Consider the following 56,147-nt stretch of genomic DNA (forward strand, 5'->3'; position numbering starts at 1 on the left):
AGCGCGTCTTTGGGGATTTTAGAACGGCTCTCTTGTTTGCCAAAGACGCTCCCAAAGATCGAATCCTCCCCAAAGAAACTAGAAAAAATATCGCTCAAATCACTAAAGCCCGCCCCCCCGCGCCCTTGCAACCCCTCCTTGCCGTAGCGATCGTAGATTTGGCGTTTTTGATCGTCCCCTAGCACGCCATAAGCCTCATTGATCTCCTTGAATTTCTCTTCGGCTTCCTGATCGCCCATGTTGCGATCGGGATGGTATTTTAGGGCGAGTTTCTTATAAGCTTTTTTGAGTGTTTCTTTATCCGCTTTTTTATCCACGCCCAAGACTTCGTAGTAATCCACGACAACCTTTCACTCTTTTTTAAAGCCTCCATTCTAGCGCAAAACCCCTAAGCCTCTTGTTAAAAGTCTAGGGTTTTGGCTTTAGGCATTGGGCACAATCTGGGGGAAGCCATAGGCAATAATGGTGATAGCCACCCCCATCAAGATCACAAAGATCACAGAATATTTCACCGTGAATTTGAATAGATCGGATTCTTTGCCCGCTAACCCTACTGCCGCGCATGCAATCGCGATACTTTGAGGGCTGATCATCTTGCCTAAAGTGCCTCCCACAGTGTTAGCCGTGAGGGTGAGCACCTCAGGGATTTTAAGATTATTAGCCGTGAGCTGTTGGAGTGAGCCAAAGAGCAGATTAGAGCTTGTATCACTCCCGGTAAGAAACACGCCCACCCAGCCGATGATGGGTGAGAAGAAAGTGAAGGCTTTACCCGTGTGGGTGAGCGCGAGTGCCATTGTCGCTGAGATTCCGCTGTAATTGGACACAAAGGCAAAGCTTAAAACTAATCCGATGGTTAAAATCGGGTAGCGCATTTCTTTGAGGGTTTCTACAAACACGCTAGCTGCCTCTCTAGGTTTGACACGGAGCACAAAAACGCTCAAAATTGCAGCGACAAAAATAGAGGTCCCCACGGTGTTAATCAAGGGCAATTTAAAGATCACCGGGCTAGTCGCGCTCTTGCCCTCCAACACAAAGGGCGCGCTTTTTAAAATCTTTTGGCTAATGCTTTCAAATTCAAAGTAAAAATTAGAAAAAGCCAATGCCCCGCCCTTAGCAAAGAGGGCTTTAAACCAAGGCTGAGTCCAAATGACAATGGTGATAATGAGGATAATAAAGGGTGCCCATGCTACAAAAACCTTACAGATGTGGTGTTGTTGGTGTGCGTGTGTAATCTCCTTGCCATCGCTTCTAAAAATGTGCTTGGGTTGCCAAAAACGCAAAAATACCGCGGTCGCTACGAGCGAAACAATCGCTGAGAGAATCCCGGGGAGTTCTGGACCTAGATAGTTAGAGCTTAGATACTGCGCAAGGGCAAAACTAAAGGCAGCCACAAACACGGCTGGAAAAGTTTCTTTAATCCCACGCACCCCATCCATTAAAAACACAATGAAAAAGGGCACAAGCAAACTCACAAAAAATAAGATTTTACCTGCCATCGCGCTAATGCCTAGCGCGCTCACACCCACAGCCCCAGCCATGGCGGTGATGGGAATACCCACTGCCCCAAAAGCCACCGGGGCGGTGTTGGCAATCAAGCACAACCCAGCCGCATAGAGGGGATTAAGACCTAAGCCCACCAAAATAGCCGCGGTGATGGCTACTGGTCCACCAAAGCCAATCGCCCCTTCTAAAAATGAGCCAAAGCAAAATCCAATGAGGATCACTAAAATGCGGTGATCAGGGGTGATGGATTGCACGCTTTCTTTGAGAATCTCAAAATAGCCGGATTTAACAGAGAGCTTATAGAGGAAAATGGCAGCGATGATGATCCACGCAATGGGCCAAAGCCCGTATAAAAAGCCATAGACAAAGCTAGCCCCCACCATCACAAAGGGCATCTTATACACAAAAAGGGCAATGAGTGCAGAGAGCACCACACTTAAAAACGCAGCGGTGTGCCCCTTGAGCTTAAAGACAATCAAAGAGGCAAAAAACAAGACAATGGGTAAGAGCGCCACCAACGCGCTCAACCAAATATTGCCCCCCAAGGGGGCGTAAATCTGGTGCCACTCCATCTAGCAACTCCTAGAACATTTTAATGGAGTATAACATGTTGGATTACAGCAAGGGGTTTTTAGCTGGGAGGCAGATAAAGGGGTGTTACTATTTAGCTGGATTCAAAAAAGCGTATGCCCGCAAAACCCTTGATCCCTTTGTGGGCTAATAAAGGGAGCTGGGCACTGTGGGTAATCCCCCCAAGCGCAAAAACGCGTTGCTTTTGTGTAGGGCTTAGGCGATCCAAATACTCCAAGCCCAAAGCGGGGGGTTTGTTAGGAGTGGGGAAAATGGGGCTAAGAGTTACCAAGTGTGCGCCTTGTTCTAGGGCTTCTTGCACTTCCAAGACGCTGTGCGCGCTGTAAAAACTGTGCAGATGGGCGGGGATGTGCTTTAGAGCCAATAACGCGTTCGCCTTGGCATGCACGCCTATAAAACCAAAACCCAAGGCTGTTTCTATGCTGGCGCACAAGTGGGCTAAATTCACATAGCTACTCACCCCAAACTCTTGGCATGTAGACACAAAGCAACTTAGTAGGGTGTGCTTAGTTTGATCCACCCTAAAGCACGCGTGCGTGGGGCGGTGTGTGCGCAAGACTTTGAAAAGGGCACTTCTAAAATCGCGCGGAGTCAACGCGCCAAAATAAGGGGGGGTGATGAAGTAGGATTGTAGATTCAAATGCGCTCACGCGTGCTGTCTTTGAGCAATGCCCCCATAGATTTAGCCAACAGGGCAAAAAAGCTAAATAACCCAAAGACAAAGAGCGCAAAAAAGATAGACACCACCAACTCCGCTTCCTTAAAGACAAACAGGCACAAACCCCCGCACACCAACGCGATCCCCACGAATAGCCCGGCAAAAAAATCCAATAGGGCGATTAGAGTTGCTTTTTTCATTTAGTGATCTTCATCCACGATAAGGGCTCCGGCCAAATAGACATAGGTTAAGATCATAAACACAAAGGCTTGCAAAATCCCCATGAAAAACAACACCATGAAGGGGGCAATGGGGATCACCCATGGGACCAATAAAAGCATGATAAGCAAAAACATGTCATCGCCCTTGATATTGCCAAAGAGACGGAAAGAGAGCGAGATGATCCTAGAGAGATGCGAAACAATCTCTACGGGCAACATGATAGGGATGAGCCACTTGACTGGACCTAGAAAGTGGCTAAAGTATTTGATAAGCCCTTGGGTGCGAATCCCCTCAAAGTGGTAGTAAAAAAAGACAATGAGGGCGAGCACCAGCGTAAAACTCCAATTAGCCGTAGGGGCTTCAAATCCGGGAATGATGCCTATCATGTTGCAATAAAAGACAAAAAGGGCGATCGTGCCAGCTAGGGGGAAATACTTGCGGGCTAAATCTTCCCCGATCACATCTTTAGCCACATGCAAAATCCCCTCAATGGTGGCTTCATAGATATTTTGCAACCCAAAGGGCACCATCTGCAACCTGCTAGTGGCGATTTTGCCAATTATGAGAGTGGCTAACGCGCACACAATGGTGTAAAACCCGATGATGAAATTGTGATCCGTGCTGAGTAACCCGGCAAAAGTGAATAATCTATGTTCCATGTCCTCTCTCTTTTAGCTTGATTTAGTGCGCCCTTTTTTGACTACAGCGTGGCATGCGCGCATGATAATCCCCTTAAAAGCCCTTTGTTCCAGCACACTTAAGCCCTCAATGGTGGCTCCCCCGGGGGTGCAAATGGCGTTGATAATCTCTTGGGGGGTGTTCTCCCTTAGTAGTCTAGCAAAGCCATTGAAACTCTGCGCGACCAATTCGAAGGCTTGATCGTAACCCAAACCCTCACGCACCCCCGCGCCTACTAGACCCTGCGCCACCATACTCAAAAAGGCTAACGCGCTCCCATTGGTAGCTAAGGACGCGTCAATGAGCGCTTCGCTAGACACTTCCACCACCCCCCCCAAGCACTCCAAAAGCGCGCGGGCGCGATCTCTAGCGGGGGTAGCGCAGGGGGCATATAGGCTTGTAGAAGAGAGGGCATAACTTGCAGCGATGTTGGGCATACAACGCGCGTAGGCTTGGCTTTTTATGTGCCCAGCTAGCTTACCCACACTCACCCCGGCTAACACACTGAGCACCAAAGAAGCCATGCCACTGTATTTAAAACTCTCCAAACCATAGGGTTTCGTGGCTAAAAGCACGATGGCATCTTCAATGTCTAAAGTGGGAGTGGGGGGTAAGATCGCCACTTCAAGAGGCAAATCTTGCACAAAGGGGCGGATTTTCTTGGGATCGCGCCCGGTAATTTGGATACAAAAGGACTCTAGCTTGGACGCGTGGGTGGCAAAACCTCGCAACATGGCTTGCGCCATACGCCCATAACCCACCACAAGCAGGCGTGTTTTCATGGGCATTCCTCAGGTTTAACCTGTTCTTTTGGGGCGTGGTAAAAACTAGCGATCTTTTCAGAAATGTGGTAATGGGGGTATTTGGCGCTATCTAACACCACTTGGGCCATAAGTTGGTGATCAAAGTTAAAGACTAAGGGGGCTAGGAAATTGATTGTGGATTCTTGCAGGGGAGTTTGAATCACCATAATATTGGCGATGAGAATATTGCGCGCGCTGTCTAAATTCAGTAAAACTTGCAAACCCATGGGAATATCAAATTCATAAGCGCGCAGGGCAAAGGGATTGACTAAAGTGAAAGTTGGGGCGATGTCATCGGCGTTGCGCAGGCGCATGAAAATCTCATCAATCTTCTCTAGCTCCATTCTAGAAACTTGCTCAAACCCCAAAATGGGGGATTTGACACTAAATAACATTCCCGCCCTTAGCACATGGTGTAAAGCCCCGATTTTACTACAATCCACTCTAAAAATCAATTCTAACGGGGGATTTTTGATATAATAGGGCTTTAGGACAAAGGAATGACATGCGCGTGTTGTGGCTTTCGTTGGCGTGTGCGGTGTTGTGGTTGGGCTGTGCCAAAAAGGGCAAGGATGCCATCTACAACCGCCCCGCGATCTTTTGGTATCAGGGGATTTTGCGCGAAATTTTGTTTATGAATTTGGAAACCGCGGACAATTACTACTCCTCTTTGCAAAGCGAACACATCAATTCGCCCCTAGTGCCCGTGGCGATGATCGCGCTGGGGCAAGCCCATTTGAAGAAAAAAGAATTTATTTTGGCAGAATACTACTTTGATGAATACATCAAACGCTTTGGCAATGAGAGCAATATTGACTACCTCAAATACCTCAAACTCCAAGCGCGCTATTATTCTTTCAAAAACCACAGCAAGGATCAAGAATTTATGTCTAACACCATTGGCATGCTCAATGACTTCGTGGACAAATACCCCAATAGCCGTTTTATCAATCAGGTGGAGTATATGCAGGTCAAATTCATTTTAGGACAAAACGAGCTCAACCGCGCGATCGCCAATGTCTATAAAAAACGCCACCAAAAAGAAGGGGTGAAGCGTTATTTGGAGCGCGTGGACGAAGTCCTAGAAAAAGAAACGCATCCTAAGAAGTCTTATATGCCTTGGTATGTGGCGATATTCAATTGGTAAGGGTTGATATGACAGAGAAATTTCCAAGTGTAGTGCCAGTGATTGTAGAAGAAGAGGCATTCATGTATCCATTCATGATCGCCCCTCTTTTCATCAATAGCGAAGCCAATATCAAGGCAGCCAACAAGGCTACTCAAGATAAAAACGATCTCATTTTCGTGGGTTGCGCTAAGAACACCCCCGGTGATAAGGCTTTAGAAGAGAAATTTTACGATGTGGGAGTCATTGGGAGTATTGTGCGTAAGGTGATCCTGCCTGATAACCGCATGAAGATTCTCTTTCAGGGGATTTGCAAGGGGCGCATTTTGAGTTTGCAATCCCATGACCCCCTAGAGGCGATGGTAGATGTGATCACCTATAAAGACTACGATCACGACAAAACCAACGCGATTTTAGAAATCCTCAAGGAGAAGGTGGGCAATTTGGCTAATGTCAGCCAATTCTTCCCTCCCGATCTCTTGCGTGCCATTGAGGACAATAGCGATCCCAATCGCATTGTGGATTTAATCGCCTCCGCCCTGCGCCTTAAAAAAGATCAATCTTATAAACTCTTTGCTAACGACAACACCGAAGAGAGACTCTTAGACCTCATTGATTTGGTGATGGAGGAGATCAAAACCCAAAAACTACAAAAAGAGATCAAGAGTAAAGTGCATAGCAAAATGGAGCAGGTGAATAAGGAATACTTCCTCAAAGAGCAACTCAAGCAAATCCAGAAAGAATTGGGCGTGGACAAACAGCGTGATGAAGAGATCCAAGAATACACCCAAAAACTCAGCGCGATCGAACCCTTCATCACTAAAGAAGTCCACAAAGAGATCAAAAAACAGATCGAACGCTTGAGTCGTATCCACCAAGATAGCTCCGATGTGGGGATTTTGCAAAATTACATTGAGTGGGTGTTAGACATCCCTTTTGGGCAATACAGCCAAAAAAAACTCTCTATCAAAGATGTAGAAAAACAGCTAAATGCCGATCACTACAGCCTAGAAAAACCCAAAGAACGCATTGTAGAATACTTCGCCACGATGGAGCTCTTGCGCTTACGCCAGACGGAGAGTAAGGAGACTAAGGGCACGATTTTGTGCTTCTATGGTCCTCCGGGGGTGGGTAAGACCAGTCTAGCTAATTCCATCGCCAAAGCTATCAAACGCCCCTTGATTCGCATCGCCTTGGGTGGGCTAGAAGATGTCAATGAATTACGGGGGCACCGGCGCACTTATTTAGGTTCTATGCCCGGGCGCATTGTGCAGGGCTTGATTGAAGCTAAGAAGATGGATTGCGTGATGGTGTTAGATGAGATCGACAAGGTGGATAAAAGCATGCGTGGCGATCCAGCCAGCGCGCTTTTAGAGATTTTAGACCCTGAGCAAAACACCAGTTTTAGGGATTACTACACCAATTTTAACATCGACCTCTCCCAAGTGATTTTCATTGCCACCGCCAATGACACCACCACGATCCCCCCCCCTTTAAGGGATCGCATGGAATTTATCGCCGTTTCTAGTTACACTCCCCAAGAAAAAGAGCAGATCGCGCGCAATTACTTGATCCCCCAAGAGCTCAAAAAGCACGCGCTCAAACCCACAGAAGTGTTATTCACCCCAGAGGCGATCAAACTCATCATTGAAAAATACACCCGTGAGGCGGGGGTGCGTAGCTTGAGGCGTGCGCTAGCAAGTATCATCGCAAGTGCGCCAAGAAAATTTTACACAGCAGTGAGGAAAAAGCCTTAAAAGAAGCACCCAAATCTAGAAGACAGCGCAAAATCCATATCACAACAGACAATGTCCCCGAATTTTTAGACAAGATCGTCTTTGAGATCGACCCTATCGATCAAGAGGACGCTATAGGGATTGTCAATGGTTTGGCATGGACAAGTGTGGGCGGAGATGTGCTTAAAATTGAAGCGATCAAACTCAAAGGCAAGGGAAATTTAAAACTCACGGGGAGCTTGGGCGAGGTGATGAAGGAATCGGCTTACATCGCGCACTCGGTGGTGAAATCGCGCCTTGATGAAGAAGTGTTGGTCCCCAAAAAGAAAAAGCCCAAAGAGGGCAAGATTTACCAGCTCTATGACATCCACTTGCATGTGCCCGAAGGGGCAACTCCCAAAGATGGTCCCAGTGCTGGGATCACGATGGCTACTAGCATCGCTTCTATTTTATGCGATAGGAGAGTGCGTTGCGATGTGGCGATGACGGGCGAACTGACTTTGAGCGGGCGGGTTTTGCCCATTGGAGGGCTGAAAGAAAAATTGATCGCCAGCTACAAGGCGGGGATCAAAACCGCCTTGATCCCTGAGAAAAACTACCACAGAGATCTAAAAGACATCCCCGCAGAGGTGCAAGAGAATATGGAGATCAAAGCCGTGCGCCATATTGAAGATGTGCTAGAAATAGCTTTGGTGCCCTAATGCGTGTAGGTATTGTGGGCTTGGGGTTAATGGGGGGGTCTATGGGTTTAGCCTTGCAGGAGGTGCGCGCGCAACTGGGCATCAAAAGTCTGGTGGGTTTTGATCGCAATGTCTTGCACGCCCAAATGGCTTTGAGTTTGGGGTTGGTTGAGGAATGTGTGGAGTTTAGCCAGATACAAACATGCGACTTGCTCATCTTGGCGACTCCTGTGGAGGGGATTATCCACATCTTAACCCACTTGCCAAGCACGCCCACCAGCACCATCATTGAGTTAGGTGGGGCTAAAGAACAAATTGTGCGCGCAATCCCTAGCACTTTGCGCCCCCAAGTGGTGGCTAGCCACCCGATGTGTGGGACAGAGTTTCATGGACCCAAAGCCGCTTTGAAAGGTCTGTATAAACACAAGATCGTGATCTTGGTGGATTGTGAACAAAGTGGGGTAACCCACTTGCAACGCGCCAAAGAAGTTTTTAGCGCATTAGGCATGCAGATGGTGAAAATGAGCGCGCAAGATCACGATCGGCATGTCGCCTTTGTGAGCCACTTACCCCATGCTATTAGTTATGCCCTAGCTAATGTGGTGTTAGCCCAAGAAAGCCCACAAAATATCCTCTCTTTGGCTGCTGGAGGGTTTAGGGATATGAGTAGACTCTCTAAGAGTGCTCCGCAGATGTGGGAAGACATTTTTAGACAAAACCAAACCCATTTGCTAGAAGCCTTGGAACTCTTCATTGCAGAAATGCAACGCACCAAAGACATGCTAAAAGCCCAAGAGTGGAAGGATTTGTGCGCGTGGATGCAACGGGCTAATTGTCTGCAAGAATTTATGTAGGGGGTGTTTGTGGAAGCCCAATTGATGAAGCTTGCCATTGAAACCTATAAAATTACCTTGATGATCTCCTTGCCTGTGCTCTTGGTGGGCTTGGTGGTGGGGCTCTTGGTGAGTATATTCCAAGCCACCACCCAGATTAACGAAATGACTCTATCCTTTGTGCCCAAAATCCTCGCCGTGATCGCCGTGATTATCCTAACCATGCCTTGGATGCTCAACATGCTTTTAGACTACGCTAGCATGCTATTTAAGCTCATTCCTAAGATTGCTTCTTAAGAGGTAAAAAGTAGACACAAGTCCGAAAATCCTCCGCAGGTGGAGGAGATTTGGAGCAAGAAACCGCGTAGCCACCTATTCTTCAGATTCGAGCTCCTCAATTTTGGACTTAACAAGCTGTAAATCGGACTCGATAAGAGAAATAGTGGCCTTCAACCCGACAATTTCAACTTTAGCAACCCTAAGCTCTTTTTTAGTAGTCCTAAGCTCTTCGTCCTTACTTTGGATCTCTTTAAGATATGCCTGTTCTGCAAGGTGCTTAGACACTGTGGCTTGGGAGACTCCCACATCCTCATGCCGGGCGATTTTGGCCTGAGTCAAACCTTGTTGTCTGAGTTCATAAATACGCTGAGTCTTTTCATATGGTATTTTTTTCATTTCAATCCTTTATTAAGAATATTGAAGGGGGGTTCTAGCGCGTTGGCGCACAACTGTCTCATAGATGTCCTTTATGTAGGAATTCATAGCCAATAAGCTATGCTCACTGACTGTAGCACAGCTTATCTTAAACTTGCTATAATGAGAGGTCTTAAGAGCTTAAAATTCTAGAAAGGGCGTTGTGATCTTGGATTTTTCTAAATACTCCAGCGTGAAGATCGGAGGCAGGGTTGAGGTGGCTTTATTGCGCCAGCGTGGGGATTATGCGGTACAGATGGTGGGTTTGGCTAATAATCTCTTAGTTTCCCCTCACGCACAAAATTTAGCGATTTTGGATCGCTGTTTTGACTACATAGAAGATAGGGGGAGTTTTGTAGAAGTGGGGGCAAAAACCAGCGCGCAAGCACTCTTTAAGTATTTTAGGGATCATAACTTAGGGGGGCTAGAGTTTTTGGGTGCTCTGCCCGGGAGCGTGGGTGGATTGCTTAAGATGAATGCAGGCATGAAGGCTTACCAGATGAGCGGTGTTGTTTTGCAGGCTAATATCAATGGGGCATGGTTAGACTCCCAAGCTTTGGGGCTATCTTATCGCTTTAGCGCGTTTGAGGGGGTGGTTTTTGGGGTGCGCTTGCAAAAAAAACATGGATTTAGAGAGAGTGTTTTTCAAGAATGCAAACGCATGCGCGCCTGCCACCCTAAAAAACCCAGCTTTGGGAGTTGCTTTAAAAACCCCCCCGGGGATTTTGCCGGCAGATTGTTAGAGGCTGTGGGGCTTAGGGGGTTTAACTTGGGGCGGGTGGGTTTTTCTAGCGCGCATGCTAATTTCTTAATCAATCTAGGGGGGGCGCATTTTGAGGAAGCCCTAGAGTTGATCGCGCTTGCCAAGGAGAGGGTTTTTAAAGCGTTTGGGATTTTATTGCAAGAAGAGGTGTGTATCCTCACTTAGGTAGCTTTGGTAGCTTTAGTAAAAATCTGCTAGAATGGCGGCAAAGGATTGTGATGCAAATCAAGGTGCAGGCTTTTGGGAACACCCAGACGAATTGTTATATCGCGTCCCTAGAACAGGGGGATTTTATCGTGGATCCGGGTATGGGGGCGTGCGCTTGGGTGCTTGAGAACGCTAAAAAACCCTTGGCAATTCTCATCACGCATGGGCATTACGATCACATTTGGGACGCGCACGCGCTCAAAACAGTTTGGCCCCATGTGCCCTTGTTCGCTCCCAAGGATGATGTTTTCATGCTCACTACCGATTGCTTTTCTCTAGGGCTCACTCCCTGTTTAGCAGAGCAGATTTGCCCCGTGGCATGCCAGAGGGCGCGCACCACCTTTGAGGTCGCCAATATCCCCATCACCTATTGGCATTTCCCCGGACACACCCCGGGGTGTTGCATGGTGGAGATGGAGGGCGTGTTTTTCAGCGGAGATTTTATTTTCCACCGCAGTATCGGTCGTTACGATTTTCCCTACTCCAATTGCGCAGACATGAAAGACTCCCTGATTCGCTTTGAAAATCTTGAAAGCCCTTGTGATAAACCCCTCTATCCCGGACACGGACAACCCACGACACTTAAAGAAGAACAACCCCATATGAAGGCGTGGATTGCCCATCTCTAATTTTTTATGGAAGGATACGCATGTTAGATGACGCGCAAAGAGAGCGCTACGAGCGTCATTTGATGCTTGAAGATGTGGGAGAGGCCGGGCAAGAAAAACTCTTGAGTGCGAGCGTTTTAGTCATTGGCGCGGGAGGGCTAGGATCGCCCAATCTGATGTATTTGGCTGGCGCAGGTGTGGGGCGTATTGGGGTGTTGGATTTTGACATCATTGAACTTAGCAATTTGCAACGCCAGATCATCCACACCACCGATGAAATCAACGCCTCTAAAGTCAAGTCTGCCCAGCGCAAGATGTTAGCCCTCAATCCAGAAGTGCGCGTAGACACCTATTTCACTAAGTTAGATGCCAGCAACGCCCTAGAGATCATCAAAGATTATAGCTTTATCATTGATGCGACCGATAATTTTGCCAGTAAATTCCTCATTAATGACGCGTGCGTGTTGGAGAACAAGCCCTACAGCCATGCCGGTGTGCTAAAACACCGTGGACAGACCATGACGATCTTGCCTAAAAAAAGCGCGTGTTTTGCGTGTGTGTTTGACACCCCCCCAGACCCTGCCCTCAATTCTGTCTTTAAAGCCGGGCTTTTTGGGGTGTTGCCCGGCTTGTTGGGCTGTATCCAAGCGGCTGAGGCGATCAAATATTTCTTGGGTTTCCCCTTACTCACAGACACCTTGCTAGGGGTGGATACAAAGGGAATGGTTTTTAGACGCGTGGGCGTGAAGAAAAACCCGCAGTGCCGTGTGTGTGGCGATCAAGGGATCACGCGCTTAAGCGACTACCCCCAGTAAAGCAATAAGAAAGGGCATTTATGGATTTAACCTCTGTGCTTGGTGTGATCTTTGCTATTGTCGCGATCAGCGTGGGCGATATTTTAGAGGGGGGTAACCCGGTGCATGTAGTGCATTTGAGTTCTCTCATCATCATCATCCCCACGACTCTGTGCGCGGCGATGGTGGGGACCCATGCCCACCATGTCAAAGCGGCTTATAAAGAGATCAAGATTGTGTTTCTCAACCCCAAGATCAACTTGCAAGAAACCATCAAAAGCATTGTAGAATTATCCACAATGGCGCGTAAAGATGGGGTGTTGTCCCTAGAATCTAAAGTCGCCCAAATTGAAGACGATTTTGCGCGCAATGGGTTTTCCATGATTGTGGATGGTAAGGACATTAAATCCGTGCAAGAGAGTCTAGAAGTGGCGATTGAGGAGTTAGAGGAGTATTACCATGGGGCAGCCCACTATTGGATCACAGCTGGGGAGAGCGCGCCCACCTTTGGGCTTGTGGGAGCGGTTTTGGGCTTGATGTTAGCCTTGCAGAAGTTAGACAACCCCCAAGAGATGGCCCTGGGGATCGCAGGGGCTTTTACAGCCACAGTAACAGGGATCATGTGCTCTTATGCGCTCTTTGGTCCTTTTGGCAACAAGCTTAAAAACAAGTCTAAGGATATTCTCAAGGAAAAGATCGTGATTTTAGAAGGCGTGATTGGGATTGCCAATGGGGACAACCCTAGGGATTTGGAGATGAAGTTACTCAACTACATCGCCCCGGGTGAGCCCAAAAAATCCATGTTTGAATAATGGCAAAGAAAAAAGGCAAAAAGGTAGAATGCCCGGCTGGGGAACGCTGGGCAGTGCCTTACGCGGACTTTCTCTCCCTCTTACTCGCCCTTTTTATCGCCCTCTATGCGATCTCGGTAGTCAATAAGGCTAAAGTCAAGGCGCTCAAAAAAGAATTTATTAAAATCTTTGACTACGCTCCCGTCCCCGATGCGGTGCAGCCTGTCATCCCCATCCCCCCCGCTCCCGGGGATTTGCAAAACGATGTAACCCAAGAGCGCAGTGCTAGCGAACAACTTGTGCGCTCACAAGCCACGATCACAAAAGTAGGAGAGGGGAGTGTGCTAGAGCAAACCGATCAGGGGGCGATTCTCAAACTCCCCTCCAGCTTGATTTTTACCAATCCCTATAGCGACACTATCAACGCTAGTATGCGCGAATACATTGTGCGAATCGCTAGCATCATCCGCGCCCTGCCCGCCCAAGTGCAAATTAATGTGCGTGGCTATACCGATAACACCCCTATCCCCCCTAGAGTGCGCTTTAAAGATCATTATGAATTAGCCGCTAGCCGCGCTTCTAAGGTAATGCGCGCTTTGATTGAAGATGGGATCAACCCCCAAAAACTCTCTTTTACCTCCTATGGCAAAAACAATCCCATCGCCCCCAATGATAGCGTGGAGAATCGCATGCGCAATAACCGCGTGGAAATCTTTTTCTCCACCGCCCCCCAAAATATTGAAAAACTCCACTCCATTTTGGATAGAGGTCTTGAGGGAGAATAGTCGTGTTTAGATTCTTATTAGTGGGCTTGCTGGTGTTGGGCGCGCAAGCCCTGCCTACGGGCGAAGAACTCTTGCAAAAAAAACCCCCTCCCCTCCCCCTAAGCGCTACTCTCTACACCCAAGAGCTCCCCTATTTGACTTGGACGCGTGCTTATGGAGCTAAACGCTTTAAGCGGGTGCTAGAGATTGAAGCCCTAGTAGAGAGGGTGCGTATCAACCACATTAGTCTGAATGCAGACCGGTGCGCGCTCTTGCCCATTTTACCTAGCTACACCCTCTTATTGCATGAGAAAATGCGCTACGAAGTCTTTTGTGATGACCCCTTGCGTGTGGAGATCAAAAGCGATTTTGGGACACAGGTATTGCACCCTATAGAAAAGTGGCTGCCCTAAGGCTTGGCTTGGCGTCTGCCATGGCAATTAGTGCTCATCCCCAAGGTGTCAAAATGCTCCAAATAGGCGATCAAAAACTTGCGCGACAAGTTTACATGGGTTTTTAAAAGCGCGATGTCTAAATACCCATGTTGCTTTAAGAGGGTTTGCATCAACAAAACAGCGCGCTCTAAAACTTGCTTATCCACAAAGACATTATGGCACAAACGCACGACCTTTTGGGCGTAGCAGAGGGCTTTGAGCGCGTCATCACCAGCTTGACGATCCACATCTAGGGCATCGTAGAGATTGTAGGGAGCTTGGGGAGCAAAGCCCCCATTTTGGATACAACTGTAAAGTTGGGCTTTCAAATTATCTTGGAGTTGCTCTAATTTAACCCCTTGGCGCATCCACAACCCACGGGCGTGGCTTAAGAAGTGCTGTTGTTCTAAGGCAAGGAAGGCTAAAGTGGCTAGGTGCGCGCTGACATGGCTGTGCTTGGCACAAACCCCCTTGACACTCAATAAGGCGTGCGGATTGCGCGCGTAAGTGGCTTTGAGGGATCGCACTAGGCTAGATAGCGCGCTAGTGGGGTAAATCACCATCTCTTGGGTATCCACAATGGTGTTGGGGACTTGTTTGGCGATTTCTAGGGCTAGGGCATGGCTAAGAGCAAAGCGTTGCACGCTACAAAAGAGCCCAAAGCCCTTTTGGTGCGCTTGGCTTAAAAGCGCGAAGGCTTGGGAGAAGTCTTGGGCTTCTAGGGCACAGAGTAAAGCGTGCTTGAGGTGTTTTTTGAGTGGATCGGCAATGGGGTTTAAGATCAAAGCCCCACCCCACACACGCCCCTGACAACTCAAGATCGCGCGCTCCCCATAGCATGCAAAGAGCTTTTGATCCACAATAAGGGTAACAAAGGGGGGGGTTAATAAGAGAACTTTGGCTTGGGCGCGCAGAGTGCCTAATTGCACACCCACAATTTGGTTGTGCTTGAGCGGAGGGGCATCTGGGGGGGTTAACAGTTTGGCATCCAAAATGTGGAAGGCGCGCAACACCCCCTTATGGCTCAAGAGCATGCCCGTTTTGAGCTCTTGGGCTTTGATCCCGCCCAAGTGCAAGGCTACGCGCTCGTGTATGCCCGCCTGCGCCACTTCTTGGCCATGCTGGTGCAGGGTTTTCACCCGCACTCCCTTTTGCAAAGGCAACACGATGAGATGATCGCCCACTTTCACCGGCGCGCCCAATAAAGTCCCACTCACCACCACCCCCCTACCCTGCACTACAAACACGCGATCGATATAGAGTCTAAATAGGTCTTTCAGAGCGTTTTGGGGGGTTTTTTTGCTAAAGGGGTGCTGGAGTAAAAAGCGTTTCAGGGCTTCTATACTAGAGGGGTCGTAAATACTACACTTGAAAAGCGCAACACAGCGTACTTGGTGGCGTTGCAGGGTGTGCCAAATCTCTTGTTCTAAGCTCTGGGTGTGTGCGCATTTATCCACTTTAGTGAGCACCACCAAGCAAGGGATTTGCAAAAGAGAACAGATGAGGACATGCTCTAAAGTCTGTGCCTTGATCCCCTCGTTAGCATCTATGACAAGCAAAGCCATGTCTAAAGCAAAACTCCCAGAGATCATCGTGTTAAGCAAACTGTGGTGTCCGGGCACATCCACAAAACCTAGAGTGCGCTGGGGGCTTTGCACGCTACAAAAGCTCAAATCAATCGTCATGCCCTTTTGTTTCTCCTGCGCGCTGGTGTCCCCATCAAACCCACTCAACGCCTTGATAAGCGCGCTTTTGCCATGGTCAACATGCCCACAAGTGCCCAGTAAAATATACTCTGGCTTGGTTGGGGGGGGCAATGGGCTAGATGTCATAGCGCTTCCTTTTATTGTCCTAAAGGATTTATACCATAACCCTTGAGCGCAAAGACTAAGAGGACACTTATAGAAACGCGTTACACATAGATTAGATAGTATAGTGGTATACATGGATTCAATAGTCCTATAAAGTGTATTAAGATTTATTTTATTATTATTATTGTAAAATATTGATTCTATTTTAAATGAATTATGAACTTGAGGTGTGCTATGAGAGGTTTAGAGGCATTAAAGGTTTTGCCATATGGCGTGGTGCTGTGGGGAGCGATGCTAGCAGGAGGGCAGGCGGCTAGCTTTGCCTACGATCTCAAATTCGTCAGTTTTACCTACAATTTGGCCGGCAAAGAGAATCCCTACTGGAATAGCCTAGTGAACATGAAGAATCGAATCATGCCCGAAATTGGGATTCAGTTTGATAAAAACCAATCTTTAATGTTTGGGGGCTGGTTTATCCAAAACCTGCACACGCACTACAGCTATTTTCCCTACTCTTGGGGGGTTACGATGTATTATAATGGGGCGTGGAAGGATTTTAGAGCCTATGTGGGCATCATCCCTAGAACTTACTCCATTTCTTCTTACCCGCTTGCTGCCTTTAAGAAACTCTTTTGGTTTAAAGACCCTACTGCTAGAGGGGCGATGTTGCAATACAAACCCGCCTACAATCCTAATCGCGCTTGGAATGGCTGGGCGGAGTTCATCATAGACTGGTATGGGGGGCGCAACTGGAACAATGGTCCGGCTAAGAAGAATTACAATATGAATCAAATGCTCTACTTTGGTTCTACCGAATGGTCTTTTTTAAAGGGGTATTTGGGCTTTGGGGGCAGGATTGTAGCCTTCCACAACACCAGCCCCTATAGCATGGGCGATAAATACCCCTTTGGGGGCAATTCCTACATGAATGCGCACGATGATACCCCCTTGTGGCCCAATGGTTACCCCTATTTTAGCGGGGAACCTCAGGGGGGTGTGCCGGGCAAATATGCTAACCCCACAGTGCTCGATCGCATCTACTACTATGGTTATATCAAAACCGATCTCAAACGCCTCATGCCCTACATGGATAAAATCTCTTTTGCCTTTGGCACGATGTCCGAACAAGAGCATTATTGTGTGCGCTCTGGGGTGAAGTGTGGACCTAGCCAGTGGTATAATAGCTTTGGGGGGCAATTTGACTTTGTAGTCCAATACAAGGGCTTTGGTTTCTATGAGAAGTATTATTTTTCAGACAAGCCCCAAATGAAATTTTATGCTACCTATGGGCGCGCGCTCTACACCGGGTTGCCTTGGTACCACGCCCCTAATTTCCAACGCCTCGCGCTCTACTATGTCTATAAGAACAAATTTATGAGCTTGCGCGCGGACGCGTTCTTTAACTTCATGGGTGGGGGCGATGGGCATAGCTTGAATGGCACGGGGGGCAAATGGTACACCACTTTCCAGCAATTTGTAACCCTCTCGATTGACACCAGAGAGTTAGTGGATTTTGTGCGTAGCCACCGCCACTAGGCGCGCGCTAAGAAAGTTTGCAGGCGTTCTAGAGCTTGATCGCCTAACACAAATAAGGCTTGTTTGAGATCGATCCCTCCCTTCTTGCCCAAGAGCGCTACACGCAAGGCGGGCATGAATGCCCCGGGTTTGAGCGCGTGCGACTCTAAAAAGGCGTGCAAGAGGGTTTGGGTATTTTCTAAATTATCTAAAGATGTCTCTTTTAAAGCGCGCATAAAGTCTTCTAGCAGGGCTTTGGCTTGTGGATTTTTAATAGAATCATAGCTAGCAGGGGGGCTTAACACCTCATGCATGCCCACACTTAGACTTTTGAGAGTCGTGCAACGCTCTTTGAGCGCGCTCAATAGCATATCCTTTTGGGGCGCGTTAAGATGATCAAAGGCGGGGGGTAGATCAAAATCTCTTAAAAGTATCTCTAATTGGGCGTTAGAGGTGGCTTTGAGATAGTGGGTATTGAGCCAGTCTAATTTGTGGGGGCTAAAACAGCTAGGCGCGCTATTTAAATCTTTGGCATCAAAGAGCTTTAGCAATTCTGCTAGAGTGAAAATCTCTTGATCGCCATAACTCCAACCCAAGCGCGCTAAGAAATTCAGCAAAGCCTCTTTAAGATAGCCCAAAGCCTTGTAATCCATCACCCCCATCGCCCCATCGCGCTTACTCAATTTGCGCCCCTGCTCGTTTAAAATCATGGGGACATGGTAAAAATTGGGCAATTTAAACCCTAAGGCTTGGTAGATAAGGATTTGTTTAGGCGTGTTGCTCAAGTGATCGTCTCCGCGAATAATATCGCTGATTCCCATCAATGCGTCATCAATGCTCACTACAAAATTATAAGTGGGCGTGCCATCTGCGCGCGCGATGATAAAGTCGTCTAATTCTCTAGCCTGCACCACCACCACGCCTTTTACCCCATCTGTAAAGGCGATTTCTCCTTGCAAAGGGGCTTTCAGGCGCACCACAGGGCTAACCCCTCGTGGGGGCGTGCCTGTAAAATCCCTATAACGGCGATCATAGCGGGGAGTTTGTCCCTGTGCTCTTTGACTCTCCCTTAACGCCTCTAACTCCTCCTTGCTCATGTAACAGTAATACGCCTTGCTTGCCTCTAAGAGTTGTTGGATATAGTTTTGATACAACTTTAAGCGTTGGGATTGATAAAGAATCTCCCCATCAAAATCTAGCCCCACCCATTCAAAGGCTTGTAAAATCGCCTCTGTAGCTTCTTGACTATTGCGCGCTAAATCCGTGTCCTCAATGCGCAGATAAAATTTTCCTCCCGATCCTCTAGCGTAGAGATAATTAAACAGAGCCGTCCTCAAACCCCCAATGTGCAAATGCCCGGTGGGAGAGGGGGCAAAACGCGTTACAACCATGCATATCCTTTAAGCCTAAAAGTCCTAAAATGCACATTTTAATATAAGCTGACTTAAAAGGGTGTGTATGCTTTGTGTCTTAGATATTGAGACCGTGCCAGATATTGAACGCATTAGCCATGAATTGGACCCTGAGTGGACACTCAGTCCTTTAGAGCTTTGCGCTAAAGCCTTTGAAATGCAAAAAGCCAAGAGTGGCACTGAGTTCTTACCCCTGCATTGGCACAAGGTGATCTCTATTGCCAGTGTGCTAGCTGATGCGCAGAGTCATTTTATTAAGGTGGGTAATTTCGGCAGACAAGCCGGGCATGAGGATGAAAAATATCTTGTAAGCGACTTTTTGGAATTTTTCAACCATAGAGAACCCATGTTAGTGAGTTTTAATGGGCGTAATTTTGACTTGCCCGTGTTGATGCTCAAAGCCCTCGCCTACAATTTAGACGCGCGCGCTTTTTACGCGCAAAAAGACAAGTGGAATCATTACCGTTCCCGTTACAGCGAGTCTTTCCATGTGGATCTCCTAGATAGCCTCTCACAATTTAGCACGCAAACACGGCTGAGTTTAGATGGGGTGTGCGCTATGGCGGGTTTACCGGGTAAATTTGGCTTGAGTGGGAGCAGAGTGCATGAAATCTACTACAATCAGGAGGGCGATCGCTTGGAGCGCATCGATAACTACTGTCAGGGCGATGTGCTCAACACCTATTGGCTCTATCTTAAATACATACTCACGAAGGGAGAACTGCCCAAAGAACATTATTTGAATATTTTAGTGGGCTTTAAAGCAAAGCTCCCCCAAGATAAACCCTATAGCGCGCTTTTCACCCAAGCCCTAGATCGTGAAATCCAAACTGAGATGTCCCATTGAGTTGGAGCGCTAGCAAAGATCAAAGTCTACTATACAGCGGTTGTGTTACGCGCGCTCACGCTATGCGCTCAGGTGTGACTCCTAATATACTCTAAAATCTCTTTGTAGAGGGCGGGGGCTTCCAGGTGGGTGATGTCTTTGAATTGGGTTTTGTTGAAAGTGTTTTGGCGTTTGGCTAATTGCTGGGTATGGATGGTGATAGCTTGCTGGAGTTGCTTGGCGTTGTATTGCCCGTTTAAATAAGCCAAGCACTCTTTAGGACCTATGGCTTTAAAGGGTTGGTGGGTGTTGCCGTATTTATGGGCTAAACCCTGCACTTCGGCGATGAGTCCTTGATCTAGCATGCGCTTGGTGCGCGTGGCAATCCTAGTGTGCAAAATATCCTTGGGCAAGCACAACGCGTAAAGTTTAATGGGGAGTTTAAAGGGGATTTTAGGGTGGGCTTTAAAATAAAGACTAGGGGGGGTGTTGGTGGCTAGAAAAATTTCTAAGGCTCTTTGGACGCGGTAGGTGTCCTTAGGGTGGATTTGTTGCGCATAAAGGGGGTCAAGGCTCTGAAGGGTTTCATAAGGCTTGGGGAAGTTAGCCACTTGGGCGCGCACACTTGGGCTAATAGGAGGCTGGGGGCTTAAACCCTCCAAGATCGCCTTGAGATAAAAGCCACTCCCTCCCACCAAGAGTAACACCGGTGCTCGACTCTGGGCTAGGGCTCTTTGCAGTTCTTGTAAAAAGAGGGGGGCATGGCAGGCTTGCCAAATCTCTAGCACATTGATGGCGTAGTGCTTGACTCGGGCTAAGTCTTGGGGGCTGGGCTTGGCTGAAGCGATGTTGAAATCCTTGTAGACGCTTAGTGAATCTAAACAGAGAACCTCCGCGCCTAGTTCACAGGCAAGCTCTAAAGCCAGCGCGCTTTTTCCACTCGCGCTCGCGCCCAAAATGGCGATGAGAAGAGGCATTAGGGGTTTTTATAAGTGCGTAAAAAGCCTTCCAAATCGAAACGCACGCGGATTTCTTGGGTGAATAAATGCACCATCATGTCCCCCAAGTCTATGACGATCCACTCTTCATTATGCGCATCAATAGCATAAAATTGTTCACCCAAAGGCTTGAGAGTGGTTTTAAGATGATCCAAAAGAGCTAGAGCGTGCTTGCCCGCTAGCGCTGTGGCGATGACGACCTTTTGGGTAACATAGTCTTGGCTACTCAAATCAAAAACCACGATGTCTAGGGCTTTTTTATCTTCTAGCAATTCTACGATACGGGCGATTCTAGGATCGGGCATGGGCTTCCTTAAAACTCTCTACCACCCCCATTTGCAGAGTGGGGGGAAGGTGGGGGGGGATTTGGTGTTGGGCTAATAGTGATCTAATTTGGCTAGAGGAAATACGGTGGGTGATCTGGGGCAAGGGCATGTAGATACAAGGGTGGGGGGGGGTTGGGCTATAACCCTGTCTTTGCACTACCACAAATTCCACCAGCGCGCGCATAAGGGCGTAGCCCTCCCATTGGGGCAAATGCACCATATTGTCTGCGCCCACAATGAAGTAAAACTTGCTAGGTTTTAGACTATGGTAGAAATGCAACACGCTCTCTACACTAGGCACGGGGCGCTTGGCAAGGATTTCAAAATCGCTCACCTGCACTCTAGCTAGCCCCTTTAAAAGACTTTGCATCCACGCATAGCGCTGGGACGCGCTAAAACAGGGCGCGCCCTTGAAAGGGTTTTGGTAAGCCACTAGGACAATGAGGGCATCGATGGGTAGGCTCTCTAGGGCTTGGTAGATCACGGCTAAATGGGCGATGTGGGGGGGATCAAAACTTCCCCCATATAGGGCGACTCTAGGTGTTTTGTCCAAAACTAGAAGCCTTGGTGAGTTTGGAGAATTTCACGCCCTTGAGCCCCCCGATCTCTAGGTGTAAGTGCATGATCTCAGAGGGTTTGCCCTTCAAAATGATGGTTTCTAGGCAGTTGTTGGGGTTGAGGTGCACATGGGTGGTGCACATGATACTAATGTGGCTTTCATGTTGGATGTCGATGATCTTTTGGTTGAGTTCGCGTTGGTGGTGATCGTAGATAATCACCAGCACCGCCACGGTCAGCCCATCTTTGGTATGTTCTAAATTCTCTTCATTGGACCAATTGTCCTCCACTAATTTCTCGCGGATCATATCGCGCACCAACTCCGATCGAGAAGAATAGCCATTTTTGATGATGCGGTTGTCTAATTCGTCTAGCAAATTCTGTTGCAATGACACAGAAAACCTGATGATCGAATCGTCCTTATGCTCCATGATTACCCCTATGATGGAAAAATTTCGCGATTCTAACCAAATTTGGCTTATTACACAATTTGGGCTAGTGTTCTGTGGCGGTGGAAAGCTAGAGCGTAGCGGTGCGCCTCATCGCGCAAGCGTTGCACGCATTGTAAACAGGGATCGTTGGCTTTTAAGCGCAAGGTGCGATCCACAGTGTAAAGCACATCGGGCACATCGCCCATGGATCGCCGTGTTCTCCCCGCGCTTTTGGCTTTAGCGATCCCTAGCACGCTAATGGACACCTGTGCGCGCGCTAAAATCTCTTGGGCTAGGCGCACTTGGGCTCTGCCCCCATCTAGTAGCCACAGATCCGCAGGGCGATTAAGCCGTTTGGCGCGCCTTTGTAAGAGTTCTTGCATCTGGGCGTATTCGTCCTTAGCGCTAAGAATATAGCGTCGATACGCGCTTTTAAGCCACTTACCCCCCTCAAAGACCACCATCGCACCCACGCAATGGCTTTGGGCGTGGTGGCTCACATCAAAGATTTCAACGCGCTCTAAAGGCGCATCCAAACCTAAGAGAGTTTGCAAGGCGCGCATGGGGGTGGAGTCTTGCAAGCGCTCCAAGAGTTCTTGGATTTTGGCTAGGCGATCGCGATAGAGTGCTGCCTCTTCAAAGCGTTCCTGTTGGGCTAAAACGCGCATACGCTCTTTGAGCAATGCGCCCAATAAGGGCAAATTTTCTAAAAGATTTAGGGCTTCTTGCACCAGACGCGCGTAATCTTGAGGGCTGATTTTGTGTTCGCAGGGGGCTTTGCAGCGTTGGAGTTGGTAAAAAACACAGGCGCGTTTGGCGCGCGCACAAGAGAGGCTTTGGGCTAGAGGGATTCTCTCTAGTACACTTTCTAAAATCTCTTTAGCCCCACAGCTAAAGGGTCCAAAACAGCGTAGGTGTTCTTTGGGCTGGCGTTGCAGGTGCAAGATCGGGTAGGGCAAAGCCATGTCCAAACAGATATAGGGGTAAGTTTTTGCGTCCTTGAGTAAGATATTGTAGCGGGGTTGGTGTTGCTTGATCAAGCGATCCTCTAAAAGCAAGGCTTCGTGTTCGCTAGAAGTTATTTGCCATTCAATGGAAGCGATCTTGGTAACCATATCGCGCACGCGCGCGCTGTTCTTGGGGTTGGGGGTGGCGCGCCCTGCCTGCATGCGAAAATAACTCAGAACGCGCTTTTTGAGATTCTTTGCCTTGCCGATGTAGAGGATTTGGCTTGCGCGATCCAAATAGAGGTAAACCCCGCAACTCTCAGGCAAATTTTCAAGAATTTGCATGGGCTTGGATACACGCACGGATACGCTCAAAGATAGCTTTGAGCTGGGGGTCTTGAGCATGGTTGTCAAAAGTCCCTTTGGCGCACTCTAGATAGTAGAGTTTGGGGGGCTTAGGCTTAAATCTAGCTCTAGCTGTTGGGGAAACATAGGCTCTAATGGTGAGCTGGGGCGGGATTTCTAAGCCCAAATGTTTCACCTCTCTTAGCAGAGTTTGGCTAAATTCTTGCGCATGTTTGCAAAAATAGGTGTGCGCGCTAGGGTGGCTAAAAACAAGCAAGAGTTTAGAGTTTTTGATTATAATGCTGGACAGAGATTCTCGAATGCTGAGAGGTAAAAAGCGCTTTAATTGGTGGAGCTTGAGGCGCATTTCCAAGGGTTTTAATGAGGGATTGTTTTGCAAAACAGATTTAAGCACATCGCAAGAGTGTTTCATATTGGCATTTTAGCATGTTTGTGTGCGGGTTGTGGTTACAAAGCCGCACCCTTTTACAAAGCCAAACCCTCTCCCTACCCCAAAGCCCAAATGCCTAACTCTAACCACATGATCCAAGAAAACACCCCTTAAAAGGATTTGTATGTTTGCGCCCTATCCCTTTGAACGCTTGAGCGCGCTATTACAGGGCATTAACCCCCCCTTTGCTAGCATCGATCTTAGCATTGGCGAACCCCAATTTCCCACCCCCCTTGCTACCCAAAACGCCCTCAAGGAGCACACTTCCACCTTGCGTTTTTACCCTAGAAGTGGGGGAGAGGCTTTTTTAAAACAAGCCCAAATAGACTTTGTCTCCAAGCGTTTTGGGGTGCGCTTAACTCCCGCGCAGATTCTACCCACCCTAGGTTCTAAAGAAGCCCTCTTTAGTTTTCCTATTTTCTACCTACATGGCAAAGCCCAGCCTAGCATCGCCCTACCCGATCCCCTCTATCAAGTCTATTTAGGTAGCGCGCAGGTGGCTAAAGCCCAGATTCTCTTCATGCCCCTAAATCCTGCTAACCACTTCACACCCCAATTAGACCCCAAATCTCGCCCCCATCTAGTGATCTTAAACTCCCCTAATAATCCCACAGGGCGCGCCTTGAGTTTAGAGGAATTGACAAATTGGGTGAAAAGAGCGCTGGATCACAATTTCATGCTTGTCAATGATGAGTGTTACAGCAATATTTACAGCGCCACCCCCCCCCCCTCTATCTTGCAAGCTTGTTTACAAGCGGGCAACCAGAATTTTAAAAATGTGCTTGCCATCAATTCTTTGTCTAAAACCTTGAGCGCGCCCGGGCTTAGGAGCGGTTACATCGCTGGGGATTCTCAAGTCTTGCAGGCTTACCAAGTTTTTAGGAGTTATAGCGGGTGTGCGATCCCCCTGCCCTTACAACATGCCAGCGCGGTAGGGTGGCTAGATTTCAAAGCCCAAGAGGCGATTCGCCAGCTCTACGCCACGAATTTAGCACTAGCTCAAGAGATTCTAGATGTGCATGTCGCGCCCACGAGCTTTTATGTGTGGTGGGAGGTGCACAAAGGACAGGAGTTTGCGCGTTATCTCTACACCCACACCGGGATTAAAGTCTTACCCGGGGATTTTTTAAGCCCTTTGAATAGCCCCCACACCCAGCATTTTGTGCGCGTGGCTTTAGTCTATGAGGCTATGCAGGACATCCTAAAAACGCTCAAAGCCACCCACCAAACTTATCTAAAGAGTGTGGCATGCTAGATCGTCCCATCCACACCTATAAGATTCACTTCATTGGCATTGGGGGGATTGGCATTTCAGGACTAGCCAAATACCTTAAAGCCCAAGGCGCGCAGGTGAGCGGTTCAGATATTGTGGAAAGCTCCATTACGCGTTATCTACAAGAGCTAGGCATTCCTATCACCATCCCCCATGATCCCAGCGCGCTTAGCGATCAAGAAGTGGTGATCCACTCTGCGATCATCAAGGTGGACAATGTAGAAATTGTCGCGGCGATGGAGAAAAATTGCGTGATTCTCTCACGCAAGCGGGCGTTAGAATACATTCTAGAGGATAAGCGGGTGTTTAGCGTGTGTGGGGCGCATGGCAAGAGTAGCACCAGCGCGATGCTCAGCGCGTTATTGCCCCACTTTGGGGCGATCATCGGGGCGACCAGCAAGGATTTTGGCTCGAATGTGCGCGAAAGCAATAGCCCTAGCCTTGTCTTTGAAGCCGATGAATCCGATCAAAGTTTCTTGCATTCCAATCCCTATTGTTCCATTGTTACCAACGCTGAGGTGGAGCATTTAGAGGGCTATGACTACAATTTAGATGCCTTTTATCAAGCCTATAGAGATTTTTTAACAATGGGGCAAAAACGCGTTATCAACACCCAAGATCCCTTCTTACAGGGTTTAGAGATAGAGGCACAGCGTTTAGACCCGCAAAAAGACATCAGCCAAGTATCTTACTTTTTAAGGGGGGAAGAACCCTACACGCGTTTTAAATTGAGAGATTACGGCTTTTTTGAAGTTTGGGGGCTGGGTGCGCACACGGCTAGCAATGCCGCGCTAGCGATCTTGGCTGCTTTGGACGAATTGCCCCTAGAAACCTTGCGGGCTAATTTAGCCCAATTCAAGGGCATTAAAAAACGCTTTGATATTTTGCAAAAAGACGCGTTGGTTGTGATTGACGATTATGCCCACCACCCCACAGAGATTTGCGCCACCTTGCAAGCCCTGCAAACCTACGCCCAGTTAAAGGGCATGTCTTCTAGCACCATCATTTGGCAACCCCATAAGTATTCCAGATTATTGGACAATTTGCAAGCTTTCCAGCGTTGTTTTGAGCACCCCATTATCCAAGAACTCTATATTTTGCCCGTTTATAAAGCGGGTGAACCCCATCAAGACATTGACATGCACACGCTTTTTGAGCATCTACAACCCACCTTTATCGATCGCGTGTGGCGCACGCCACAAGGTTTAGAGCTCTTCGTGCAAGAGGTCAAGATTCGCACCTTGCAACGCGGGTTGGTGGTAGGCTTTGGCGCGGGGGACATCACCACCCAGCTAAGAGGGGAGGTTTAATGGGCGCGTGGATCGTCTTAATTTTAGTGCTGATCTTGCTGTGGATTCTCTTAAAGGACTTTGGCTTATGGCGCTTGCAACAAAAGCTTGTCAGCGCGGGGGTGTTATTGCTCTTGGGAGGGTTAGTGGGTTTTTACACCTACAAACAAGATCGCGCCAACCAAGCCCAAGTGGATTTACAGCGCGCGTTTTTGCGCGGAGAAACCCTAGTATGCCAAAACCATATCAGCGTGGATAATAAAAACTTCAATTTAGTGACCGGCACCTTGAGCTTTTTGGGCAAACCTAATGGTCCCATGAAAGACACTTTAATAGACTTACAATCCTGCCAGAAACAAACCCCTTGAGTGCCCTAATTGCCCAATTAGATTTAACACGCTTTATTGCGCATTTTAGCACCTTCCTAGCCCGCCCTAAAGACTTTGCTCTCAGCCGCACACCCCCTAATATTTGGGAGCATTTGCAAGAATTAGAACACCTAGATTGCACTCCCCCCCCAGCACTCACCTGCCTTAAAGACGCGCTCAAGGCTTTCAAAAAAGGAGGGTTGTGGCGTTTAGATACCCTATTTGCCTTTGTGCAGATCACGCGCTATTTTGCCTACCTCAAAGCCCTAGCTAACCCCAAGCAACACCCGCACTTACACGCCTACCTAGAGAATATCCACTTCCCCCAAACCCTGCTAGAATTAAGCACACACATGCAAGATACCCCTGCGCTTAAAAGCGGGTTTTACCCCGATTTAGATACACTCTTAGAGAGTCTAGCGCGCTTACAAGCCCAACAAAGAAAACTTTTTAACCAGATTTTGAGCAAGTCAAATCTACAGCCCTATCTTGTAGATCGGCAGGTGCATTTTGTCAATGGCATAGAAAGCTTATTGGTTAAGCCCGGTTTTAGTGTGGCACTCAAGGGGCAGGTGATTTTGCGATCCCACATGGGGTATTTTTACATTGAACCCCTAGAAGCGCGCGATTTGAGTCGTAAAATCCAAGAGGTGCAAAACCAGATCGAGGAAAATCTAGCGCGCATTTGTGCGCATTGGAGCGGACTGTTGCGCCCCCATTTTTTATTCTTGCGCTTTATCAACCACGAGTTTGACTATTTGGATCACTTGATCGCACGGGTGCAATTTGCCAAAAGTGCTAATTTGAGTTTTATCAAGCCCAATGACAGGGGGGATTTTGCCTTAAGCCACTTTGCACACCCCAATCTCAACAACCCCAAGCCCATTTCTTTGCGCTTTGATCGATCTCTCTTGCTGGTTACCGGGGTCAATACGGGGGGTAAAACGATGTTGCTCAAATCCATTTTAAGCGCGGTGTTTCTAGCCAAACATTTTTTGCCCCTTAAAATCCATGCTTCTACCTCAGCCATCCCCTACATTGAAAATATCCAAGCCATTATCAACGATCCCCAAAATAGCCAAAATGACATCTCTACCTTTGCTGGGCGCATGCTAGACTTCCAGCGCGCCCTAAGCACGCCTAACCTCTTGCTAGGCGTGGATGAGATCGAGCTAGGCACGGATGCCTCAGAGGCGAGTTGTCTTTACAAGGTGCTATTAGAAAAATTAATGGCACAGGGGGCTAAGATCGTGGTTACCACCCACCACAAGCATTTAGCCTTGCTCTTAGCCAAAAACCACGCCGTGCAGTTGCTAGCTGCCCACTTTGACCCCCAAGCCCAACTCCCCACCTACACCTTTAGCCCCGGTCTCATTGGTAAGAGCTACGCCTTTGAAAGCGCGTTGCGCTATGGTTTATCCCCAGAACTCATTAATCAAGCCCGCGCGCTGTATGGAGCAGAGCAGGAGAATTTAAACGCCTTGATTGAGCGCACCAGCGCGCTAGAACAAGAACTAAGAGTCCAACGCATCCAGCTTGAAGAGGCTAAAAAAACCCATGACAGACAAATCCAAGAGCAACTAGAACAAATTAAAGCCCAAACTCAAGCCCAGCAAGCCAAACAAAACGCGCTAGAGAAAAGCTACCAGCAAGCCCTAAGAGGCTTGCAGGACGCGCTTAAAGAATTTGAGCGCACCCAAAATAAAAGCCATGCCCACCAGCAAATCCAAGCGATCAAAACAGCTTTGATCGCGCCTTGTAAATCCCCCTCCCCCTCCACCCCCCCAGCGCTCACTCAGGGGGCATGCGTGCGCTATAAAAACCAGCTAGGCACGATCATTAGCCTCAATAAAGACACTTGTTTAGTGGCTCTAGACAATGGCTTAAAAATCAAAATTAATGCCCAAGAACTCACCTTAGCCACCCCCCCCAAAAGCCCCCCCCAAGTCAAGCTAGAGCGCAAGCCCACAGCGCAAGCCTCCATGCGCTTAGATGTGCGCGCCCTAGAGGTGTTAGAAGCCTTGCAGCAAGCCCAAGACTTCTTAGCCAACGCGCTTTTAGCCGGCTTTGAAGAGGTCTTAATTGTGCATGGCAAGGGCAAGGGGATTTTACGCCAAGCCCTAAGAGAGTGGCTTAAAAAACACCCCAAGGTGATCGCCTTTGAGGACGCGCCTTATAACTTGGGTGGCTCAGGCGCGCAGATCGTAAAACTTTAGAGGATTGTGTTAGAATGCCACACAAAGGAGTTGCGATGTTGATCTCATTCCCCCCCCCCCCTCAAAGAAAAGATTAATCTAACCCCCCTCTTAGCGCGCGTATGCGCTTTTATTTCACAGAAAGAAATTTAAAATGCCTTGGCCATGGATTATTGGCGGTCTTGCCGTTGGAGCAGTGTGGATTTACAAAGAATATTTTGATAAGGACGATCCCCCCAAAGACCCACCGCCTCCACCGCCAAGAAAAAGCTCTACCTGCTCTATGGTTTGAGTGGTGCGGGTAAAACAGAGTTGCGCCATGTCTTAATTGATCATAGTTTTAAGGGCAGTGATCATAAGGCGACTACCAACCTTGAATTATACAAAGGGAGAAATTTTGGGCTGTTAGATTGCACGGGGAGTAGCCATAGCCTCAATAAGATTTTGTCAAAACAAAGAGCGCAGACTATGAAGAACGCGTCCTTGTCTATGTGTTTAGCGCGGTGGCATATCTCAAAGAACCAAAGACTGCCACAGACATCAAGACCCACATTGGAGTCTACACAAAAATGGCAGGCGATTTAGGCACACAAAAGGTTTTGCCCTCGGCACGCATAGCCTCAGCGATCAATACGGCTATGTGCCTAGCTCCAGCGATCACAAGCGCATTATCCAAGACTTGCAAGCTTTAGCCCTTGTGCGTGTCTTTGAACTCAAGGATAGCCCTATGCAGAGATTGAAAGATTTTTAGAGATTTCATGAGTGTCTATGCCTATATGCAAGATACAGAGCAAAAACTCGTAGTGGTGCAAGATGGCAAAATATTGGAGGGAGAGGATCAAACACGAGCTCTAGAGTTCATCAACCAAACCCTCTTGACGCTCTCAAGACCAAACTTGAAAAAGAGGCTGTTTATGGTGTGGGGGGCAGGGGTTTGGCGTATTTAAAACACCCTAAGTTAGATCGCATCGGGCGGGTGTGTTACGCCATTTTTATCTACGATAACAAGGAAAACTTGGACGCGATCGCTCTAAGCGCGCAAGCATTGGACTTTGAGGGCGCAAAAATCCCTAGAAAGCTCAAATGGTTATCATGCCCGCTATACAAATGCTGGGCGTGCTTAAGAGACCTGCTAAACACATTAAACACATTGAAAAGGAAAGAACAAAAGTGAAAAAAGTGATTTTACTGGACAAAACTCAGGCGCAGGAATTTGAAGAGGCTAAAAAACTTTTCCCAAAAGAGATGCAAGCTTTGATTTGGCGAATTTCTTGGGCATGCTCTTTAGCAAAATGGGCAAAAAGAACTTTGGGTTTAAAGTGAGCAGGAGTCAAGAAGAATTTCAAGAGATGGCAGAGGAAACACGCTAGAAGGGCGGTTTGATGGCTATTGTGGCTGGGAGTAGCATGGAAGGAGAATCCCAAAACACAAAACAAACCAGAACACAGCAACAATCCACATTCACGCGTGAATCTGGTGATTTTGGGGACCAATGCACCCCTAAAGAATTGCAAGATTGGTTGGATCAAAGAGGGATCAGCCACCAAGCCCTAGAAAAAGTAGGCGTGGCTGAACTTGTGGACACCTTTTTGAGGAATGGGAAAGTTAAGGAAAACGCGTCTTTCAAGAACCATTGCCAAATGGAAAAGACTTTTGAGGAAGTCAGTCGTGAACAAATGGATTTTCACACCCAGATTGGTGTGAATCAGGGCTTGTCAAACTTTTTTGCCAAAGGGTTTTTGCATAGATTGGCGCAATTAAATTTAGGTGTGGACGCGAGTGGGTCAGGGGGTTCTAGCAACCAGCGCAAACGCTATGAAAAATACGCCCTATTTTACGCAGTTAAGTTTTAAACAAGGAGGAGTTATGCCAAAAAATGCCCTAGAGGGGGGCGCAAGAGGGGGTTAGATGTGGAATCTGTCTTATCCACAGCCGGGGCGATCCTCAAAGACGCGTTGCCACCCACAATCCGCAAACGCGTAGACATGCTATTAGCGACCAAACAGATCGCCCAAGATGTTTATGAGGAATTTTTAGAAATTTTCTAGTTTATCGGAAAGGCGATGGGGTGTGCGAACCAGCAATAGGCAGTGTGTTATGGCATGATCTTGCCGATGCGTTTTCGCACACGGGAGTCTATGTAGGTGGGGGGCAAATCGTGCATTTGACCGGTAAATTCAATGGGAGTCGCATTGAAAAATGCACTTCTCAAGGGTTTTCGGAAGGCAAGATCATTTTTGTCTCTTGTCGTGGCACAAGAACGGTTGGCGATCTTGACATAGGGGCATTGTCCTTAGTGGGGCAAGCTAGGGATTACCACTTGTTTAAGAATAATTACCACGGTTTTATTGCGGAGTGTTTGGGGCAGAACATGGAAGGCGTGATTTATGCGCGCAAACCCAGCCAAGAGATCGCCCAAACCCTAAAGATGGATTGTTGGCGGGTGTGGGCACAGTAACTTCGCATCCATTCTAATAGCACTTCTAAACCCCCTCCACTCCCTAAGTCTTGCCCATGTTGGTGATTTGGGCTAGTGGGCAAAACGCTCTAGCGCGTTGCGCGTCTAACAAAGTGCTTTCAACCGGCCGCGTGGGTTGCGCACCGCACAAGTTAGGCAACAAGAGATCAACCCGTCAAGAAACAAGCAAGGCATGAGTCAAAAATGACACACCAATGGCTATAAAGGCAGAATGAAGGGTTTTAAACACCCCAACATGTTTGTATAAAAGATTGCTAATTGCTTATAATCCAGCTATGGGGATCAAGACCTCCAGCAAAGATTTTTCAAAGGAGTAGCCCTCATGACAACAAGCACTCTTGATCTAAGCCAGCATGCCCTGCAAAGACGCTTTGCGCGCAATCTAAGTTTCTTCCAAAACAATTTACCCGGGCTTTATACCCAACTCTTGCCCCCCCCTACAACCTACAATCTCTTATTTGGCGCGCAGGGTTTTAATATCGTGCAAATCCACGATGGCGCGCTGTTTTTCCCCTATGAAGGGGGCAAACACCAGATGGTAGCAATTTCTAGGCAATGGGCACAAAATATTTTGCAAAACCCCAAATGGCAACTTAAAAGTAGCGGGGTGGAGTTGGGCGCGCTGGATTTAGATAATCTACCTCTGACCAAGCACGCGTGCGATCAACTCTTAGCTTTAGGTGATCCAAGTGCTCCTTTGTCTTTAGGCAGGAATTTCTACCCGCCCAGCGCGCTTTTTGGTTTAGCCGGAGGGCTATTTTTAGCGTTGTTGTTAGAAGAAGGGGCGTTCTTCCACGCGCTCTACATCTATGAAGAACACATTGACTTATTGCGTGTGAGTTGCTTTTTTGTGGATTATGCCAAACTCTTTAAGGCGACTCCTCCTAAAGCGTGTGTCATCTTTTTAAAGCGCATGCCCGATACGCTTTTACAATCCCTTTTTCACGCTAAGAGAATCACCCATAGTTTTTTACATTTAGAGTTTAAGCCCTATGAAAGCCAGGATAGCACCCTAGCCCAACAGCGTTTCAACGCCCATAAAAAAAGTGCGCTAAGGGGGTGGGGGAGTTTTGAAGATGAAATGTTGGGCTTGAGCAACACCTTAGCCAATTTGCAAAAATCCCCCCTAGTGCTCAACCCCCACACTTGCAAACCCTTTAGCGTGCCTATCTGTGTGGTGGGCAATGGTCCGAGTTTAGATGGTTTGTTAGATTTTATACAAGCTAATCAAGATCGCATGATCATCTTTAGTTGTGGCACGGCTTTAAAACCCCTGAAAGCGCATGGCATTAAAGTAGATTTTCACATTGAAATCGAGCGCATTGACTACCTCGCAGAGGTGCTCCAACAAGCCCCCCTAGATCAAACCCCCTTGATCTATGCCAACATGTGCAACCCTAAAGCGGTGCGTTTAGCCCAAGAGAGTTATCTTTTCATGCGCGGGGGGAGTGCGAGCGGGTATCTGTGGGGGGACTTAGCCCTAGAGTATAGTGCGCCCTTTGTGGGCAATGCCGGGGTGAGTTTGGCATGCTTGTTTTCTAAGACTTTGATTTTATGCGGGCTGGATTGTGGCTATATTGAAGGACAAGCCAAGCACGCGCAAGGCTCTTTTTATGGGGTGGAGTGCGCCCACATCCCCAGCGATGCCCTAGAAGTGCGCCCCAACTTTGAGCAAAGCGCACGGGTTTTTGCCGATGGGCTTTTTATTCTCTCCAAAAATCAAATGGGCGCGCTCTTTAAAAAACGCGCTCCCCTAGTTTATAACCTCTCCAGAGGGGCTTATATTGAACACACCCAGCCCATGCGATCTAGCGCGCTTAAACTCCCTCCCTGCGCTAAAGCCAAAGCCCTTAAACGCCTTAAAAGTGCTTTTACATCCCTCCCTAAGATGCACCCACCTACGCAATTTAACGCCCTACTAACCCCCCTTAAAGAAGCGTTAAACACCCCCATTAACACCAAAAGAGAACTCTATGCCCTTATCGATCGCCTGCACGCCTTAAGCATGCGCTTGAGCGCACAGCACCCCCTAGAGGGCATTTTATTAGAGGGCACACTTAGCCATTGTTGCATGCACATGCTCTCTAGCGCGCTCTCTCTCCCCCAAGCCCAGATCGCTAAATTTTATACGCGTGCCAAAGAGATTATACTAGAAACCCTAGAGAGGATGGGCGCGCAAGTGGGCGAGCAAGCCTAGCAGGGCATCCTTATAACTTTGTGCGCATGCCTCATCCTTACCTTCAAAACGGGTTACCAGTGTGGGCGTGGTGTTGCTCGCGCGCACCAAACCAAAGCCGTGTTCAAAGATCACGCGCACCCCATCAATATTAACGACTTCTAACACAAGGGGAAAATTAGGGGGTAAATCCCCTTTTAAAGCCTCTTGGAGTTGTGCGACCAGCTGAAACTTTTGGGTGTCTGGCACACTGATTTTCTCTTCAGGAGTTTTATACGAATAGGGCAGATCGCACACATGTCGCTCTAACTGCTCAGGGGTATGGGTCAAAAAGAGTTCTAAAATACGCAAAGCTGCATAAATCGCATCGTCATAACCAAAATAGCGATCATTAAAAAAGAGATGCCCGCTCATCTCGGCAGCAAAGTGGGCGTTAGTTTCTTTGAGTTTGACTTTTAAATTGCTATGCCCGGTTTTATACATCAAGGCTTGCCCGATCGCATTAATGCTATCATACATCACCTGTGAGCATTTGACTTCGCCAATCACAAAGGGTTTGAGTCCACGCGCGTGCAAATCTTGGGCGAATAAAATCGCTAATTCATCGCCCGCGTAGGTGTGTGTGGGGGTTAAAAGTGCGATGCGATCGGCATCTCCATCAAAGGCAAGCCCGATTTTTATGCCCTTTGCTTGCATGTGTGCTTTTAAATCCTCTAGGTTTTTGGCTTCGCTGGGATCGGGGTGGTGGTTAGGAAAAGTCCCATCAGGGTTAGCATAGAGACTTTCAAATGGAATTCCTAGCCCACACAAGATCGGCTCTAAGCCCAATCCCCCCACTCCATTGCCAAAATCTAGTGCGAGAGTGTAGGGGAAGTTTTGCAGGTGGCTAAAGGTGGTGGCAAGGTAGTGTTGGTAAAAACCAATGGCGTTGAGTTTTCTAGGGGTAGGATCGCTAGCTTGATAGGGTAGGGGGTTTTGTGCGATGTGTTTGGCGAGTTCTTGGATTGCTTCTCCATAGAAAGGTTTTTGATCTAGGGTGATCTTAAAGCCATTGTATTCGGGGGGATTATGCGATCCAGTGATCATAATGGAATTAGCCAGTTGCACGCCCTCTATACTCTCAAAGGTCGCAAAGTAAGCTACAGGGGTGGGAATCATGCCTAGATCAAAGACTTCTACCCCGCTATGTGCCAAGCCATTACATAAATGCTCCAAGAGTTCTAGGGCATGAGTGCGTGCGTCATAACCCACGCCCACGCGTTTATCACGCATTAAATCTCCCAAATGCACGCCGATGTTAAAGACCACTTCAGGGGTGAGTTGGGTAGAGACCACCCCCCTAATGTCGTATTCTCTAAAAATGTCCGCTTGTAAGTCCATGTTCATCCTTAGGGTTTGAGTAAATTCAAAGCTTGGCTACACAAGTCCTTCCAGCCCGAAGTGGTTTTAATGGCATCGCAGGCTTCAAAGGCTTTTTGTGCTTTGTCCAACTTGTTTTGCGCTTTAAAAATACTCCCTTGCATGTAGAGCACATGGGTTTTATCCTTATCCTCTAGGGGCTTGCTTAACAACACCTCGCTTTGTTTGAGCGCATCTTCTAGTTTGTTTTGGCGCATGAGCGCGCTGATGAGTTGTTCTTGGGCATAGGGCATAAACGCATCGCTCTGGTATTGTTTTTGCAAGGCGATCGCGTTCTTAGCGTAGAGCTCAAGAGTGGTGGGGTTATTGGTGCTTTTTTCCTCATTTTGCAATAAGAGTCCATAGACCTCTAGCATGCGCGCATCGCCCTTAAACCATTCTTGGAGTTTAGGGAAGACTTTAAAAGCTTCTTGGGGGTTGTTGGTGTGCATGTAGTCTAAAAACACCACGAAGGCGATGTCGTAGTATTTTTGTCGTTTATGCAGAGCGGCCAGAGTGAGCGCGTCCTTAGAGGCAAGCAGAGAATCTTGATAATTCTTCAACGCGTAGAGGTTTCTACCCTGACGATAGAGCCAATTAAGGCGATCTTGAGGGCTTTGGGATTGTTTTACGCCGTTTTTAGAAAAGATCGCAGCTTGGTTGTAGAGTTTGGCATCATAAAAACAATCGAAGGCTTCTAGTTGATCTTTCTCATCAAATTCCTCAGGGTTTAAAGGGGTTACCTGCACTAAGAACGAACCCGCGCTTTTGCAATCCCCTTCCTTGATCGCGCTTTTGCCCAGTTGCAATAGCGCGGTTTGCATGGGCTCAGAATTTAGGGGCAGATCCGGAGCCATCGCTAAAACTTGGCTATAGTAGTGCTCTTCTAAGAGCATGCGCGCCTTGTAATCTAGGGCTTTTTGGTGTTCTTTAGAACCTGTGGGGTAGTCCTTGATGATCTGGTTATAGCGCGCCAATTTCTCCTCAAAACTCCCATGCATCAAAAAGAGGATTTCTTGATCTCTTTGCTTGATGGTGCTAATGTGCGCGGCGTTGGTGAAATTGTCTAAATAGTTGAGATTGGCGATGTGGGCTTCATTGGGTTGTTTGTTTTTGGCATAGAGCAACCCTAACTCAAAAGCGGCTTTTTCTTTAATCACGGGATCATTGTCTTGGTTGGCGAGCAGTTTGGTGATCTTGATGGCGGGTTCAAAGAGGGCATGCGCCTTGAGGTCTAAAATCATGGCATAGGATTGGGATAAGTCCAAGAGAAAAAAATCTAAATTGGCTTGCAAGATTTTATTAATTAAAGAGGCAGCGTTGGGGCTTTCGCTGTGATCCAAATCAAAGCGCGCCCAAGCGAAGGCGATTTCGCTCGCGCTCTCCTTGTCTTTAGCTTGGCTATAGGCTTTTTGAAACTTTGCTAACGCGCTAGAGCCATCGCCTTCATTGGCAGCCTGTTGGGCTAGGCGCATGTAGGAGAGGGCTGCATAACGGCTTTGGGCGTATTCGTCTAGCACGCGTTTGAATTGTTCGGCGGCTTGTCTGGCGTAGTTGATCTGCATGTAGGCTGTGCCTATCAAGTAGAGCACATGGGGCACTTGGGGATCAGAGGGGTAGAGTTTCAACCAGCGTTCACCAATTTGCAACAGGAGATCGGGGCGTTTTTGGAGTTTAGATAGCGCGATGAGCTCATAGAGATAGAGGTCTTTTCTAAATAAGGTGTCAGGATAAACTTGAAAAATACTGCCGATGGCTTTCAGGGCGTTGAGGTAAGATTGTTCTTGGATGAGTTTCTTAACATTCAAATAGCCATCTAAATCCCCGCCCTTAGAGTAGTGCAAAGGTTGGTTGTCCACCCCTAATTCTTTGATATAGGGCGTTTGCGCGTCTTCAATCACAATGGGGAAATTAAGACCCTTGTGCACAGCTTCATCGGGTTTTTTGGGGCTAAGGAAGGGAATGGTGTAGTGGAAGCCCACCACCTGCCATGCCTTTGAGGTGCGTGCAGTGGTTTTTTGGATGGGGATGTGTTGTTTATAGTCATAGGGGATTGCAAAGAGTTGTTGCTGGAATTTGGGACGGATATGCAAATAAAATACATAATCTTTCATTTCATAGGAGATATCAAAAAAGGGCGTTTTTAAGGGGGTGAAACCGGGCTTGGGGATGGAGTGGATGACACATGTTACCACCTCTGGAGGGATACGCGCTTGGGTGCAAGCAAAGGGGTTATCATGGGTGAGTGTGAGGGTAGCAAAATCCTTATTCCCCTCCTTGCCTTGGGTGAGGCTGAGTTGGAGCGCAAATAAGGGCGCGTGCACGCATGCTAAGAGTGCTAAGGCGCGCTTAAAGGGCATAGTTTTGGAGCACAAAAACGCTAAACACGCATGCTAAAGCCATCGCCACTAACACGCCATACACCCCATACCCCCCATTTAAATGCTCTTGAGGGTGGGGGTTAGCAAAGAGCATGGCTACAAATAAGCGCAAATAATAGACTGCGGCGATCGCGCTATTGATCACCATCACCACGCATAAAAAAACATTGCCCTGAACCAACAGACTTTGCAAAACCAACACCTTGCCCCAAAACATAGAAAAAGGGGGAATCCCGGCTAGAGAGCACATAAAGATCGCCCCTAACAAGGCTAATAGGGGTTGGGTTTTAATGAGTCCATTAAAGCGCGCATAAGGGTAGTCATAGCGCGTAGCCGTGCTATCAGCGCGACTGCTCACCCCCCAAAAGAGCGCGAATGCCCCGACATTAGTCAGCAAGAACAAGAGCCAGTAATTGAGCATAGCCTCTGGGCTCGCGCTAAAGACGCAGGCGAGCGCAAAGCCCGTGTGCGAAATGGAGCTATAAGCCATCATGCGCTTAGCGTCCTTTTGCAAAAGGGCTAGGAGATTGGGAATAGTAATGGTGAGCGCGATAAGCGCGTAAAAGAGGGTTTGTAAAAACGCAATTTGCGTAGCCAAGAAAAAAGAGAACACCCGCCAAGCCACCACCAAGCCCGCAATTTTGGGCACAATAGAGATGAAGGCTGTGAACACCGGGTTATTGCCCTCATAAATATCGGGCATCCAAGTGTGGAAAGGCACTAAGGATACCTTAAAGCCAATCGCCCCTAGTAAAAACACGCAGGCAAAGGCGCACAACAACACGGGGCTAAAATTCTCTGTAAAGCTCATGTTAGAGAGTTCTAAACTGCCGGTCAATAGGTAGAGGATCATCGCCCCCATGCTAAAAAACACACTAGCTAATACGCCCATGGTGAAATACTTCAAGCCCGCTTCTAGTCCCGTATCCTTATGGTTGAGCGCCATTAAGACACACATGGGGAGCGAAGCGGTTTCAAGCCCTAAGAGAATCACCACTAAATGATCGCTAGAAACCATTAATTGGAAGCCCGCCACCATGAATAAATAAAGTCCGTAAAATTCTGGAGTTTGGAATTCCTCAAAGCGCTCCTTACTCCAGACCAAGAGCATGAGCAAGAAACTGGCGATCACAATGAGTTTCTGGGCTAGCAAAGAGATAGAATCGATCTCGAGGAGATGGGAGAAACTAAAGGTGGTGTTCACGGGCGCAAAGAGGGCGATAAAATCCAAACCTAAGCATAAAAGCACCAAAGAGATATTAAGATTGCGCGAAAAGTTCTTTTTAAAGGCGTTGAGCAAGAGCACATACACCCCCCCCAACGCGCTAATGAGCATGGGCAAGACACTAGGAAGGCTGAGTTCTTGCAAAGACAAAGAAGTATCCATAACTATCCTTAGGGAGAGACTGATAGGCGCGCGTTTGCGCTTTGCACCAAAGCTTGCGCGCTGGCTTCTATGGAATGTAACAAGGGTTTGGGGTAGATGCCAAAAAATAAAATGGCAACAATGAGCGCACCCAAAACCCCCTTTTGTCCCCAAGAGAGATCGCCTAGAAGGTGTTTTGGAGGCGCGCCAAAAAAGACCTTTCTGTAGAGATTGAGCATGTAGATAGCCGATAAAATAATGGTAATCCCTGCCACAAAGGTGAGCACGGGCGCGCGCTCAAAAAAGCCCAGTAAGCTTAAAAACTCGCCTACAAACGCGCTTGTCAAGGGCAAACCCACATTAGCTAGAGCCACGATCATAAAGAAAGTTGCATACACGGGCATAAAATGGGCTAGCCCCCTAAAGGCAACAATCTTGCTAGAGCCCTGCCTGCTCACTACAACCCCGATGAGCAAGAAAAGCGCGCTACTCACCAGTCCATGCGAAATCATCGTAAAGATCGCGCCTACTACCCCCGTGCTATTGAGCGCATAAATCCCCACTAAGGCAACCCCCATGTGCGACATGGAGCTATAAGCCACAAGGCGTTTCATCTCGTGCTGAGAACATGCCAACCAGCCCGCATAAATGACCATACACAGCGCAAGCACGCATAGGGGGATAAAAAACGCGCTGATAAAATCGGGAAAAAAGGGCACAAAAAAGCGCAAGAGGGCGTAAGTCCCCATTTTAGAGAGCAGGGCAGCTAAGACGACAGAACCTATAATGGGTGCGTTCCCATAAGCATGGGGCATCCAGCTATGGAAGGGGAAAATAGGGATTTTCACTGCGATACCTATGAAGAAGGCTAGAGCGACCCAAAGGCGCGCATGCTCGGGTAAAACCACTTGGGCTAAACTATAGAGATCAAAACTCCACCCCCCAGAGACGCTCGCGTAAGCGTAGCCACAATATAAGATTCCCAAGAGCATGAATAAGGAAGCAACAAAAGTGTAAAGAAAGAATTTAAGTCCTGAATAGACTTTAGCCCCTACCCCAAAACGCCCAATCAAATAGAGCACGGGCAAGAGCGAAACTTCCCAAAATAAGTAAAAAAAGATTAAATTGAGCGCGCTAAACACTCCCATGAGCATGCCCTCAAGCAATAAAAGCGCGATAATCATGGCTTGTTGGTGTGCGCGCACATAGAGCACACATAAGAAAATCACCAATGCGCTGAGCACCAACAAAAAGAGTGAAATCCCATCTACACCCACATGGTAGCTAATCCCATAATTCTCTAAAAAGCCCAAAGAACCCACTTCTTCAAATTGCATGCTCGCTTGTGTGGGATCAAAGAGTGCCCATAACCACAGGGTTAAACACAATTCCACAAAGCCCACCAACACGCCATAGCCCTTGGCGTGGCGATCGGACATGCCAAATAGGGGTAAGGTTGCCACCATAGGCAAGAAGATCAACAGACTTAACAAATGCGAAGGGGGCATTAGTTGCAAATAATCCATGCTATCTCCAGAAACTCAAAATCGCCAACACCAGCATGACTACCACCCCAAAGCCCATCCACCTTAAAGCCGCGCTCAAATTGCCACTTTGCATGGGCACTAAAATTTGGGCTAAAAGCGCGGGGATTTTAGCTAACGCGTCAATAGCACTATCTAGCGCGCGCACTTCTAATTTGCGCCATAAGAATTTGCCCAAGCGCAAAAAGCCTTGCGCCAGCCAAGCGTAGAGTTGGGGGATGTAGTATTGGTTGTAAAGAAGTTTGTAAAGAAAACCATGCCCCTTATTCTTGCAGACAATCCCGTGTTGGTATTTTTTAATCGCATAGATGATAGCGAGCAAGACTAGCCCCGTAGTGAGGGTGAGCAACAGCCATGTAGGCACGGGGTAGTCTAAAAAGGATTGGGGGATGACTTGTGAGAGGGCGTGCCAAAAGGGGTGTTCTACAAAGCCTGCTACTACGGCTAAGAGCACAAGGGGGCTCATCGCCACGAGCATAAATTTAGGGGCTTCATGAGGGTGTTTAATGCTATGCACTTGAGGGGCAAAAAAGACCAACATCAAAAGTCTAAAGCTATAAAAGGCGGTGAAGACCGCTCCAATGAGCAAGGCTAAAAAGAGTCCATGGTGTCCCGTGCCAAAGGCGACTTCTAAAATCTTGTCCTTAGAGAAAAAGCCTGCCAAAGGGTAGATTCCGCATAGTGCCACAGAGGCGATTGTCATAAAAATCGCGCTTAACTTTAAGGGTTTGTAAAGCCCGCCCATTTTGCTAATGTCTAATTCGTCATGCATGGCGTGCATCACATTACCCGCGCCCAAGAACAAGAGGGCTTTAAAAAAGGCATGGGTGAAGAGATGGAAGAGTGCCACCCAATAAGCCCCTAGCCCGGCAGCTACGAACATGTAACCTAGTTGGGAGAGAGTAGAATAGGCGATAATGCGCTTGAGGTCTTTATTGACTAATGCCATGCTGGCTCCAAAGAGCGCGACAAACGCCCCCAAGCACGCAATAGCATAGCCTAGTTCGGGCAGGGCACTATAAAGCGGGTGGGCGCGCACCAACAAATACACCCCGGCTGTAACCATGGTCGCGGCGTGAATCAAGGCTGATACGGGTGTGGGTCCCTCCATCGCATTGGCTAGCCATGTGTGCAAGGGAAACTGCGCGCTCTTGCCCATCGCGCCTACAAACAACAGCGCGCCTATGCCTAGCAAGACCCCATAATTTATGCTCTGAATATTGGCAAAGATCACTTCATATTGCAACGATCCAAAAGCCCAATAGAGCCATAAAATGCCTAGTAGCATGCCCAGATCGGCGATGCGATTCATCACAAAGGCTTCAATAGAGGCACTATTGGCACTGCTCTTATGATACCAAAACCCGATGAGTAGATAGGAACACAAGCCCACCCCCTCCCAGCCCACAAAGAGTCCTAGAAAGTTATCGCTGAGCACCAAAAAGAGCATGGAAAACACGAAGCCAGAGAGATAACTAAAGTAGCGGTTATAGCCCTTGTCTTCTAGCATGTAGCCAATGGAATACACATGCACAAGGAGCGAAACCAAAGTTACCACGACAATCATCACGGCGTTAATGGGATCGAGCATGAAGGAAAAGCCCACTTTAAACCCACCCACGGCGATCCAATCAAAGAGATAGGCGTTATAAGTGGCGTGATCGAAGAAAACACCCTTGGCAAGCACTAATGCACTGACAAACGCGCCTGCCAAGAGTGCAGAATTGACAATCCCTACATGCACGAGCCTAGCATACCCTCCTAGCAAACCCGCATAGAGCGCGCCCAGCAAGGGCAAACATAGCACCGCTACTAAGAGCATTTGCGCACAATGGACCTCTAGCATACTAGCCTTTCATGCGATTTAGTGTGTCAATGTCTAGGCTCTTGTGCTTTTTAAACCAGAGGATCACCAGCCCTAAGCCCACTGCTACTTCGCCCGCAGCAATGGCAATCATAAACAACGCCACAATCTGCCCGTTAATGTCTTGCAAATAATACCCGATGGCTACAAAGGCGACATTAATCGCATTGAGCATGATCTCTGTAGAGAAAAAGAGCATGAGAATATTCTTGCGGCGCAATAGCCCAGCCAAGCCTACACTAAACAACAAGGCAGAAAAGACCAAATAATGGGGTAACCCAATCACGCGTTTTCCTTTGGAGGGGGGTTAAAATGGCTTTTGCGCAAGGCGGTAGCAATGCCTCCTACCAGCGCCACCAAGAGCATCAAGCCACCCACTTCAAAGGCGAGTAAGTATTTAGTAAAGAGGGCGTAGCCGACCAATTTTGTATTAGAAACCTCGCTAGGTGCATTATTCAGCGCGTCTTTGAGTAAAGAGGCGTATTGCCCCACAAAGGGCGCACCCAAGATCAACACCAACACCACCGCCATACACACCCCTAAAAATACCACGACTTTAGGCGCATGCGCGCGCTCCACAACCTCCTCTGAAGCGTTGAAAAACATCATCCCAAAGGCATACATCACGATCACCGCGCCCACATAGACAATAATCTGCACCACGCCCAAGAACTCCGCGTCTAACAAAAAGAAAAACGCCGCAATGAAGACCATTGCCACAGCGAGCGCACTCATCGCATACAAGATATTCTTTGTGGTGATCACCACCAAAGCCATGCCCAAAGTGAGGATGGCAAAGAAATAAAAGGCGATGGTATCAAACATCTTTTTTTTCCTCTTGGCTGGCTTGTTCCTCTTGGCTGGCATAATCTAGGGGGGTTTGTTGTAAGCGTGTGTGTGCGTCCACACTGGGTGCGCCAAAGCCGGCAAATTCCACATGGCTGTGATCTTGTGCGCTTTGCACATCGGTTAAAAACTCTGCCTTGCCTCCAAACTGGGAGCGTTGCACACTGCTATTTTCAAAGCGTTGCCCCATCACAATGGCTAGCTCGGGGCACACCTCCGCGCACAGCCCGCAATAAATGCAACGCCCTAGATTGATCGTATAGCTGTCAATATGTTTGCGCTCATCTACGCCCTTATGGGTGATGATACGGATACAATTACTGGTGCAAATCTTTTCACACAACCCACACCCAATACAGCGTTCAGAGCCCGATTCTAGGAGTCTTTGCAAGTGATGCACAGCACGGTAGCGCGGACTTAAAGGCAACACTTCCATAGGGTAGTGGATGGTTACATCTTTGCTAAAGAACTCTTTAATTGTCAAGCCCAAACCCTTAAAAAGGTCCAGTCCAAAAGTAGATTTGAGCGTGCCTAAGAATTTTTGGGGGGCAGTGGTGGGTTTTTGTTCCTGCGCGATCCATTTATAGCGTTGTTGCGCCATGCTTTCTCCTTAGATTAAGATGACAAGCCCGGTGATCAAAATATTGACCAAAGAGAGGGGTAACATGATTTTCCAGCACAAGCGCATGAGTTGATCGGGGCGCACATGCGGGAAGGTGGCGCGCGCCCACATCGCTAAGAACACAAAGAAACAGACCTTGAGCAAGATCGCTATGCCACCCGGAATAATCCACAAGGGATTATAGCCTCCAAAGAAAATCAAAGAGATCACAAAGCAAAAGGCAAAGAGATGGGCGTATTCGGCTAAGAAAAACATCCCCCATCTTAGCCCACTATATTCGGTGCAAAACCCAGCCACAATCTCGGCTTCATGCTCTAATAAGTCAAAAGGGGTGCGGTTCAACTCGGCATAACTAGCCACCAAAAATAAGAAAAAGGCTAGAGGTTGTTTGAACACCAACCAATGCAAGATTCCCCCCGCTTGGTAATTATTGATTTCAATTAAAGAGAGCGAGCCTACTACCATGATCGGGGCTAAAATGGTGAGCGTGCTCACCACTTCAAAGCTCAACAACTGAATCGCCGCGCGCGCTGATCCAATCAAGGAATACTTGCTATTAGATGCCAAACCAGCTAGCAAGGGCGCATAAATCCCGGCTGCACCCACAGCTAAAAAGAAAAGTAAGCCGACATTGATGTCAGAGATAATGGGTCTAATGGTGTATCCAAAGAGGGTAAAATCCCCAAAAAAGGGAATGGGTGCCATAGAGACAAAGGCACTCACCATCGCGATCACGGGCGCGACTGCAAAGATAAGGCGGTTAGCATGCTGGGGGATCACATCCTCTTTGCAAAAGAGCTTGATCGCATCGGCGATCACTTGCAAGAGTCCAAAGGGTCCCACATAGGTGGGACCCAAACGGCGTTGGAAAATGGCTAACACCTTGCGCTCTAAATAGGTCGCAAACGCGCCCAAGCCCGCAAACACCAACACCACCACTAAAATTTTAATACAGGTCTCTAGGATCTCAGCACTCATGCGCGCTCCAATACTAGGGTACTAAAGAGTCCTTGGGCGAAAATGCCCTGCGTGTCTAAATTGGGGCTTACTATAAAAATTTCTTGCTCTAGGCTATGATCCACATAGATAGCCCCGCTTAAACTCAAATCGCCTTTTTTCAAGCACACGCAAACCCCCTCCTCTAGCCCTAGTTTTTCTAGGTGTGCTGGGGAAACATAGACCCCCGCCTTGAGCTGTAAATTAGTGCTCTGCAAAGTGGGCGTGCCAAACTGGGTCTCGGGGTATTTACAATAGGCGTTAAAGTCGCTAGGGCAAATCGCTTGGATAGGGGTAGCTTGGGGTGTGGGGGTGGCGTAGTGAGGCGTGCCTAGCTTGTAGCCTCGCTGGTTAGATTTATCATTGCTATAGAAGTTTTTAAGATGATCGTAAATAATGGGTTTATAGCCCTTCTCTTGGGGGAGTAAATGGGTGTAATCTATTAAACTCTCCCCCACACAGCCAAAATGCTGGGCGATGTCGCTTAGATCAAAACCTTCAAAGCGCAAAGCGGGTCTAATGGGCAATAAACGCCCTTCAAAATTAGTGATACTCGCCTCTAGCTGGTTGAAGCTAGGTAGAATAAAATCTACTTTATGCGCGCCTTTGTTGTCGCAATCTAGGGTGTAATCCCCCTGAGTGCGCACACCCACACTAGGAGACTCCATTGTGGGTGCGTCCAAAGTGCAAATAGAGGCGATGCCCAAAGCATTCGTGCTAGGAGGCACTAAAATCACTTGGCAACGCGTGGAGAGTTCTTTTAACAGCAAGGCAATATTAAGAGCGCGTGGGTGGGCGTAGAGTTCTTGTCCGGCAATGAGCATAATTTTAGAGGCTTTGGCGATCAAGGCTTGCATCTTCTCAAAATCACCTTGAGCTAACCCGATGGATTCTAGCATGGTGTAGTAGGGTTTTTCACCCTCTCTCAAACTCTCCAAGAGGGGTTGTAAGCTGGGGTGTTCTAGCCCTAGGGCGTGCAAAAATGCGCCTAGCACAATCTCTTCAGCGTGGGGGGCGTGGGTGAGGGGTAGGACTGCACGGCAGATTTTATTGATCGCCTTATCAGCGATGGGGTGGGCGTAGATAAGCGCACTGCCCTTATTGACCTTGAGCGCGTTAGCGATGGCGTATTTGATTAAAGGGTTTTCTGTGCGGATTTTAGAACCCAAAGTTACAATGAGATTAGCCTGCTTGATGTCTTCTAAATTGCCAAAGGTACTTGGCTGGAAAATATTTAAGAAATTTTGGAACGCGCGCACCTCTTCATTAACGAGGGTAAAGCCCAGTTTAGCGCGCAAATGCTCTAGCAAATAAGCCTCTTCATTGCTCACATCTCCGCTGATATGCACCACCTTAGCCTCTTGGAGTTTTTGCACGGCTTGCTGTATATGCGCGCTCCCCTTAGGGCTGGAATGCACATCAAAGGCAAAACGCCCCGCACCGCAGATGGGGTTATGGTAAAAATCATTGCCCACGCGAAAGATTTTGAGTTCATCGCCCAAAGTATCAAAATGGCGCACTTCATAGCTGATGTAGCACCCGGCTGCACAATGCATACAAGTGGAGTCGATGCGTTTGAGCTCCCATGCGTTTGCGCTATAGCTAAAATCCTTATAGACAATCGCGCCCACCGGGCACACGGCGATACACTCCCCACAATCAAAACAAGGGGTATCGCCCACAAAACCAATCATCCCCTTTTGCTTGCGACTCCACACACTAAAAGGGTCTTTGGGCATGCTGGTTTTGAATTTATCGGGGGCGTGCAAGTCTGCTTTGACCGCTTTTAAATTGCTATCCCCGATATTATCACTACATGTGGTAACACAACGCTCGCACATGATGCACAAATTAGGATCGTAAGAAGCCTGTGCCCAAAAGGCAAAGGGTTTCAAATTGTCGCGCACAGCAAAGGGCTGGGTTTCTACCTGCATGCGCATGGTCATATCCTGCAATTCGCACTCCCCGCTCTTGTCGCACACCCCACACTCTAGCGGATGGTTGACATCATAGGTTTGCATGATCATCTTGCGTTCGGCTTTGATCTCTTTAGTGTTGGTCATAACCTGTGTGTTAGGTTTAGCTTTGGTGTTACAGCCATAGACGCGTTTGCCATCCACCTCCACCATGCACATCTTACACGCCACGGTGGGAGAACACCCGCTCAAGTAGCAAATGGCAGGGATATACACCCCCGCACTCCTAGCGGCTTCTAGGATTGTTTGCCCCTCTTGAAACTCAATCTCTTGTCCGTCAATGTTAAAGACCATTAAGCCCCCTTTTTGACCACTAAAGTCCAATCCACACGATTAAAACGCAAGGAATTCATCAAGGTATCCCCCCTCGCCTTGACAAACTCCGCGCTCTGCTCCACCAAGTCAAAATCCACCACCTCTACCATGAAAATCACCACTTCGCCCGCGCTCACACTGCTATCTAAAATTTCTCCCAAGCGTTTTAACACCGCTTGGTTGGGTTCATCTCTTAAATGGCGCAGATCAAAACGCCTCATCGATCCACCTCCCCAAAGACGGCATTACTCGATCCAATGATCGTAACAGCGTCTGCGAGATACTGCCCCACAAGCACATCTTGCAACGATCCAATGTGAAAGAAACTGGGCGCGCGGATTTTTAAGCGGTAGGCATAGGGCTGCCCTTCAGAGTGGATAAAAAAACCTAGCTCGCCTTTGGGCGATTCAGTGGGCGCATAGACTTCGCCTTTGGGGGGGCGCATGCCCTGGGTTACCAGCACAAAGTGTTGCATCAAGGCGTAGTTTTGAGTCATGATATCCTCTTTGGGTGCGCTGATATAATCAGGGGCTTTAGCCATGATGGGCGTGTCTGTGGGCGCATACATGGGGATGAGCTGTTCTAAAATCCTTAAGGATTGCTCGATTTCATACATGTAGAGCAAGTAGCGATCGTAAGAATCCCCATTAGAACCCACCGGAATATCAAAATCCAACTCGGGGTAGAGTTCATAGGGTTCTTCTTTGCGCACATCATAGGCGATCCCCGTGGCGCGCAACATGATCCCACTAGCCCCCCATGATTTTGCCATCTCTTGGGTGAGAGTGCCCACATTCTCCAAGCGCGCGCGCCAAATGCGATTACTATCTAGTAGTCCGCTGATGAGCTTGTGGGTGGCACGCACCTCTTTAATAAAGCCCTGCAAACTCTCACACCAGTTAGGGGGCAAATCTAAGGGAACGCCCCCGATACGGATAGCGTTGTGCGTGAGCCGTGCTCCGCAATAATCCTCCATTAAATCTAACCCATACTCGCGTGTTTTAAAGCAGTAGAGAAACACCGACATCGCGCCCACATCTAGGGCATGCACGCTGAGGAAAAAGACATGGGAAATCACGCGGTTGAGCTCTAAGAGCATGGTGCGGATCACCTGCGCGCGTCTAGGGATTTCTAGCCCGATGAGTTTTTCTACCGCGTAAGCGTAAGCGTAGTTATTGCTCGTAGAAGAAGTGTAATCTAGGCGATCTGTGGTGGGCATGTATTCATTATAGGTCATGTTTTCGCCAAGCTTTTCACACCCGCGGTGCAAGTAGCCGATCTCTGGGGTGGCTTTGGTGATCTTCTCCCCGTCCAACTCTAAGATCAAGCGCAATTGCCCGTGCGAGGAGGGGTGTTGGGGTCCAAAATTGACCACCATTTTATTGCCATCTTGCTCAAAAAGCACATTTTCAAACTGGGGTTTGAGTTTGGTAAAAATCTGTGCCATTAGGGTCGCTCTTTGAGTTCTGTGGGCTCGTTGGTGTGTAAATCTTTGACAAATAAGGATTTTTGGAAGGCGTGCTTACCCGGGTTATCCTCAAGGCTCAAGCCCTTGGCTTGTTCATGCCCTACTTTTGAGAAATTGAAGGTATCTTTCTCATCTACGCGCGCGCTATCGCGTTGCTCTGGTCCTATAATCTCTCTGTATTCTTTGCCAAAAATCTTATCCACCTCATACCATGCGGCGTGTTCATCCCCCTTAAGCGGGTAGGACTTTAATAAAGGATGCCCTACCCAGTCTTCTGGCATTAAAATACGGCGCAAATGAGGGTGGTTTTCAAAGACAATCCCAAACATGTCATAAGCCTCGCGCTCGCTCCACTGCGCAGACTTAAAGAGGTGGCTTAAGGATTCTACTCTCTCTTGTGCGCCTAAAGTGCATTTCACACGCACGCGTCTTTTGTCTGCAAAGTTAGGTAGGTAAGAGGCAAATTGATAAAAGAGTTCGAATTGATCGCGCTGCTCTAAAAAGTCGATGGCACTCATTTCACTCAAAGTGCTATAACCCACCTTTTTAAGCACCTGCGCAACGCTTACTAAATCCTGCTTTTGCACCCAAAAGACCGCACAATTAAGCTCAATATAGCACTCTAAAATTTTATGCTCATAACTTAGGTGGTTGTAAATAACTTCGTAGGGTGTGCCCACGATGGGGGTTTTGGGTGTGGATCTAACCACATGGAAACGATCGGAATAATGCACTTGTTTTTGCACATTGGCATTAGGGCGTTGTCTTCTAACCATGGGTGATCCTTGCTAGACTTTTGCGCGGATCGGCTTTGATCGCCTTAGTGCGGCGGATTTTATCTTGCAAGACCATCAGAGCATATTGCAAAGTCTCTGGGCGGGGCGCACAACCGGGCAGGTAAATATCTACCGGAATGATGCGATCCACGCCTTGCACGGTGGCGTAAGTGTTAAACATCCCCCCCGTGTTCGCACACGAACCCATAGAGATCACCCATTTGGGTTCGGGCATTTGATCGTAAAGGCGGCGGGTGAACTCGGCGTGTTTTTTAGTCAGGGTGCCCGCGATGATCATCACATCAGATTGTCTAGGTGAGGCTCTAAAAATGGTGCCAAAGCGATCAAAATCAAAGCGCGAGCCTCCCGTTGCCATCATCTCAATCGCACAACAAGCTAGCCCGTAGGTAAGGGGCCAGAGCGAATTACTGCGCCCCCAGTTAAGCAAGTGATCTAAGGTGGTGAGCGCGATAGGAAGCCCGTTGTTTTTGAGATAATTTACTGCATGCTGTGCCATTCTAATGCTCCTCTCTTTAAAGCATAGATAAAGCCAATCCCTAACAAGGCGATAAAGCTCAACATCTCCATAAAGCCAAATAACCCTAAGTCTTTAAAATCTAACGCCCAAGGGAACATAAAAACGATCTCCACATCAAAGAGGATGAAGAGCATTGCCATCACATAAAATTGGTGGCTGACGCGGTTTTGTTGCTTGAGGGCTAGGGGTCCGCACTCATAAGCAGCCAGCTTGAGCTTTTCGTTCTTGCGTTGTGCCATCGCACGGCTGAGGTAGCGTTGGATTTTTAAAGTCCAATTAAACACCACAAAGCTAAAGACCAAGAGGACAAACACCCCAAAGTAAGGATGCTCTACCACGCTACTTGTTCCCACCGCTAGCTCCATATTCATGATCTAAACAGAGTATTAAAGCATAATTTCATTAATGCAAACTTTGATAAAAGGGGAATTAGAGAGCAAAGAGAGGAAACACACATGCCCCTTTAATCCTCCTTTCAAGCTTGAAAACAGGGTTTAGCCATCGCTAAATACGGGTTTATCAAGCAACACCGCAGAAGTTTTAAGATTGCCCATCTGAATCGTCCCCCTTAGGGCTTGCAACCACCCCTCTTTTAACTTTCTTTTCTCTTAGTTGGGCGTTTTGTAAAAGGCGGGCATGGGTGTTCTTAGCCTCACTGGGCCAATCTTTGCCCTGCTCTTGGATATTCCACTCGGGATAACCTCCCATCATTTGTTGATAATCCAATAAACACGCATTTTCTAAAAATTTGTAGCTAATAGACGCTTCAGGCACGGCATGCAAACCAAATAAACCCTTCACATCAGTTTTAAAATTGTCTTGGTAAATCATGTAAAATTCTATCTTTTTACCCGCTAAGATAGTATGGTAAAGAAAATACCAAATCCCAAAACTGCGGATGCTCGGTCTCCCTTTCACACCCCCATCTCTATAAATTTCTAGGGTGTTTTTAATCCCCCCTTGTGCTTGAGAACCCCCGATTTTTTTAATGACTCCATTCACGACAATTAAATACACCCGGGCGACATTTTTGCTCAAAATACTTTGGGGTAGGGGATTGTTGTTTTCATCGCGCAAATCTTTAAGGTAGTTGAAATTAAGCCTTGTGTTGTTTGGCACAAATTCTACATCTGCAATTTTAAAGGCTGTTTTGACTTCTAAAATGCGCATTTTCACTCCTTAATAATTAACAGCTCATGGGATCTTTTCACATACCCTACATCGCCCCGCTCAAGGCGGTTTTTACCCATCCGTGTTTCGCCCTGCCCCATTGTGTATTGCCACGCCAATTCAATGATATGAAAATCCCGATACGCCTCTCTTACAAAGGCGCAATCGTTATAGCTCAAAATAAAGGGTCCGGGGCGCGCTTTTAAGATTTGGGCTAATTGCTCATGGGCAAAGCCGTTATGGTGGATGGGGAAGTTGCGCATAGGGTAAATCCCCTTAAACATCTTGGAGTCGCCCTCTAAAAAATAGGGCGGGTCTAGGTAGGCAAAGTCATTAGGGTAGGCTAAAAGCACCTCTTGAAAGGGAGCGCATCGCACGCTTAAAGTGGGGGCATCAAAGTTTTTTAACTTAGCTAGGGTGCTATGGTAGCGTTTTTCATCGGTATAAATCTTGCTCATCCAGCCTAAAAATCCCGGTCCATAGCTCAAGTTAAAATTAAAGTAATAATCCCGTGCCAAAGTGAGCGGGTCTAACACGCACTCTTTTTTATAATGTGCCTTGAGTTCTGCCTTAATGGTGTTGTAAATTTCTTGCGTGGGCTTTAGCGCAAGCAAGGCTTCATAAAGACGCTCCTTATCTTTTAAGAGCACCTGCCAAAAATTCACCAAAATATCAAAAATGTCAAAGGCTAACACCTCTAGCCCCAACTCCAGTGCGCAGGCGATCTCCACACTCCCCCCACCCATAAAGGGGCTGATGACTCTTTTTAAATGTGTGGGGATGTACTCTAGGATAAAGCCTACCGCTAAGGACTTGCCTCCACCATAACGCAGAGGGCTTTTAGTATAGCGTTTGTAGCGCAGTCTTTGCGATCGCAAACTCTCCAGAAAACGAGATTTTTTAGCTGAATACATAGCAAACCCCTCCTTGAACCCCCTCCAAAGACAAAGGCGAAACTACATCATACCGCCCATGCCACCCATACCGCCCATGCCACCCATATCAGGCATAGCTGGAGCAGGTTTATCTTCTTTGACTTCATGCACAGTGGCTTCAGTGGTTAAAAGCAAGCTAGAGACAGACACCGCATTTTGCAAAGCGATGCGCGCCACTTTGAGAGGGTCAATAATGCCCGCCTTAAACATATCCACATATTCGCCATTGCTCGCATTAAAGCCATAATGGGCTTCTTTGTGTTTTTCCACCTCATTGACCACCACGCCGCGATCATAGCCCGCATTAGCTGCAATTTGAGCGAGTGGGGCTTTAATGGCGCGTTTGATGATCTCATAGCCCACTTTTTCATCCTCATGCAATTCTAAATGCACTTTTTGAGCCGCACGAATCAAAGCCGCACCCCCACCGATCACAATGCCTTCCTCAACAGCGGCTTTTGTGGCAGAGAGCGCATCATCTACGCGATCTTTCTTTTCTTTCATTTCCACTTCAGAGGCTGCGCCCACTTTGATCACGGCTACGCCACCGCTAAGTTTTGCCAAGCGTTCTTGGAGTTTCTCCTTATCGTAATCGCTAGTGGTGGATTCGATTTGGGTTTTAATTTGGGCGATGCGATCTTTGACATCATGGGCTTTGCCTTTGCCATCTACGATAGTGGTGTTGTCTTTATCAATCACAATTCTAGCCGCCACGCCCAAATCGCTCACATCGGCATTTTCTAAGGTTTTACCTAGCTCTTCAGAGATCACTTGTCCGCCGGTGAGAATAGCGATGTCTTTGAGCATTTCTTTACGGCGATCGCCAAAACCGGGAGCTTTCACCGCTGCTACATTGAGCACACCCCTAAGCTTATTCACCACTAGAGTAGTGAGTGCTTCGCCTTCAATGTCCTCAGCGATGATCAATAGAGGTTTGCCCTCTTTCATGGTGCGCTCAAGCAAGGGTAAAATGTCTTTCATGCTAGAGATTTTTTTATCTGTGAGTAAAATGTAGGCGTTTTCTAGCTGGGTGGTCATTTTCTCCGCGTTAGTTACAAAATAGGGAGAGAGGTAGCCACGATCAAATTGCATGCCCTCAACCACATCTAGCTCGTCCTCAATTCCTTTTGCTTCCTCAACGGTGATCACGCCATCTTTGCCCACTTTTTCCATCGCATCCGCGATCAGTTTGCCGATTTTTTCATCAGAGTTAGCCGAAATGGTCGCCACTTGGGTAATTTCCTCTTTGCCACCCACTTTTTTGCTAGCTTTCTTAAGCTCAGCAATGATGGCTTCGCTAGCTTTATCCATGCCCCTTTTGACTTCAATGGGGTTAGCTCCAGCGGTGATGTTGCGCAAACCTTCTTTGAAAATGCTGTAAGCCAGAACGGTGGCGGTGGTGGTGCCATCCCCGGCGGCATCAGCGGTTTTGCTCGCCACTTCTTTAACTAGCTGTGCGCCCATGTTGGCTACAGGGCAGGCTAGCTCGATTTCTTTAGCCACGCTTACGCCATCTTTGGTAATGCTGGGCGCGCCATAGCTTTTTTGAATGAGCACATTACGCCCTCTTGGACCCATTGTAACCTTAACCGCGTCATTGAGTTGTTTCACGCCTTCAAAAAGTTTATTGCGTGCGTTGTCTGAAAATTTGATCTCTTTAGTTGCCATTGTTTGTCCTTTTTTTGTTGTATGAATGGGAGGGGCGCGCTAAACGCCCCCAAAGTCTAGCTTAGTGGCTATGACAGCAGTCGCCCTCGTGTTTGTGATCGCCTTTTTTATGCCCGTGCTCATGCCCATGGCAGCAAGAATCCACCACGCCTAGCACATCCTCAAGCTCTAAAACCATAAATTCTTTGCCATCTAAAACGATTTCTGTGCCTTTGTATTTGCCAAAAGCCACTACATCGCCCTCTTTGAGGCATTTGCACCCTTCGCTGATTTTATGGCTGACCGCTTTAACCACGCCCATTTGGGGTTTTTCTTTGGCATTGTCAGGGATAATAATCCCAGAAGCGGTTTTCTTTTCTTCCTCTAGTCTTTCAACTAGCACTCTCTCACCTAATGGCTTAAACATGTCGTCTCCTTAGTCCTAAAAATTAGCACTTAAAAATTTAAGTGCCAAATAATAGCAAAAATTTTGGGTAAGTCAAGGCTTATTTTAAAACTAAGCTATTTTACTTAATATACTTGATAGTGTTAGACTAATATTATCTATGCAATATACTATCAATAATCTTTTTTGACAAATAAGCCCATCTTGGCTACTATGCGTGCATGATTACCCAAGAGTCTTTAGAGCGACTCAAACAAGTCGCTGACATTGTAGAGGTGGTGCAGGGCTATTTAGAGCTCAAAAAAGCCGGTAGCCTCTATGTCGCCATTTGCCCTTTCCATGACGAAAAGACCCCCAGTTTCACCCTCAACCCCACGCGCAATAGTTTTAAGTGCTTTGGGTGTGGCAAGTCTGGCAATGCCATCACCTTTGTGATGGAGTATGAAAAACTGGACTTTGTAGAGGCGACCCAGAAACTCGCGCGCATGTTTTCCATCGCCCTAGAATACACCACCGCCCAACCCCAACCCCCCCAAGAGTTAGACCTCTTAGAGGAGATGACACGCTGTTACCAGAGTTTATTAGAGCGCAACAAAGAAGCACAAGATTATTTAGCCAGCCGGGGCGTGCTTGCTAAAAGCGTGCAAGAGTTTCGCTTGGGTTTTTGTGCAGGTCCAAGCGTGTTAGAGTTTATTAAACAGCGCAGATTAGACCAACAAGCCCTTTTAGACTTGGGAGTTTTAGGGCAGGACGAACACGGGAGAATTTACGCCCGCTTTGCCAACCGCCTGATTTTCCCCATCCACAACCCCAATGGCAAGATTGTGGGCTTTGGGGGGCGGGTGTTGCAAGATAGCTCCCAAATGGCTAAATACATCAACTCCCCTCAAAGCCGCCTCTTTAATAAATCTAAATTGCTCTATGGCTATTTTCAAGCGCGCACCCACATCGCCAAAAACCAAAAACTCATTTTAACAGAGGGGTATTTAGATGTGATCTTGCTCCACCAAGCCGGATTTAACACAGCAGTCGCCACTTTGGGCACAGCATTAACCCAGCAACATATGCCCCTGCTAGAGCGTTTTAATCCAGATATCATCTTGGGCTATGACGCAGACGAGGCGGGCAGAGCAGCTGCGCTGAAGGGGGCTAGAATGTTGGCTAGTAAACGCGGGGGGGTGGTGTTTTTTGAAGAGGGGCTAGACCCTGCAGAAATGATAGTCCAGGGCAAGCGCGCCATGTTAGAGACGATCTTCACTAAACCCATACCCTTTGTCGAACATGTCTTGCGCGCTCTATGTGTAGAAACAAGCGATCCCATAGCCAAAGAGCAAACTCTACAAGAGGTGCTAGGGTTTTTACACGCCCTGCCCCTACTCTTGCAAGAGCATTACCAAGAGATGATCGCCCATCTCTTAGAAGTCCCTGTTGCATTGGTGCGCTTGCGCGCACACAAACAGACTTCTTTCAAACTCCCCCCCCAATGGGCTACTCCCCCCCATGCCACACAAGAAGCCCTATTGCTCAAATACCTCTTAGAAGACGCGTCCTTGCTAGAGCGTGCGCGTCCTTTTTTAGAGGTGTCTTTATTTGAGAATCTAGCTAGCGCGTTGAGCGCGTTATTAGCGGGCAATTACGATCACCCTAAACTGGTCTTGATTCGCTTGGACGCTAGTTTGCCTGTGCGCGCCAATGGGTTTAAAAGTGAGTTGATCGCCTTTTTGCTAGCGCGCTTGCAAGCCCAACAACGCCAGATCAACACTTTACACAAACACCTAAGTCCTCAAGAACGCTTAGAAATCCTTGTGGATTTGCGCGCTAAAGCCTTGCAATTAGAACAACAAAAAGGAGAATACTATGAAAGCCTTAGCCTTATTTAGTGGGGGATTGGATAGTTTATTGTCTATGCACCTAGTTGCTTCTCAAGGGATTGAAGTTACCGCTTTGCATTTTAATATCGGCTTTGGGGGCAATAAGGACAAGAGAGAATACCTAGAGAAAGCCAGCGCACAGGTGGGGGCGCAAATCCTCTTTTGTGATATTCAAGAGCAATTTTTTGATGAGGTGCTTTTTAAGCCTAAATACGGCTATGGCAAATACTTCAACCCCTGCATTGACTGCCATGCCAATATGTTTAGACAGGCTTTTTACAAACTCCTAGAGTTGCAGGCGGATTTTGTAATCAGTGGGGAGGTGTTAGGGCAGCGCCCCAAAAGCCAGCGCAAGGAGGCACTAGGGCAGGTGCAAAAACTCGTGCGCGCCTTTGGGGCTGAAAAGTGTTTTGATGGCATTTTGGATCGCAGTGGCAATAACCCCAGTAAGCCCCAATTTTTAGATCAGCTTTTATTAAGACCTATGAGCGCGCAACTGCTAGAACCTAGTTTTATGGAGAAGCAAGGTTGGTTAGATCGCGCTAAACTCTGGGATGTGCAGGGGCGTAGCCGGGTGCGCCAGTTAGCCAAGATTAAAGAGCTGGGGCTAGAGTATTATGAAAACCCCAGCGGAGGGTGCTTGCTTACAGACACTAGCGTGAGTGCTAAGCTCAAAGACTTGCAAGCCCACCGCCAAAATACCCAACAACAAATGGTGGTGCAAGACAATGTGCTTGTGAAAGT

At 47.8% G+C, this 56,147-nt stretch carries 58 protein-coding genes and 2 pseudogenes (2 of these 60 cut by a window edge); 24 read left to right on the forward strand and 36 right to left on the reverse strand.

Annotation, left to right across the window (positions count from 1 at the left end):
• From dnaJ to fliW, 7 genes and pseudogenes are all read right to left on the reverse strand, one after another.
• Positions 1–341 (reverse strand): annotated as a pseudogene (gene dnaJ / locus EAO37_RS01415) (molecular chaperone DnaJ) (it extends 771 nt beyond the left edge of the window).
• An 81-nt stretch (positions 342–422) separates the two neighbouring features.
• On the reverse strand, positions 423–2,075 hold the full coding sequence (locus tag EAO37_RS01420) for an L-lactate permease (RefSeq protein WP_120951101.1): 1,653 nt from the start codon (positions 2,073–2,075) through the stop codon (positions 423–425).
• Positions 2,076–2,167: 92 nt separating this feature from the next.
• Positions 2,168–2,734 carry a thiamine phosphate synthase gene (locus EAO37_RS01425; RefSeq protein WP_120944038.1) on the reverse strand — a complete coding sequence of 189 codons (567 nt, stop codon included), beginning with the start codon at positions 2,732–2,734 and terminating at the stop codon, positions 2,168–2,170.
• Entirely contained in the window at positions 2,731–2,952 is a 222-nt protein-coding gene (locus EAO37_RS01430; protein ID WP_120944036.1) for a hypothetical protein, read from the reverse strand. Before EAO37_RS01430 ends, EAO37_RS01425 begins: the two co-directional genes overlap by 4 nt.
• Complete coding sequence (locus tag EAO37_RS01435; protein ID WP_120951103.1) at positions 2,953–3,633, reverse strand: F0F1 ATP synthase subunit A; 681 nt, start codon at positions 3,631–3,633, stop codon at positions 2,953–2,955.
• Positions 3,634–3,645: 12 nt separating this feature from the next.
• The gene (locus EAO37_RS01440) at positions 3,646–4,434 is read right to left on the reverse strand and encodes a pyrroline-5-carboxylate reductase (RefSeq protein ID WP_120951105.1); all 789 of its coding nucleotides are present in this window, start codon (positions 4,432–4,434) and stop codon (positions 3,646–3,648) included.
• Entirely contained in the window at positions 4,431–4,850 is a 420-nt protein-coding gene (gene fliW / locus EAO37_RS01445) for a flagellar assembly protein FliW (RefSeq protein WP_120944033.1), read from the reverse strand. The genes EAO37_RS01440 and fliW overlap by 4 nt, the downstream gene beginning before the upstream one ends.
• Positions 4,851–4,960: 110 nt before the next feature.
• Between fliW and bamD (EAO37_RS01450) the strand changes: the two genes are divergently transcribed.
• From bamD (EAO37_RS01450) to fliQ, 4 genes and pseudogenes are all read left to right on the forward strand, one after another.
• A complete protein-coding gene (gene bamD / locus EAO37_RS01450; protein WP_120944031.1) occupies positions 4,961–5,602 on the forward strand; it encodes an outer membrane protein assembly factor BamD in 642 nt (213 codons plus the stop codon).
• Between the two features lie 8 nt (positions 5,603–5,610).
• Positions 5,611–8,018, forward strand: a pseudogene (lon, locus tag EAO37_RS01455) (endopeptidase La).
• Complete coding sequence (locus EAO37_RS01460; protein WP_120951107.1) at positions 8,018–8,851, forward strand: prephenate dehydrogenase; 834 nt, start codon at positions 8,018–8,020, stop codon at positions 8,849–8,851. The pseudogene lon and the gene EAO37_RS01460 overlap by 1 nt, the downstream one beginning before the upstream one ends.
• Before the next feature lie 9 nt (positions 8,852–8,860).
• Entirely contained in the window at positions 8,861–9,127 is a 267-nt protein-coding gene (gene fliQ, locus EAO37_RS01465; protein WP_120944134.1) for a flagellar biosynthesis protein FliQ, read from the forward strand.
• Positions 9,128–9,202: 75 nt separating this feature from the next.
• Here fliQ and EAO37_RS01470 read toward each other — a convergent pair whose 3' ends face one another.
• Positions 9,203–9,505, reverse strand: coding sequence for a hypothetical protein (locus EAO37_RS01470; protein ID WP_120951109.1), 303 nt, complete (start codon positions 9,503–9,505; stop codon positions 9,203–9,205).
• A 181-nt stretch (positions 9,506–9,686) separates the two neighbouring features.
• Here EAO37_RS01470 and EAO37_RS01475 point away from each other — a divergent pair, with 181 nt between their 5' ends.
• The 6 genes from EAO37_RS01475 to EAO37_RS01500 are packed head-to-tail and all read left to right on the forward strand — an operon-like array spanning position 9,687 to position 13,863.
• Entirely contained in the window at positions 9,687–10,451 is a 765-nt protein-coding gene (locus EAO37_RS01475) for a UDP-N-acetylmuramate dehydrogenase (protein ID WP_120951111.1), read from the forward strand.
• A 53-nt stretch (positions 10,452–10,504) separates the two neighbouring features.
• Positions 10,505–11,122, forward strand: coding sequence for an MBL fold metallo-hydrolase (locus EAO37_RS01480; protein ID WP_120944021.1), 618 nt, complete (start codon positions 10,505–10,507; stop codon positions 11,120–11,122).
• Between the two features lie 20 nt (positions 11,123–11,142).
• Positions 11,143–11,916, forward strand: a complete 774-nt coding sequence (locus EAO37_RS01485; RefSeq protein WP_120951113.1) for a HesA/MoeB/ThiF family protein — start codon at positions 11,143–11,145, stop codon at positions 11,914–11,916.
• A 20-nt stretch (positions 11,917–11,936) separates the two neighbouring features.
• Positions 11,937–12,707 (forward strand): flagellar motor stator protein MotA, encoded by a 771-nt coding sequence (gene motA / locus EAO37_RS01490; protein WP_120944017.1) that lies wholly within the window; start codon positions 11,937–11,939, stop codon positions 12,705–12,707.
• Positions 12,707–13,471: a flagellar motor protein MotB gene (gene motB / locus EAO37_RS01495; protein WP_120944015.1), complete on the forward strand. Its 765-nt coding sequence runs from the start codon at positions 12,707–12,709 to the stop codon at positions 13,469–13,471. The genes motA and motB overlap by 1 nt, the downstream gene beginning before the upstream one ends.
• A gap of 2 nt (positions 13,472–13,473) precedes the next feature.
• A complete protein-coding gene (locus EAO37_RS01500; RefSeq protein ID WP_240451682.1) occupies positions 13,474–13,863 on the forward strand; it encodes a hypothetical protein in 390 nt (129 codons plus the stop codon).
• Here EAO37_RS01500 and selB read toward each other — a convergent pair.
• A complete protein-coding gene (gene selB, locus EAO37_RS01505; protein ID WP_120951115.1) occupies positions 13,860–15,716 on the reverse strand; it encodes a selenocysteine-specific translation elongation factor in 1,857 nt (618 codons plus the stop codon). The genes EAO37_RS01500 and selB overlap by 4 nt on opposite strands.
• 270 nt (positions 15,717–15,986) lie before the next feature.
• Between selB and EAO37_RS01510 the strand changes: the two genes are divergently transcribed.
• Positions 15,987–17,231: a hypothetical protein gene (locus EAO37_RS01510; protein ID WP_120951280.1), complete on the forward strand. Its 1,245-nt coding sequence runs from the start codon at positions 15,987–15,989 to the stop codon at positions 17,229–17,231.
• Here EAO37_RS01510 and gltX read toward each other — a convergent pair.
• Positions 17,228–18,607 carry a glutamate--tRNA ligase gene (gltX, locus tag EAO37_RS01515; protein WP_162982933.1) on the reverse strand — a complete coding sequence of 460 codons (1,380 nt, stop codon included), beginning with the start codon at positions 18,605–18,607 and terminating at the stop codon, positions 17,228–17,230. The two genes, EAO37_RS01510 and gltX, sit on opposite strands and share 4 nt — an antisense overlap.
• A 61-nt stretch (positions 18,608–18,668) precedes the next feature.
• Between gltX and EAO37_RS01520 the strand changes: the two genes are divergently transcribed.
• Positions 18,669–19,469 carry a 3'-5' exonuclease gene (locus EAO37_RS01520; RefSeq protein ID WP_120944007.1) on the forward strand — a complete coding sequence of 267 codons (801 nt, stop codon included), beginning with the start codon at positions 18,669–18,671 and terminating at the stop codon, positions 19,467–19,469.
• A gap of 68 nt (positions 19,470–19,537) precedes the next feature.
• On the opposite strand, the gene miaA is transcribed toward EAO37_RS01520, so the two are convergent.
• The 6 genes from miaA to EAO37_RS01550 are packed head-to-tail and all read right to left on the reverse strand — an operon-like array spanning position 19,538 to position 23,420.
• The gene (gene miaA, locus EAO37_RS01525; RefSeq protein WP_120944004.1) at positions 19,538–20,425 is read right to left on the reverse strand and encodes a tRNA (adenosine(37)-N6)-dimethylallyltransferase MiaA; all 888 of its coding nucleotides are present in this window, start codon (positions 20,423–20,425) and stop codon (positions 19,538–19,540) included.
• A complete protein-coding gene (gene rsfS, locus EAO37_RS01530) occupies positions 20,425–20,751 on the reverse strand; it encodes a ribosome silencing factor (protein ID WP_120944003.1) in 327 nt (108 codons plus the stop codon). The genes miaA and rsfS overlap by 1 nt, the downstream gene beginning before the upstream one ends.
• Entirely contained in the window at positions 20,738–21,325 is a 588-nt protein-coding gene (gene nadD / locus EAO37_RS01535) for a nicotinate (nicotinamide) nucleotide adenylyltransferase (protein WP_120944001.1), read from the reverse strand. Before nadD ends, rsfS begins: the two co-directional genes overlap by 14 nt.
• Entirely contained in the window at positions 21,309–21,761 is a 453-nt protein-coding gene (nikR, locus tag EAO37_RS01540; RefSeq protein WP_120943999.1) for a nickel-responsive transcriptional regulator NikR, read from the reverse strand. Before nikR ends, nadD begins: the two co-directional genes overlap by 17 nt.
• A 50-nt stretch (positions 21,762–21,811) precedes the next feature.
• On the reverse strand, positions 21,812–23,071 hold the full coding sequence (locus EAO37_RS01545) for a GIY-YIG nuclease family protein (RefSeq protein ID WP_240451683.1): 1,260 nt from the start codon (positions 23,069–23,071) through the stop codon (positions 21,812–21,814).
• Positions 23,040–23,420, reverse strand: a complete 381-nt coding sequence (locus EAO37_RS01550) for a hypothetical protein (RefSeq protein ID WP_240451684.1) — start codon at positions 23,418–23,420, stop codon at positions 23,040–23,042. The genes EAO37_RS01545 and EAO37_RS01550 overlap by 32 nt, the downstream gene beginning before the upstream one ends.
• 27 nt (positions 23,421–23,447) lie before the next feature.
• Here EAO37_RS01550 and EAO37_RS09160 point away from each other — a divergent pair, with 27 nt between their 5' ends.
• From EAO37_RS09160 to EAO37_RS01570, 5 genes are read left to right on the forward strand one after another with little or no spacing between them, the layout of a single operon-like run.
• Positions 23,448–23,618, forward strand: coding sequence for a hypothetical protein (locus EAO37_RS09160; RefSeq protein WP_162982923.1), 171 nt, complete (start codon positions 23,448–23,450; stop codon positions 23,616–23,618).
• A 10-nt stretch (positions 23,619–23,628) separates the two neighbouring features.
• Positions 23,629–24,759 (forward strand): succinyldiaminopimelate transaminase, encoded by a 1,131-nt coding sequence (locus EAO37_RS01555; RefSeq protein WP_120951123.1) that lies wholly within the window; start codon positions 23,629–23,631, stop codon positions 24,757–24,759.
• Entirely contained in the window at positions 24,753–26,087 is a 1,335-nt protein-coding gene (murC, locus tag EAO37_RS01560; protein WP_120951125.1) for a UDP-N-acetylmuramate--L-alanine ligase, read from the forward strand. The genes EAO37_RS01555 and murC overlap by 7 nt, the downstream gene beginning before the upstream one ends.
• On the forward strand, positions 26,087–26,434 hold the full coding sequence (locus tag EAO37_RS01565; protein ID WP_120943989.1) for a hypothetical protein: 348 nt from the start codon (positions 26,087–26,089) through the stop codon (positions 26,432–26,434). Before murC ends, EAO37_RS01565 begins: the two co-directional genes overlap by 1 nt.
• The gene (locus EAO37_RS01570) at positions 26,431–28,650 is read left to right on the forward strand and encodes a Smr/MutS family protein (RefSeq protein WP_120951127.1); all 2,220 of its coding nucleotides are present in this window, start codon (positions 26,431–26,433) and stop codon (positions 28,648–28,650) included. The genes EAO37_RS01565 and EAO37_RS01570 overlap by 4 nt, the downstream gene beginning before the upstream one ends.
• A gap of 538 nt (positions 28,651–29,188) precedes the next feature.
• Here EAO37_RS01570 and EAO37_RS09790 read toward each other — a convergent pair.
• On the reverse strand, positions 29,189–29,314 hold the full coding sequence (locus EAO37_RS09790) for a hypothetical protein (protein ID WP_276206397.1): 126 nt from the start codon (positions 29,312–29,314) through the stop codon (positions 29,189–29,191).
• Positions 29,315–29,721: 407 nt separating this feature from the next.
• Here EAO37_RS09790 and EAO37_RS09165 point away from each other — a divergent pair, with 407 nt between their 5' ends.
• The 5 genes from EAO37_RS09165 (at position 29,722) to EAO37_RS01595 (ending at position 33,305) form a co-directional block, all read left to right on the forward strand.
• Positions 29,722–29,952 carry a hypothetical protein gene (locus tag EAO37_RS09165; RefSeq protein ID WP_162982925.1) on the forward strand — a complete coding sequence of 77 codons (231 nt, stop codon included), beginning with the start codon at positions 29,722–29,724 and terminating at the stop codon, positions 29,950–29,952.
• Positions 29,953–30,011: 59 nt separating this feature from the next.
• Positions 30,012–30,482 (forward strand): hypothetical protein, encoded by a 471-nt coding sequence (locus EAO37_RS01585; RefSeq protein WP_120951133.1) that lies wholly within the window; start codon positions 30,012–30,014, stop codon positions 30,480–30,482.
• 57 nt (positions 30,483–30,539) lie between these two features.
• Entirely contained in the window at positions 30,540–30,677 is a 138-nt protein-coding gene (locus tag EAO37_RS09500) for a hypothetical protein (RefSeq protein WP_235852941.1), read from the forward strand.
• 20 nt (positions 30,678–30,697) lie between these two features.
• On the forward strand, positions 30,698–31,087 hold the full coding sequence (locus EAO37_RS01590) for a lecithin retinol acyltransferase family protein (RefSeq protein WP_240451685.1): 390 nt from the start codon (positions 30,698–30,700) through the stop codon (positions 31,085–31,087).
• 343 nt (positions 31,088–31,430) lie between these two features.
• Positions 31,431–33,305 (forward strand): 6-hydroxymethylpterin diphosphokinase MptE-like protein, encoded by a 1,875-nt coding sequence (locus tag EAO37_RS01595; protein WP_120951135.1) that lies wholly within the window; start codon positions 31,431–31,433, stop codon positions 33,303–33,305.
• Here the strand turns inward: EAO37_RS01595 and EAO37_RS01600 are convergent.
• The 19 genes from EAO37_RS01600 to groES all read right to left on the reverse strand — a co-directional run bounded on the left by EAO37_RS01600 (position 33,267) and on the right by groES (position 53,553).
• Positions 33,267–34,664 (reverse strand): phosphomannomutase/phosphoglucomutase, encoded by a 1,398-nt coding sequence (locus tag EAO37_RS01600; protein WP_120951137.1) that lies wholly within the window; start codon positions 34,662–34,664, stop codon positions 33,267–33,269. The two genes, EAO37_RS01595 and EAO37_RS01600, sit on opposite strands and share 39 nt — an antisense overlap.
• A gap of 8 nt (positions 34,665–34,672) precedes the next feature.
• Positions 34,673–37,057 carry an outer membrane protein assembly factor BamD gene (gene bamD, locus EAO37_RS01605; RefSeq protein ID WP_240451686.1) on the reverse strand — a complete coding sequence of 795 codons (2,385 nt, stop codon included), beginning with the start codon at positions 37,055–37,057 and terminating at the stop codon, positions 34,673–34,675.
• On the reverse strand, positions 37,032–38,450 hold the full coding sequence (nuoN, locus tag EAO37_RS09170; protein WP_162982926.1) for an NADH-quinone oxidoreductase subunit NuoN: 1,419 nt from the start codon (positions 38,448–38,450) through the stop codon (positions 37,032–37,034). Before nuoN ends, bamD (EAO37_RS01605) begins: the two co-directional genes overlap by 26 nt.
• A gap of 8 nt (positions 38,451–38,458) precedes the next feature.
• Positions 38,459–39,955 carry an NADH-quinone oxidoreductase subunit M gene (locus tag EAO37_RS09175; RefSeq protein WP_205589725.1) on the reverse strand — a complete coding sequence of 499 codons (1,497 nt, stop codon included), beginning with the start codon at positions 39,953–39,955 and terminating at the stop codon, positions 38,459–38,461.
• Position 39,956: 1 nt separating this feature from the next.
• Positions 39,957–41,819 carry an NADH-quinone oxidoreductase subunit L gene (nuoL, locus tag EAO37_RS01615; protein ID WP_120951141.1) on the reverse strand — a complete coding sequence of 621 codons (1,863 nt, stop codon included), beginning with the start codon at positions 41,817–41,819 and terminating at the stop codon, positions 39,957–39,959.
• Position 41,820: 1 nt separating this feature from the next.
• Positions 41,821–42,123 (reverse strand): NADH-quinone oxidoreductase subunit NuoK, encoded by a 303-nt coding sequence (gene nuoK, locus EAO37_RS01620; RefSeq protein ID WP_120943973.1) that lies wholly within the window; start codon positions 42,121–42,123, stop codon positions 41,821–41,823.
• Entirely contained in the window at positions 42,120–42,662 is a 543-nt protein-coding gene (locus tag EAO37_RS01625) for an NADH-quinone oxidoreductase subunit J (RefSeq protein ID WP_120951144.1), read from the reverse strand. Before EAO37_RS01625 ends, nuoK begins: the two co-directional genes overlap by 4 nt.
• Positions 42,655–43,284 carry an NADH-quinone oxidoreductase subunit NuoI gene (gene nuoI, locus EAO37_RS01630; protein ID WP_120951146.1) on the reverse strand — a complete coding sequence of 210 codons (630 nt, stop codon included), beginning with the start codon at positions 43,282–43,284 and terminating at the stop codon, positions 42,655–42,657. Before nuoI ends, EAO37_RS01625 begins: the two co-directional genes overlap by 8 nt.
• A gap of 9 nt (positions 43,285–43,293) precedes the next feature.
• On the reverse strand, positions 43,294–44,283 hold the full coding sequence (nuoH, locus tag EAO37_RS01635; protein ID WP_120951148.1) for an NADH-quinone oxidoreductase subunit NuoH: 990 nt from the start codon (positions 44,281–44,283) through the stop codon (positions 43,294–43,296).
• Positions 44,280–46,571, reverse strand: coding sequence for an NADH-quinone oxidoreductase subunit G (locus EAO37_RS01640; RefSeq protein ID WP_120951150.1), 2,292 nt, complete (start codon positions 46,569–46,571; stop codon positions 44,280–44,282). Before EAO37_RS01640 ends, nuoH begins: the two co-directional genes overlap by 4 nt.
• Complete coding sequence (locus EAO37_RS01645) at positions 46,571–46,813, reverse strand: NADH-ubiquinone oxidoreductase subunit E family protein (protein WP_104752033.1); 243 nt, start codon at positions 46,811–46,813, stop codon at positions 46,571–46,573. Before EAO37_RS01645 ends, EAO37_RS01640 begins: the two co-directional genes overlap by 1 nt.
• A complete protein-coding gene (nuoD, locus tag EAO37_RS01650; protein ID WP_120951152.1) occupies positions 46,810–48,039 on the reverse strand; it encodes an NADH dehydrogenase (quinone) subunit D in 1,230 nt (409 codons plus the stop codon). The genes EAO37_RS01645 and nuoD overlap by 4 nt, the downstream gene beginning before the upstream one ends.
• Positions 48,039–48,836, reverse strand: a complete 798-nt coding sequence (locus EAO37_RS01655) for an NADH-quinone oxidoreductase subunit C (RefSeq protein ID WP_120951154.1) — start codon at positions 48,834–48,836, stop codon at positions 48,039–48,041. The genes nuoD and EAO37_RS01655 overlap by 1 nt, the downstream gene beginning before the upstream one ends.
• The gene (locus tag EAO37_RS01660) at positions 48,829–49,353 is read right to left on the reverse strand and encodes an NADH-quinone oxidoreductase subunit B (RefSeq protein WP_120951156.1); all 525 of its coding nucleotides are present in this window, start codon (positions 49,351–49,353) and stop codon (positions 48,829–48,831) included. The genes EAO37_RS01655 and EAO37_RS01660 overlap by 8 nt, the downstream gene beginning before the upstream one ends.
• The gene (locus EAO37_RS01665) at positions 49,335–49,727 is read right to left on the reverse strand and encodes an NAD(P)H-quinone oxidoreductase subunit 3 (RefSeq protein WP_240451687.1); all 393 of its coding nucleotides are present in this window, start codon (positions 49,725–49,727) and stop codon (positions 49,335–49,337) included. Before EAO37_RS01665 ends, EAO37_RS01660 begins: the two co-directional genes overlap by 19 nt.
• 187 nt (positions 49,728–49,914) lie before the next feature.
• Entirely contained in the window at positions 49,915–50,544 is a 630-nt protein-coding gene (locus EAO37_RS01670; protein WP_120951159.1) for a GIY-YIG nuclease family protein, read from the reverse strand.
• Between the two features lie 2 nt (positions 50,545–50,546).
• The gene (locus EAO37_RS01675) at positions 50,547–51,458 is read right to left on the reverse strand and encodes a DNA adenine methylase (protein ID WP_120951161.1); all 912 of its coding nucleotides are present in this window, start codon (positions 51,456–51,458) and stop codon (positions 50,547–50,549) included.
• 42 nt (positions 51,459–51,500) lie between these two features.
• Positions 51,501–53,147 (reverse strand): chaperonin GroEL, encoded by a 1,647-nt coding sequence (gene groL, locus EAO37_RS01680; protein ID WP_120943955.1) that lies wholly within the window; start codon positions 53,145–53,147, stop codon positions 51,501–51,503.
• Positions 53,148–53,208: 61 nt separating this feature from the next.
• Positions 53,209–53,553 (reverse strand): co-chaperone GroES, encoded by a 345-nt coding sequence (groES, locus tag EAO37_RS01685; RefSeq protein WP_120943953.1) that lies wholly within the window; start codon positions 53,551–53,553, stop codon positions 53,209–53,211.
• Between the two features lie 200 nt (positions 53,554–53,753).
• Between groES and dnaG the strand changes: the two genes are divergently transcribed.
• Together dnaG and EAO37_RS01695 are read left to right on the forward strand one after the other, a co-directional pair.
• A complete protein-coding gene (gene dnaG / locus EAO37_RS01690) occupies positions 53,754–55,412 on the forward strand; it encodes a DNA primase (RefSeq protein WP_120943951.1) in 1,659 nt (552 codons plus the stop codon).
• Positions 55,390–56,147, forward strand: partial view of a 7-cyano-7-deazaguanine synthase gene (locus tag EAO37_RS01695; protein WP_120943949.1) — the 5' portion only. 301 nt of this gene lie beyond the right edge of the window; 758 of the gene's 1,059 nt are visible here — the first part of the coding sequence; it begins with the start codon at positions 55,390–55,392; the stop codon falls past the right edge of the window. The genes dnaG and EAO37_RS01695 overlap by 23 nt, the downstream gene beginning before the upstream one ends.

Source organism: Helicobacter sp. L8 (assembly GCF_003660355.1).
GTDB lineage: Bacteria > Campylobacterota > Campylobacteria > Campylobacterales > Helicobacteraceae > Helicobacter > Helicobacter labacensis.

What these genes read in the sequence shown, in the direction of transcription:
- EAO37_RS01420 (WP_120951101.1), bottom strand. Translation starts at nt 2,075, where the DNA reads ATGGAGTGGCACCAGATTTACGCCCCCTTGGGGGGCAATATTTGGTTG.
- EAO37_RS01430 (WP_120944036.1), bottom strand. Translation starts at nt 2,952, where the DNA reads ATGAAAAAAGCAACTCTAATCGCCCTATTGGATTTTTTTGCCGGGCTA.
- EAO37_RS01435 (WP_120951103.1), bottom strand. Translation starts at nt 3,633, where the DNA reads ATGGAACATAGATTATTCACTTTTGCCGGGTTACTCAGCACGGATCAC.
- EAO37_RS01440 (WP_120951105.1), bottom strand. Translation starts at nt 4,434, where the DNA reads ATGAAAACACGCCTGCTTGTGGTGGGTTATGGGCGTATGGCGCAAGCC.
- fliW (WP_120944033.1), bottom strand. Translation starts at nt 4,850, where the DNA reads ATGTTATTTAGTGTCAAATCCCCCATTTTGGGGTTTGAGCAAGTTTCT.
- bamD (WP_120944031.1), top strand. Translation starts at nt 4,961, where the DNA reads ATGCGCGTGTTGTGGCTTTCGTTGGCGTGTGCGGTGTTGTGGTTGGGC.
- EAO37_RS01460 (WP_120951107.1), top strand. Translation starts at nt 8,018, where the DNA reads ATGCGTGTAGGTATTGTGGGCTTGGGGTTAATGGGGGGGTCTATGGGT.
- EAO37_RS01470 (WP_120951109.1), bottom strand. Translation starts at nt 9,505, where the DNA reads ATGAAAAAAATACCATATGAAAAGACTCAGCGTATTTATGAACTCAGA.
- EAO37_RS01480 (WP_120944021.1), top strand. Translation starts at nt 10,505, where the DNA reads ATGCAAATCAAGGTGCAGGCTTTTGGGAACACCCAGACGAATTGTTAT.
- EAO37_RS01485 (WP_120951113.1), top strand. Translation starts at nt 11,143, where the DNA reads ATGTTAGATGACGCGCAAAGAGAGCGCTACGAGCGTCATTTGATGCTT.
- motA (WP_120944017.1), top strand. Translation starts at nt 11,937, where the DNA reads ATGGATTTAACCTCTGTGCTTGGTGTGATCTTTGCTATTGTCGCGATC.
- motB (WP_120944015.1), top strand. Translation starts at nt 12,707, where the DNA reads ATGGCAAAGAAAAAAGGCAAAAAGGTAGAATGCCCGGCTGGGGAACGC.
- selB (WP_120951115.1), bottom strand. Translation starts at nt 15,716, where the DNA reads ATGACATCTAGCCCATTGCCCCCCCCAACCAAGCCAGAGTATATTTTA.
- EAO37_RS01510 (WP_120951280.1), top strand. Translation starts at nt 15,987, where the DNA reads ATGCTAGCAGGAGGGCAGGCGGCTAGCTTTGCCTACGATCTCAAATTC.
- EAO37_RS01520 (WP_120944007.1), top strand. Translation starts at nt 18,669, where the DNA reads ATGCTTTGTGTCTTAGATATTGAGACCGTGCCAGATATTGAACGCATT.
- miaA (WP_120944004.1), bottom strand. Translation starts at nt 20,425, where the DNA reads ATGCCTCTTCTCATCGCCATTTTGGGCGCGAGCGCGAGTGGAAAAAGC.
- rsfS (WP_120944003.1), bottom strand. Translation starts at nt 20,751, where the DNA reads ATGCCCGATCCTAGAATCGCCCGTATCGTAGAATTGCTAGAAGATAAA.
- nikR (WP_120943999.1), bottom strand. Translation starts at nt 21,761, where the DNA reads ATGGAGCATAAGGACGATTCGATCATCAGGTTTTCTGTGTCATTGCAA.
- EAO37_RS01550 (WP_240451684.1), bottom strand. Translation starts at nt 23,420, where the DNA reads ATGCGCCTCAAGCTCCACCAATTAAAGCGCTTTTTACCTCTCAGCATT.
- EAO37_RS01555 (WP_120951123.1), top strand. Translation starts at nt 23,629, where the DNA reads ATGTTTGCGCCCTATCCCTTTGAACGCTTGAGCGCGCTATTACAGGGC.
- murC (WP_120951125.1), top strand. Translation starts at nt 24,753, where the DNA reads ATGCTAGATCGTCCCATCCACACCTATAAGATTCACTTCATTGGCATT.
- EAO37_RS01565 (WP_120943989.1), top strand. Translation starts at nt 26,087, where the DNA reads ATGGGCGCGTGGATCGTCTTAATTTTAGTGCTGATCTTGCTGTGGATT.
- EAO37_RS09165 (WP_162982925.1), top strand. Translation starts at nt 29,722, where the DNA reads ATGCCCGCTATACAAATGCTGGGCGTGCTTAAGAGACCTGCTAAACAC.
- EAO37_RS01585 (WP_120951133.1), top strand. Translation starts at nt 30,012, where the DNA reads ATGGCTATTGTGGCTGGGAGTAGCATGGAAGGAGAATCCCAAAACACA.
- EAO37_RS01595 (WP_120951135.1), top strand. Translation starts at nt 31,431, where the DNA reads ATGACAACAAGCACTCTTGATCTAAGCCAGCATGCCCTGCAAAGACGC.
- EAO37_RS01600 (WP_120951137.1), bottom strand. Translation starts at nt 34,664, where the DNA reads ATGGACTTACAAGCGGACATTTTTAGAGAATACGACATTAGGGGGGTG.
- nuoN (WP_162982926.1), bottom strand. Translation starts at nt 38,450, where the DNA reads ATGGATACTTCTTTGTCTTTGCAAGAACTCAGCCTTCCTAGTGTCTTG.
- EAO37_RS09175 (WP_205589725.1), bottom strand. Translation starts at nt 39,955, where the DNA reads ATGGATTATTTGCAACTAATGCCCCCTTCGCATTTGTTAAGTCTGTTG.
- nuoL (WP_120951141.1), bottom strand. Translation starts at nt 41,819, where the DNA reads ATGCTAGAGGTCCATTGTGCGCAAATGCTCTTAGTAGCGGTGCTATGT.
- EAO37_RS01625 (WP_120951144.1), bottom strand. Translation starts at nt 42,662, where the DNA reads ATGTTTGATACCATCGCCTTTTATTTCTTTGCCATCCTCACTTTGGGC.
- nuoI (WP_120951146.1), bottom strand. Translation starts at nt 43,284, where the DNA reads ATGGCGCAACAACGCTATAAATGGATCGCGCAGGAACAAAAACCCACC.
- nuoH (WP_120951148.1), bottom strand. Translation starts at nt 44,283, where the DNA reads ATGAGTGCTGAGATCCTAGAGACCTGTATTAAAATTTTAGTGGTGGTG.
- EAO37_RS01640 (WP_120951150.1), bottom strand. Translation starts at nt 46,571, where the DNA reads ATGGTCTTTAACATTGACGGACAAGAGATTGAGTTTCAAGAGGGGCAA.
- EAO37_RS01645 (WP_104752033.1), bottom strand. Translation starts at nt 46,813, where the DNA reads ATGAGGCGTTTTGATCTGCGCCATTTAAGAGATGAACCCAACCAAGCG.
- nuoD (WP_120951152.1), bottom strand. Translation starts at nt 48,039, where the DNA reads ATGGCACAGATTTTTACCAAACTCAAACCCCAGTTTGAAAATGTGCTT.
- EAO37_RS01655 (WP_120951154.1), bottom strand. Translation starts at nt 48,836, where the DNA reads ATGGTTAGAAGACAACGCCCTAATGCCAATGTGCAAAAACAAGTGCAT.
- EAO37_RS01660 (WP_120951156.1), bottom strand. Translation starts at nt 49,353, where the DNA reads ATGGCACAGCATGCAGTAAATTATCTCAAAAACAACGGGCTTCCTATC.
- EAO37_RS01670 (WP_120951159.1), bottom strand. Translation starts at nt 50,544, where the DNA reads ATGCGCATTTTAGAAGTCAAAACAGCCTTTAAAATTGCAGATGTAGAA.
- EAO37_RS01675 (WP_120951161.1), bottom strand. Translation starts at nt 51,458, where the DNA reads ATGTATTCAGCTAAAAAATCTCGTTTTCTGGAGAGTTTGCGATCGCAA.
- groL (WP_120943955.1), bottom strand. Translation starts at nt 53,147, where the DNA reads ATGGCAACTAAAGAGATCAAATTTTCAGACAACGCACGCAATAAACTT.
- groES (WP_120943953.1), bottom strand. Translation starts at nt 53,553, where the DNA reads ATGTTTAAGCCATTAGGTGAGAGAGTGCTAGTTGAAAGACTAGAGGAA.
- dnaG (WP_120943951.1), top strand. Translation starts at nt 53,754, where the DNA reads ATGATTACCCAAGAGTCTTTAGAGCGACTCAAACAAGTCGCTGACATT.